Source organism: Flavobacterium frigidarium DSM 17623 (assembly GCF_000425505.1).
GTDB classification, from domain to species: domain Bacteria; phylum Bacteroidota; class Bacteroidia; order Flavobacteriales; family Flavobacteriaceae; genus Flavobacterium; species Flavobacterium frigidarium.
This window is the reverse complement of the sequence record NZ_AUDO01000010.1, coordinates 115343-173013: the sequence shown is the minus strand read 5'-3', so window position 1 is coordinate 173013 and position 57671 is coordinate 115343. Positions and strand designations below refer to the sequence as shown.

Genomic DNA, 57671 nt, shown 5'->3' with positions numbered 1-57671 from the left:
GTAATCGATTTTGTTGCCTCTGCAGCATATTTTGCTTTACCAGAAGCTTTTTCAGCTGCAATTAAGTTGATATATGAAGTAGCTGCCGCTGATAAGTTTTTATCTTCTTCAACTTTATTATTAGCCAATTCTAATAAGGCATTACCTTTTACATAATAGTATTGTGCTTTTTCTGAATCAGATGCATTAGCAATTAACCCTTCTGCACCGTTTAAAATTCCAACAGCTTCTTGAGCTTGACCTTTTTTAAATGCTTTTTCTGCAGCTTTAATTTCGTCTTTTTGAGCAAATGAAGCTACTGATACCAATAAAGCAGATGTAAGTATTACATATTTACCTTTCATAATAATCTATTTTTCGTTTTATAATTTTTTGTTTTTTTTTCTAATTTACCTAAGATTCGTCGTTATCGTCATCTTCATCCTCAACATCATCGTCCTCTACAACATCGTCGTCTTCCTCATCATCGTCATCAGTTACACCATCATCTTCAAGAACTTCAAGAACAGGTTTCACTCTTTCGATAGCTTCTCCTTCGATAACATTTCCGTCCTCATCAACAATGACCTCTTCAACATCATCTTTCATAACTTTAGTTACAGCAGCGATAGAATCTTTTCCTTTTAAGTTAATTAATTTAACCCCTTGAGTAGCACGACCCATTACACGAAGATCCTCGATTGCCATTCTAATTGTCAATCCAGATTTATTGATAATCATTAAATCATCAGCATCTGTAACAGCATTGATTGATATTAACTGTCCTGTTTTTTCAGTGATGTTCAAAGTTTTCACTCCTTTACCACCTCTATTAGTAATACGATATACATCTTCACCATCTTCGTCAACTAACTTAGTACGTTTCCCGTAACCATTTTCAGTAACAACTAATACTTGTGAATCATTAACTGCATCTTTATCTACAGTAACCATACCAATTACTTCATCACTGTCATCTTTTAAAGAAATACCACGAACACCTGAAGCAGTTCTTCCCATTGGTCTCGTTTTAGTTTCTTCAAAACGAACTAATTTTCCAGACTTCACAGCAAGTATGATTTGGCTATCACCATTTGTCAATTTAGCTTCTAGTAATTCATCACCCTCTTTAATAGTAATTGCTGCAACACCATTTACCCTAGGTTTAGAATATTTCTCTAAAGAAGTTTTCTTAACCTGACCTTTTTTAGTCACCATTACTAAGTTGTGACTCTTAATGTAATCTTGATCTTTTAAATCTTGTGTACAAATAAAAGCTTTCACTTTATCATCACTTTCGATATTGATAAGATTTTGAATCGCTCTACCCTTAGCCGTTTTATTTCCTTCTGGTATTTCATAAACACGCATCCAGAAACATTTCCCTTTTTGGGTAAAGAACATCATATATTGATGGTTAGTAGCAACAAACATGTGTTCTAAGAAATCTTGATCTCTAGTTCCAGCACTTTTTTGCCCTACACCACCTCTATTTTGTGTTTTATATTCTGTTAAGTTTGTACGCTTGATATAACCTGCATGCGAAATTGTAATTACAACATTTTCATCAGCAATTAAATCTTCGATACTTACATCTCCTCCAGAGTATTCAATTTTAGAGCGGCGTTCATCACCATATTTCTCTCTAATTTCTTCTAATTCCTCTTTTATTAAAGCAATTCTCAAGTTAACATCAGCAAGCAAGGCTCTTAAATGTTCGATTAACTTCATAATTTCGTCATACTCAGCTCTTAACTTGTCTTGTTCCAGACCTGTTAATTGACGCAAACGCATTTCTACGATTGCTCTCGCTTGGATATCAGATAATTTAAACCTTTCGATTAATTTCCCTCTAGCTTCTTCTGTATTACTAGATGCTTTGATTAAAGCAATTACTTCATCAATATTGTCAGACGCAATAATTAACCCTTCCAATATGTGTGCTCTCTCTTCTGCTTTACGCAATTCAAACTGCGTTCTACGTGTAACAACATCATGACGGTGCTCTACAAAATGATGAATCATATCTTTAAGATTCAACATTTGAGGACGCCCTTTCACTAATGCAATATTATTAACACTAAAAGAAGATTGCAATTGTGTATACTTATATAAGGTATTCAAAACTACATTAGGAGTCGCATCACGTTTCAAGATGTAAACGATACGCATACCATTTCTATCTGATTCGTCACGAATATTTGCTATTCCCTCAATCTTTTTATCATTAACTAAGTCAGCCGTACGTTTAATCATATCGGCTTTATTGACTTGGTACGGTATTTCAGTTACAATAATACACTCTCTACCATCAACTTCTTCAAAACCAACTTTGGCACGCATCACTACTCTACCACGTCCCGTTTTGAATGCTTCACGCACTCCTTCATAACCATAAATAACTCCACCAGTAGGAAAATCAGGAGCTTTTATATAATTGATTAACTCATCAATCTCAATATCATTGTTATCCATGTACGCAAGTGTACCATTGATAACTTCTGTTAAGTTGTGTGGCGGCATATTAGTAGCCATACCTACAGCAATTCCTGTTGCCCCATTAATTAATAAGGTAGGCACTCTTGTTGGCATTACTTTTGGCTCATATAAAGTATCATCAAAGTTTAATTGAAAATCAACTGTTTCTTTTTCGATATCTGCCATAATTTCTTCCGAAATCTTGCGCATTCTCGCCTCAGTATAACGCATTGCAGCTGGACTATCGCCATCTACAGAACCAAAATTACCTTGACCATCAACTAATAAATAACGCATACTCCATTCTTGGGCCATACGAACCATGGCATCATAAACAGAGGTATCTCCGTGAGGGTGATACTTACCTAAAACTTCTCCGACAATTCTAGCGGATTTTTTATGGGCTTTATTTGAAAAAACTCCTAAATCATACATTCCATAAAGAACTCTTCGATGTACTGGTTTTAAACCGTCTCTAACATCGGGAAGCGCTCTTGATACAATTACTGACATCGAATAATCAATGTAAGCTGATTTCATTTCATCTTCTATGTTAATAGGAATTAACTTTTCTCCTTCAGACATAAGTTGTTATATTAAATAATTATATTAGTTACAAAACGTGCCAATATACAGCTTTTAGAATTTTTTCTAGCGTTTTAGCGCTATTAATTTGAAGGATTTATTAACAAAATTATTTACAGATTTCTTGGCTCATTTTAATTCTATTTTAGCGATATTACACATTATATTGCTCCCTTAGCTGACAAATCATCTTAGGAACGATTTTTGTTTTTAAAATAGTAATTCACTAAATTTACATTTACTAAATATATATTATGGATGATAATTTTTCACCAAGAGTCAAAGACGTTATAACCTACAGTAAAGAAGAAGCTTTACGATTGGGTCATGACTTCATTGGTACCGAACACCTAATGCTAGGCATCCTTAGAGATGGTAATGGCAAAGCAATACAAATACTAAATAATCTTTCTGTGGATCTAGACCATTTGCGTAGAAATGTAGAAATATTAAGCCCTGCGACACCTGGAACAGAGACCAGTTCAGATAAAAAAAACCTACATCTAACACGTCAAGCCGAACGTGCACTTAAAACAACTTTTCTTGAAGCCAAAGTATTTCAAAGTACTTCTGTAAGTACCGCACATTTACTACTTTGCATTTTGAGAAATGAAAATGATCCAACAACCAAGCTATTAAATAAACTTAAAATAGATTATGATATAGCTAAAGAACAATATATAAATATGACACCAAGCGAAGAAGAATTCTTAGAGAATTTACCAAGAGCATCCGATTCATATAGCGATGATTCAGGACAAGATGACAGTCTAAAAGAAACTAGTTTTAATAATCCCGCCAATAAATCCAACAAAAAGTCAAAAACGCCGGTTTTAGATAACTTTGGGAGAGATTTAACAGAAATGGCTGAAGAGGGAAAATTAGATCCTGTAGTAGGACGTGAGAAAGAAATTGAACGTGTTTGCCAAATTTTAAGCCGTCGTAAAAAGAACAATCCATTACTTATTGGTGAACCTGGAGTGGGGAAATCTGCAATTGCAGAAGGCCTAGCACTTAGAATCATCCAAAAGAAAGTGTCTCGTATCTTATTTAACAAACGCGTGGTAACTCTTGATTTGGCTAGCTTAGTAGCTGGTACAAAATATAGAGGACAGTTTGAAGAACGCATGAAAGCTGTAATGAATGAATTAGAGAAAAATGATGATATCATTCTTTTCATTGACGAAATTCACACTATTGTAGGTGCTGGTGGAGCCACTGGTTCACTAGATGCTTCAAACATGTTTAAGCCTGCTTTAGCTAGAGGTGAGATTCAATGTATTGGTGCAACTACACTTGATGAGTACCGACAGTATATTGAAAAAGACGGTGCATTAGAAAGACGTTTTCAAAAAATTATTGTGGAGCCAACTTCTGTCGAAGAGACCATCACAATTTTGAACAATATCAAAAACAAATACGAAGATCACCACAATGTGACGTATTCGCAAGAGGCGATTGAAGCTTGCGTGAAATTGACAGATCGTTACATGTCAGAACGTTTTTTACCAGACAAGGCTATCGATGCTTTGGATGAAGCAGGATCTCGTGTACATATCACTAATATCGAAGTACCAAAAAAGATTTTAGATCTTGAACGCCAGCTTGAAGAAATTCGTGAACTTAAAAATGCGGTTGTTAAAAAACAAAAGTATGAAGAGGCAGCAAAACTTAGAGACGACGAAAAACGTATCGAAAAAGAATTAGCGATTGCTCAAGAACAATGGGAAGAAGATGCAAAAAACAACCGTATCGAAGTAACAGAAGATAATGTTGCTGATGTAGTATCAATGATGACAGGTATTCCTGTAAATCGTATTGCTCAAACTGAAAGTAATAAGTTAGCCAAATTACCTGAATTGATCGAAAGCAAAGTAGTAGGTCAAAGAGACGCCGTTGTTAAAATTGCGCGTTCTATTCAAAGAAATCGTGCGGGATTAAAAGATCCTAATCGCCCTATTGGTTCGTTTATTTTCTTGGGTCAAACAGGTGTGGGTAAAACACAGTTAGCAAAAGTATTAGCTAAAGAATTATTCGATTCAGAAGATGCTTTAGTACGTATTGACATGAGTGAATACATGGAGAAATTTGCAATTTCGAGATTAGTTGGAGCGCCTCCAGGATATGTAGGATATGAAGAAGGTGGTCAATTAACTGAAAAAGTGCGTCGCAAACCATATGCTGTTGTTTTATTAGACGAAATCGAAAAAGCACATCCAGATGTTTTCAATATGTTATTGCAAGTGCTAGATGATGGATTCTTGACAGATAGTTTGGGTCGAAAAATTGATTTCAAGAATACTATTATTATCATGACTTCAAATGTTGGAGCAAGACAATTAAAAGATTTTGGTCAGGGAGTAGGTTTTGGTACTGCTGCTAGAGTTGCTCAAACAGATGATAACTCAAAAAGTATTATCGAAAATGCACTTAAGAAAACATTTGCACCTGAATTCTTAAATAGAATTGATGATGTTATTGTATTTAATGCTTTAGAGAAACATGATATTGATTTAATTATCGAAATTGAATTGAAAAAATTATATGCTAGAGTTTCAGAATTAGGATATAACTTAAAACTTTCTGACACAGCAAAATCATTCATCGCTGATAAAGGATTTGACAAGCAATTTGGTGCAAGACCTCTTAAAAGAGCTATTCAAAAGTACGTAGAAGATACACTAGCAGAAGAAATTATCACTTCTAAAATTAGCATTGGTGACCAAATATTCATGGATATTGAAGAAGGAGCTCAAGAACTTACAGTTGCTGTAACAAAAATTGAGAAACCTACAGAAGAATCTTAATATTGACTATTTACAAATACATTAAACCCGTTACATTTTTATAATATAACGGGTTTATTCTTTATATAAATTAACTAGGTTTTTAAAAACAAATTTCTACATTTGGTTTTTATAAAACTGTTTTTAAACCAACCAAAATATGTCTGAAAATAAAGTAATTCTGGGTAGCGAAGAGTGGTGCACATTTCCTGACTTAGGTATTCCTACCATTAAAGCTCGTGTAGATTCAGGGGCAAAAACATCTGCATTACACGCAGTAAATATCGCACCCTTTATTAAAGACGACACAAACTGGGTTAAATTTGATATCAACCCTATTCAAAACAATAACAAAACAGTAATACATTGCGAAGCTCCGCTAGTAGACAAGAGAATTGTAAAAAGTTCTAGTGGATTTAGAGAGCAACGTTACGTAATTCAAACTATGTTAGAAATAGGTGATTCTAAATGGCCTATTGAAATGACATTGACCAATAGAGACTCGATGGGTTTTAGAATGCTACTAGGGCGAGAAGCCATGAGCGGTAGAGTTCTTGTTGATCCTGAAAAAAAATATCTTATTGGAGAACCTAATCCAGAAACATTAAAAGATCTTTATAAAAACGCCGAAAAAGCAAGCACAGGTTTGCGCATTGGAGTTTTGGCTAGTAATCCTGAGTTGTACAGCAATAAGCGTATCATGGAAGCTGGAGAAATGCGTGGCCACGAAATGCACTTCTTGAACATAAAAGAATGCTATATGAAACTGGACGCACAAACTCCGGAGATTCATTATAGAGGTGGAATCATATTAAATCAATTTGACGCCATCATCCCTAGAATCCGCCCTAGCATTACTTTTTATGGTTGTGCGTTAACACGTCAGTTTGAAGCGTTAAAAGTATATAGTTTGAATTCGGCTAATGCAATTACACAATCTAGAGATAAATTATTTTCATTACAGCTGTTACTAAATAGCGGTATAGGAATTCCTACTACTGGATTTGCCAATTCTCCGTTGGATACAAACGATTTGATTAAAATGGTTGGAGGTTCGCCTTTAATTGTCAAATTATTGGAAGGAACACAAGGAAAAGGTGTTGTTCTTGCAGAAACTAAAAAAGCAGCCGAAAGTGTAATTAACGCTTTCAAGAGTGTCAATGCAAATATCTTAGTACAAGAATTTATTAAGGAAGCAAACGGAAAGGATTTACGTTTATTTGTTATTGATGGTAAAGTAGTGGCGACTATTCAACGTGAGGCTATGCCAGGCGAATTTAGAGCAAACATCCATTTAGGTGGAACAGCTTCTATCATTAAAGCTACACCTGAGGAGAAGAAAATTGCGATTAAAGCCGCTAAAGCAATGGACTTAAAAGTTGCTGGTGTAGACATCATTCGATCATCAAAAGGGCCTTTGTTACTAGAGGTAAACTCTTCGCCAGGACTAGAAGGAATTGAAGGTGCCACTAATAAAGATATTGCTGGTGAAATGATCAAAGCAATTGAGAAAAACTTTAAAATAAGATAGTTATTCAACTATTTCTAAGCATAAAAAAAGCCTTCTTAAAATTAAGAAGGCTTTTTTTTATGTGCTGCAACATGAACTTTTTATATAAAAATACTAAGTACATAATATACAATAGCTGCTAATAATGCCGAAATTGGAATCGTCAATACCCAAGCCCATAGCAAACTTACCGTTACTCCCCATCTTACTGCAGAGACACGCTTAGTTAATCCTACTCCAATGATTGAACCTGTAATAGTATGTGTTGTACTTACTGGAATTTTTAAATGCTCTGTGAAATACAATGTCAATGCTCCAGCAGTTTCTGCAGCTACACCTTCAAACGAAGTTACTTTTGTAATCTTCGAACCCATAGTTTTTACAATTTTCCATCCACCACTTAAAGTACCCGCTGCAATAGCAGTATAACATGCTAGCGGAATCCAGTCAGGCATTCTAAATGCTCCACTTTCTGACGGTAAAACAACATCTAACCAAGAATCCATTTGTATACCTGGGTTGGCGTTAATATAAACGGCAACTGCTGCTGCTATAATACCCATTACTTTTTGTGAATCATTACCACCATGACCTAAACTAAATGCAGCAGAAGATACCAATTGCATCTTTCTCAAAGCGGCATCTGCTTGATGTAAGTTCAAGCTACTAAATATCAAGCAAAAAGCACTTACAATTAAAATTATTGAAGCTACTAAAAACCACTTGATATTGTGCGGTTCAAACGCAACACTCCAGAACTCAGAGTTTTCAAAACGAGGTAATTTTCCATCAGCCGTAATAACGTCGTAAGGAATCATTTGAACGTATACAAACCAGATTGTAGCAATCATTAAAGCTACTGTAAAAATCTTTGGATAGATACTTTTGCGCGAAGCATTAAGCAACCAGATTGAGATTAAATACGACGCCATCGCACCTAATAACGGTGCTAAAACTATAAAAGCGATGATAATTAAAACTCCTGATGGCATACCTCCATCTTTACCTGCTTTATACCAGCTCACAATTTCGTACCAGTAATGCGTTGCACCATCAGCACCTATGTATGCAGAGAAACCGTGATTTGCAATTGAATGCGCTATTGCAGCTCCTGCAAAACCACCAATTAATGTGTGTGATGAACTTGAGGGAATTCCCAACCACCATGTTAGTAGATTCCAACAAATGGCAGCAATTACACCAGCTAGAATTACCACAAGGGTAATTTCCATAGTGTTAGCAGTTTTTGCTACAGTATCTGCCACTCCAAAACCAAAAACCCAGTAGGCTAGAAAATTAAAAAAAGCTGCCCATAGAACAGCTTGAAAAGGCGTTAATACTTTTGTCGCAACTACGGTAGCAATGGCATTTGCAGCGTCATGAAAACCGTTGATGTAATCAAAAATTAAGGCTAGTACTATAATAACTAAAAGTAACGTCATATACTTAGAACTTCAAAATGAAATAAAAATAAACTTTAAGAGTGTTTTACCGAAATCGATTCTAGAATACTAGCAACACTTTTACATTTGTCTGTAGCGGATTCTAAGACAGATAAAACCTCTTTATATTTAATAATATTTTTTACATCAGTTTCATTTTCGAAAATTTCGAAAACAGCCTTGTTATAAACATTATCTGATTTATTTTCTAATTTCGAAATTCTAGCACAAGCTGCTGTAATACTTGGGATGTTTTTTAAATTTCTCAATTCATTCACGGCAGTATCAATATTTTGACATGCTTCAAGATTGATTTCTGTCAATTTTCTAATTGATTTTGTAATCTTATCAACTTGGTACAAACGCATAATGCTAGATGCCCCGTGTAAACGGTCAGCTACGTTATCAATAGCAGTTACCAGCGAGTGAATGTCTTCTCTATCAAATGGAGTAATAAAATTTCTACTCAATTCTAAATTTGTTTGACGCGTGATATCTTCTCCTTTTTGTTCTAATTCATCAATTTTTTGGAAAATTGCTTCTCTTTCTTTTAAAGGAAGGTTTACTGCCTCGTGTAAGTTTGAAGCTAATTCAATCAAGTTACTTGATGCTTGTTCAAACAGGGGAAAGAATTTTTTATCTTTCGGTACTAAAAACTGGAAAAGACTATTTATTGACATTTTTTATATTTTTATGGTTGCAAATTTATTTATTTTTTCTCTTTAAAAGCTAAACAAATTAAATAATTCGCGTTCTGTTAAAAAACTGTAGTAAAATGCAACTGTTTTCTCAATTTCAAAGCATATTATTCTGTATTGTACTACAAAATTATACATATATCATAGCACAGGGGCATACTTTTACATCAGCACGCTATTCATCACCAATATATTTATTCAAGCATACTTCAATTGATGCAATTGCTCTCCCCTTCTCTGCATTAGTTTCTGTAATTTTTCGAATAGTTATATTGAAAAAGAGCAGCTAATCACCTTCTCAATAAATCAATACAAATCTTGCTGATGTTTGTAATATTAATATCCTTTCCTTAAATATCTTAGTTAACTAAAACACTTTGTAACCTAGCTTTAGAAATGGTTTTTAAACGAGAATAAACTTAGATTTTAATAATTTCGGTCGAAAAAGGGGAACGAACAGCCAAATAAATAGTGGATTACAACACTTTAATTTAGGAATACATATTAATTTTTCGAACATAAATCACAATAGTCCGTAGAAAGCTGCTTTAAAATACGATTTCTTAAAGCTAAGACTGATATTTTGCAGTATTTTAAAATATTCGCAAAACGTTCAAATTGGTTTTTGAATTTTATAAAAAGACGTATTTTTGAAAACAACAATGATAAACAACAGCACAACATATCAATCTTCGATAACAACTCAAATTTGGGTTGGCACTGCTATGACGTTTACATTCTCTACTACAACTACAACCCCTTAGGGGTATACACTTTTACATATAACCGTATTATATTGTTATTTCTTTTTAGAGATAAAATTCTTGGGTGAATAATAAACATTCGCTTTTTTTCAAAATCAAAATGCACAACATGAAAGTATTAAAATTTGGCGGTACATCAGTAGCCAATGCCACAAATATAAAATTAGTCTTAGACATCGTTCAAAATCAAGCCAAACAGGAGCAGCTAATCGTAGTCGTTTCTGCACTGAGCAAAGTGACCGATTTATTGCAAACTGCTGCTTCAAAAGCGGCTGCTGCTGATGAGACTTACAAGACTTTAGTGATCGAAATTGAAAAAAAGCATTTAGACACCATTAAAGAATTTATTCCTGTAAGTGAGCAAAGCAGCTCGCTAAGTCATATAAAAAGAATTGTAAACCACCTTGAAACTTTGTTAGACGGTTGTTTCCTTCTTGGCGAACTTTCCCCTAGAACAGCAGACACAATTTTGAGTTTTGGTGAATTATTGTCTTCTTATATTATTGCTGAGGCTTTGAAACAAAAGTTACCCAAGGCCGGATATAAGGATAGTAGAGAGTTAATTAAAACGAACAGTAACTTTGGGAAAGCAGCTGTGAATTTTGACGTAACGAATAATTTAATTGCCGAATATTTTAAATCAGTTGCAAACCAAGTGACAGTCATGCCTGGTTTTATTGCCTCGTCACAAGACGGAATCACAACTACATTAGGACGTGGTGGATCTGATTATACGGCTGCCATTATAGCTGGTGCATTAAACGTAGCTGAATTGGAAATCTGGACAGATGTAAATGGAATGTTTACTGCAAATCCGCGTATTGTAAAACAAGCACAACCTATCGCTACGATTTCGTACCAAGAAGCAATGGAATTGTCCCATTTTGGTGCCAAGGTGTTGTACCCACCAACTATACAACCGGTGTTACGAAAAAACATTCCTATTCTTATCAAAAACACTTTTGAACCAGATGCCGAAGGAACTTTTATTTCGAATAACGCTATTGCAAATGGGAATCCGGTAAAAGGAATTAGTCATATTGACAACATCTCTTTGATTACTCTCGAAGGACCCGGAATGATTGGGGTTTTAGGATCTTCAAAAAGATTATTCGAAACGTTATCACAAGCCAACGTGAATGTTATTTTCATCACGCAAGCTTCCTCTGAACATTCTATTTGTATCGGAATCTTGAATTCAGATGCCAATGTTGCCGAGGAAGCGATTAATAAAGCATTCGAAATCGAAATCACGCAAAATAAAGTAGAACCCTGCATCGTCGAAAAAGACCTTTGCATCATTGCTTTGGTGGGTGAAAACATGAAAAACCATCAAGGTCTAAGCGGAAAAATGTTTAGTACTTTAGGTAAAAACAATGTCAACATTCGCGCGATCGCTCAAGGTGCTTCGGAAAGAAACATTTCGGCGGTTATTAACGAAAGAGATGTAAAAAAAGCATTGAACACCTTACACGAACGCTTTTTTGAAGAAAACACCAAACAACTGAATTTGTTTGTGATGGGTGTTGGAAACGTAGGAGAAAAATTCATTGACCAAATTAAGCAACAAAAAAAGTTCCTGAAAGAGAATTTAAAAATAAACCTTCGTGTAATAGCTCTGGCAAATTCTAAAAAAATGCTTTTTGATGAGGAAGGTATCGATTTAAAATCTTGGCCAGAAGCATTAGATAAAGGTGAGAAAGCCGACCAACAACTGTTTATCGAGCAAGTCAAAGATTTGAATTTACGTAACAGTATTTTTGTCGACATTACCGCCAATGAAAGTGTGTCACAAACTTATGCACAGTACCTAAGAGAAAGTGTGGCGGTGGTTACTTGTAATAAAATTGCGTGTTCATCGGCATTTGATAATTATAAAAACTTGAAGACTTTATCACGTAGGTACAATGCACCATTTCTATTCGAAACAAATGTTGGAGCAGGATTACCAATCATTGATACCGTTAAAAACTTAGTGGCATCTGGTGATAAAGTGAATAAAATTCAAGCTGTTTTATCGGGAAGTTTGAACTTTATCTTCAATAATTTTGATGCAGACCATTCATTTCACGATGTGGTGAAAGAAGCAGGCGTGCAAGGATTTACAGAGCCCGATCCAAAAATTGACTTGAGCGGAATCGATGTTGCTCGAAAGATCTTGATTCTTATTCGTGAAAGCGGGTACCAAATGGAAATTGAGGATATTGCAAACGAATCGTTCTTGCCTACTGAATGTATGGCCACTACAAACAACGAAGACTTTTTTAAATCGCTTACACAATATGCAAGCCATTTTGAAGGAATTTTGGCGGAAGCCAATGCCAAAGACAGTCGCTTGAAATTTGTAGCACAATTTGAAGATGGAAAAGCGAGCGTAGGTTTACAATTCATCCCAAAAGACCATCCTTTTTACAACTTAGAGGGAAAAGACAATATTGTATTGTTTTATACAGATCGTTATGTAGACCAACCTTTATTAATAAAAGGTGCCGGTGCAGGAGCTGCAGTTACTGCTTCTGGAATTTTTGCCGATGTTATTAGAATTGGGAATGTGTAAAAGAAAAGTTTAAAGTTTTTTAAGTTTAAAGTTTCAAATTACTCACAAATCTGAAACTTTAAACTTTAAACCTGACACAAAAAATATATGAACGAAATAAAAATATTCTGTCCTGCTACTATTGCCAACCTATCTTGTGGATTTGATGTCCTTGGATTGTGTTTGGACAATGTAGGTGACGAAATGATTATTAGAAAATCAGATCAAAAAGGAATTCGCATCACTAAATTAGTGGGTGCCGATTTACCGTTAGAAACCGAAAAGAACGTCGCAGGTGTTGCTGCTTTGGCAATGCTAGAAGCACTAAACTCGGATGCGGGATTCGAAATCGAAATCTATAAAAACATCAAAGCCGGTAGCGGCATTGGGAGCAGCGCTGCTAGTTCGGCGGGAGCGGTTTTCGGAATCAATGAATTGTTAGGAAGACCTTTCGAAATCAAAGATTTGGTTCCATTTGCAATGCAAGGCGAAAAACTTGCCTGCGGAAATGCCCATGCAGATAATGTGGCTCCTGCCCTATTGGGTGGTTTTACGCTGGTACGCAGTTATGCACCGCTGGATATTATCAAAATCGAAAGTCCGTCAGAGTTGTATGCAACGGTGGTTCATCCTCAAATTGAATTGAAAACATCGGATGCGCGCTCGGTATTAAAGCAAACCGTTTCTTTAAAAAGCGCCATCATGCAGTGGGGAAATGTTGGCGGATTAATCGCAGGATTATACACTAAAGATTACGACTTAATTGGTCGCTCTTTGCATGACGAAATCGTAGAGCCTTTGCGCTCGGTATTGATTCCGGGATTTGATTTGATCAAACAAACAGCTTTAGAAAACGGTGCTTTGGGATCTGGAATTTCAGGATCTGGACCTTCAATTTTTGCCTTAAGCAAAGGAGAAGCAACGGCAAACAAAATTGCCAAAGCAATGAGTGCCGTTTATGACCAAATGCAACTGCCTTACGAAATTCATGTTTCAAAAGTGAATCCTGATGGTGTGAGAATAATGGCACCCTAACCCCTGAAAGGAGAATGAAAGTATAAAACAGAAGACATACTAATACGTTATCTACATCCGCATAGCCACCCTCTTCGCCGCGGCGAAAGGGCTAAGGGATCTCAATACAACACAACAATGAAATACTACAGTTTAAACCATAACGACCCAAACGTATCTTTTCAAGAAGCGGTAATTCAAGGATTAGCCAGCGACAAAGGATTGTATTTTCCGGAATCGATTACGCCCTTACCACAAGCCTTTTTTGACGAAATAGAAAATTTATCGAATGAAGAAATTGCTTTTGCAGCCATTCGCCAATTTGTAGGTGATGAAATTCCAGAAAATGTTTTGAAGGAGATTATTGCTGAAACACTTTGTTTTGATTTTCCGGTAGTGGAAGTTGAAAACGGAATCTACTCGTTAGAATTATTCCACGGACCAACAATGGCTTTTAAAGATGTGGGTGCGCGCTTTATGTCGCGTTGCTTGGGGTATTTTAACAAAGACAAAAAAGACAATAAAAACACTGTTCTTGTGGCGACTTCTGGAGACACAGGCGGTGCAGTTGCCAGCGGTTTTTTGGGTGTAAAAGGAGTCGAAGTTATTATTTTGTACCCTTCTGGCAAAGTAAGCGACATACAAGAACGCCAATTGACTACGCTTGGACAAAACATAAAAGCATTAGAAGTTGACGGATTTTTTGACGATTGCCAAGACATGGTCAAAAAAGCGTTTTTAGACGACAGTTTGAAACACCACAATTTAACTTCGGCCAATTCTATTAATATAGCGCGCTGGTTGCCGCAAATGTTTTACTTTTTCTTTGCCTACAAAGCCTTGAAAAAACAAAACAAACCTTTAGTATTTTCTTGTCCGTCAGGGAATTTTGGAAACATTTGCGCAGGAATCATTGCCAAAAAAATGGGCTTGCCTATAGAGCATTTTGTCGCTTCTACAAATGTGAATGACACCGTGCCTCGCTTTCTAGAAAATGGTATCTATGATCCAAAACCATCCAAAGCAACGATTTCGAATGCGATGGATGTGGGGAACCCAAGTAATTTTGTGCGCATACAAGAAATGTACAACAATGACTTGGCGCAATTCAATAAAGATTTTTCATCATTTACATTTACTGATGATGAAACGATTGCAGCCATGAAAACTATTTATGCTGCCAACGAATATATTGCCGAACCACATGGTGCAGTTGGTTATTTAGGGCTTAAAAAAGAATTAGAAAACCATCCCAACGCAATTGGAATTTTCTTGGAAACGGCCCACCCAATCAAGTTTTTAGACACGGTGGAACCAACATTAAACGTAAAATTACCCATACCAACACAAATTGAAAGTGTACTGGGCAAGGATAAAATAAGTACTAAAATCAAAACTTACGAAGAGCTGAAAGCATTCTTAGGATAAGACACACAATCCAAATTAAACCAACGACTAAAGAGTACTTTTTAGTCGTTTTTTTATGCTTTATTAGGGCATGCCCCTACCTCCACTATGTTGCGGTAGCGTCAGGCTGTACGCTGCAATCTCCCAATAAAAATTGGGAGGATTTCCACTGCCATCCCTCATGCGGAGCTGTTCCCATTTCATAATTAATACTGTAAGAAAATTAACTAATTAAATTCTAATCAAAATTTTAACAGATGGTATTTAATGTTATATTTGTTGGAGACGCGACAGTATCTTATTAGTTAGTAAATACCTAAAAAGGGGATACTTTGTAATGATATAAGCGAGTTGGTAGCAAGCTTACCGCAGAAAAAACGTATGTAAAAATGAGTAAACCTAAATTAAATAATGACGAAATTAAAAATTTGTACAATAAACTGTACAATGAGTCACTATTCACACCACAACAAAGAGGATACGAATTTGAAAAACTAATTGAAGCGAAACTTGAAAACGAAAAACTTCAACCAAGAGCGAGTTATAAATCAAAAGGAGAACAAGTTGATGGCTCATTCTTTTGGAAAGGACAGACATTTTTATTGGAAGCAAAGTGGGTTAAGCCTAAAATACCAGCTTCAAGTATATATGCGTTCAAAGGAAAACTTGATGGTAAATTTCATACTACAAGTGGTATTTATATTGCTGTAAATGGCTATTCGAATGATGTTGAAGATGCTCTGAAATTTGGAAAATCACTAAACATATTACTATTTGATTCTTCAGATATTAAATTAATTTTTAATGGCAAAGTTGCATTTCTTGATGTTTTGAAATTTAAATTGCGAGAAGCAGGAGACACAGGAAGCTTAAATGTTCCATATAGCTTAAAAAATAAAGCCGAAAAAATATCAAAAGAAAACAAATTAGATTTTCTAACAGCACAGCTATTTCAACAAAAAACTACAAAAAGAAAAATAACCGAAGATTTATTAATTTTTGTTGAAGGTAAAAGCGATATTCAAATTATTGATAATCTCTTAAAACCAATAGAATTAGATTTTCTACTTTCTTATAAAATTATTTCTTTGGAAGGAATAAATAACATAAGACAAATTCCTTCTCTTTTAAATCTTTATGCAACTTACCATCAAAACAAAGCTGTTATTATAATTCTAGACGATGACCAAGCTACACTACAAATAAAAGGCATTATTGAAAACGTTACAGAACAGATTGAAAATTCATCTATTCCAATAAATACAAAATTTTTCTTTATTGATGAGAAATTAAAAGGTAAACTCTCTACTGAAATTTTAAAAAATGTGATTTTTTCTGAAAATTATAATAAACCACAACTTTACTTAGAATTAGAAAGATTTATAAATGAAATCTCATATGACTATTATGATCCAGAAGTAAATATTCCAAAAGAATCATTGAAATCTATCCTTAATAGAGCAGAATGGGATTATGAAAATAATGAAATTATATTTCCTGACGATTATACAGATAGAGATTTCACTGTGGAAAATTTAGAAGATTTAATAGAATTTCTTAACGAAGAAGTTATTAATGAGGTACAAGGAGAAATGCCTTTAGAGATGTTAAAAGAGAAAGACTATTTAGATTATGACAATGAGGTTAGAGAGCATTTGCTTGAATATCATAAAGATAATTTAGAAAAATTGAATTGGAATACCGACGAATTATAGTAAAAAAGCCAGCTATCAACAGCCGTTTGCCAAGATTGGGGATTTAGTAGAATTAGCGTTTTTTTACTACATTTACGTTAAGCCGAAAATACTCGTTTTCAAAAGTCCCCAACCTCGGCAAGCGCCAATACGTTATGCACAAGCTTAAAAAACCGAAGATAACCGATAAAAAAATCAGAAATTATGAAATCATTTATACTGGGATTCGCAGAAAAGCCAAAAATTAACAATTTAGACTATTCAATAATTGAATATTCAAAAAAGCAAAATTTATCAGTTTTAAAAAATACAGAAATTCCAGCAATAACATATGTTAATATGGGAACTGAAACTTTTACCAAAACAACTAATGAACCTACAGATTCGGATAATGATTATAGATTTAGACTTAAAAGATTATTAGACACTACTTCTGAAACGTTTACTACAACAGAACCAAGTGATAGTGACCATAATTATTCATCATTAAAATTGCTTATGGATACGCAAACAATTACAGAATCTCAAGAACCAACAGATTCCGATAAATGATTTTAATTATTACACATAAAGAAGATTTTACTGCTGATTTTGTAATTGAAAAACTTAATAAAAGAAATATTAAATACTTCAGACTGAATTGTGAAGATATTCATACTGATATATATAATTTTGAAAATGAAAATGATTTTCATTTTAATATAAATGGTATAAGTAATTTTACTTCCGTTTGGTTTAGAAGAACCAAATTACCTGAAATCATTTCTAATAATGAAGCCGAAAAACTATATTTGTTAAGTGATTATGAAACATTGTTTGATAATATATATAATCTTATCGACACTGAAAAATGGTTAAGTAATCCACAATATATTTTTAAAGCTGAAAATAAACTTCTACAATTAAAAATCGCTAAATCTATTGGCTTTATAATCCCTCAAACATTAATAACTAACTCTCACAAAGAACTTAAAAGTTTTATCGATAAGTTTCAAAATAACATAATAATAAAACCTATTAGACAAGGTAGAATAAGACAAAAAGAAGGTTTTGAAACTATCTTCACTAATAAATTGAGTTTAGATAATATTAAAACAATAAATGAATTTGATTTAACACCTTGTATTTTTCAAGAGTATGTTGATAAAGAATATGAAATTAGAGTGACAGTAATCGGCGAAAAAGTTTTCTCTGCGAAAATTAATTCTCAAATTTCAAATGAAACCAAAATTGATTGGCGTAAAGAAAAAATGCCTTTTGAAAAATATGAACTTCCAAAAGATATATCCGAAAAATGCATATTAATTACAAAGAAATTACAATTGTCATTTGGAGCGATTGACCTTATTAAAAAACTAAACGGCGAATATGTCTTTTTAGAAATTAATCCAAATGGTCAATGGGCTTGGCTAGAAACTGAATTAGATTTAAAAATATCCGATGAAATAATTAACTATTTAACTTTAAAATGATGATAAAAAAATACTTAGATTATATCGGAATTACAAGTTCAAATAATAAAACAGAAAAGTAAAAAAAAATCGAAATTTACAATCCAAGTGGAGATATTAAAATTGCGGAAAGATACTTAACGTACTTAAAAGAAATTGACAACTATCAGAAAGATAGAAGAACAACTATAGAAAACAAAAATTCTCAGTTGGTTGGACAAGCTAGTATTGTTACATCAATTTTCGCCTTATTTGTTCCTCTTTTATTTGATAATTTTAACGGAATTACAAATTCATTTAAAATACTAATTACTGTAATTTTTTTAGTTGTATTATTTCATTATTTACTAGCAATATTTCACGCTATAAAAACACTGAAAATTAATAAATACAGATATGCTACAAGAAGTACATCTACAATTACTAAACCACAACGTGCAGTAACTGAATTAGACTTCGTGAATGAAGAAATAAATGATTTAATTTTTACCGTTAATCAGACAGCTCCTATTGATAATTTAAAAGGAGAAAATTTAATTCTTGGTTCAAGATGCTTTGAAATAGCAAATATGGGTTTTGGATTAATGACTCTTCTAATAATATTTTCAACATTTTCAATAAAAAAGGAAGTTTCAGAAATTAAAATTAATAATCCTCAAGAAATAAAGCTTACTATACCCGACACACTGAATACTAAAATTCATTTTATAAATAAAAATAAGGCTTTAAATAATTCTAAAGATTCAATAAAAGCAAATAAATAAAAAGCCAGCATGTAACCGCCATTTTGAGCTAGCTGGAATTTAGTCGAATTACCGTTTAAAATTTGTATTTTCGTTTGGCTGAAAATAATCGTCTTAGTGAGTCGTAAACAGCGAAATTAGGGAGAACGTTAACGTGCATAACTTTATAAAATCTGAAATAAGTAACTTTTTATTGAAAATTTATGAAACAAATTAAAATTGGAAATTTCACTTTCTCAAAAAAAGCGATTCAATCAATTACAATTGGACTTTTTTGTACAGGAATTTTAATTGGAGCATTAATCGCACACAGAATTAAAACAGAATCAAGTTTTGATTTTGGTTTATTTATAATTTTTATCGTTCCAATTTGGTTTGTTCTGAAATCAAAATTAAAAACTGAAATAATAAAAGATAAATAGATTTAATCTTCTTGAAAATGATTCGTTTTAAATTAAGTGTTTGCAGAAAACTCTCTACCGAAAATAGCAATTTAATTATCAGAACAAATCAAAAAAGAAACAATTCGTAAAGTAGACAATACTTAAAATCAATCTTTGTCTAATCGGAAATTAATCAGAAACCGAAATATGAAAATTAGACTATTAATACTTTTTACCCTAGTTTTTATTTCTTGTAAAAAGGAAGTAAAAGAAGAATCTGAAAAAGTCCAAAATAAAGAATTTAACACGGAAGCAATAAGAGAAATCGAAGTTAAAAATATTGACACAATTCAAATTTCTAAAAAACACAAAACAAACAAAATTCTGTGTGATTTAGACGGAGATAATTTGAATGAAATAGTTGAAATAGTTAGGAGTACAAAAAACGGAAAAAGCGGTTTGAGAATAATCTTTGGAAACGGAAATAGAACTGATTATTTCGGAATGGGAAATAATATTTTAGAACAAGGTTTTGATGAAATTGATTGGGCGGGAATTTTTGAAAAAGCACCCAAAAATGAAATCTATTGGAATAATGTAAATGAAGATGGAGAAATATTATCCGACGAAGAGATAGAAGAAGTTGATAAAATAAAACTGGCAAATGACGGTATATTTATGCACGATGAAGAAAGTTGCGGAGGCGGAATAATATATCTGAAAAATGGAAAATATGAATGGATCCAACAGGAATGAATTGCCAGCCACTAATACACGTCTTGCGACATTTGCGAATTTAGTGGAATTATCGTTTAGCATCAAGTTTTCGTTAGACCGTAAATTGAGCAGTTAGAAACTTCCAACTATATTAAAGTGTCAAAATTTTGTAAAATATTTTAAAAACAATCCTACACAGATGAAAGGTGATTTAATTAAATTTAAGACTGCTCAAGATACTTGCCTCACTCAAGTATTAGAAGAAATTAAAAATGGTAAAAAAATGAGCCATTGGATGTGGTTTGTATTTCCACAAATAGCAGGTTTAGGCAAATCTACCATTGCAAAAAAATATGAGATTGTGAACATTGAAGAAGCCGAATACTATTTGAAGGACGAACTGCTATCAAAGAGACTAATTGAGTTAACAAAGATTTTAGCTTACGATATTAATGGAAAAACAGCGGAGGAAATATTTGGGTTTCCAGACTACCTCAAATTTCATTCTTCAATGACACTTTTTTATTTCGTAGTGCGATCAAATAGACAATTTGAGAATAATAGCGACTTACTTTGCTTTGAAGACACTATTAATAAATACTATGATGGAAAGCTAGATAAAGTTACTTTAAGAATTTTAAAAAATAGGAAGAACTCATTAACTTAGCGCAACAAACGATATATTTCTTCATTATCGCATGAGGAATAAAAATTATAATTACATCAACATAACTAAAGATATTATCATTAAAACTTTACTGCCATAAAAAATAATAAGTAATAGCGCTAAATAATTAAAAAGAACTCGCTTTACGATAACAAATAAGCTAAAAATAGAATTTTAAGAACATAGTCCTAACATCTAAAAACATTTCATGAATAAAACAATATTGATCCTTATTTCCATTCTCATATTCAGTTCTTGTACTGTCGAGAAAAACTTTTACGAAGACGGTACATTGGAATCTAAAGGAAGAATATCGAGCAACCTAAAAAATGGTCAGTGGAAAATGTACCATGAAAATGGGAAACTATTTCAAGTTGGAGATTATTTGTATGGAAAAGAGACAGGAGAATGGAAGTTTTATCATGAAAATGGAGAACTACATCAATATGGTGCATTTAAAAATGGCAAACAAGATGGAGAGTGGCATTTTATTCACCCTAATGGTGTGCAGCAAGGAATTGGAACTTTGGATGAAGGCAAGAGAATTGGAGTATGGAAATGGTACTTCGACAACGGACAATTGCAAACCGAAAGAACATGGAATAACGGAAAGCTAGTCGAAATAATTAATTACTACGACGGTCAAGGAAATATGCTAGATAAAGGCACTGTCACAAATGGCAACGGTGTAATGAAAACATACGATATTGATGGTAAACCGTTCCAAGAACTGATTTACAAAGATGGAGAAATAGTAAAATAAATTAATATGAAACCAAAAAAAGTACAATTTATTATTGATATCTTGTGGATCGTTATCGGAATCTTTTCTGGGATAGTGTATTACAATCAAAAAGACTTTGTAGCTGCTGGGGTGTTCTTAGCTGTGGCGTTGTTTTTCATCGTTAAAATAGTAATTAAATTGAGAAAATATGAAAAGAATTAAATTTGACAATGTAGCAAAAAGCTGGCCTCTCATTACTTTGATGCTAATTAGTATTCTATGTTTGATCTTTGGTACTTTTGAAATAATTGAATTTGCCAACCCTAAATTAAACAAAAGGCTTGCAGGTACAGGTTCTTTGATTCAAGTCTTATTCTACTTCAGAATGTTTTGGTTTAGAAACTATGTTCAATGGACTAAAAAAGGCGCCTTAATTCGCATCAAGTCTTTCTGGGGAGAAACCATACAATTTGATGAATTGAGCCATGCAACCTTAGAGCATAAAAATTTAAAAATATTCAATGGCGATGCTGTGCGATATGAATTTGATTTAAGAGATTTTGAAAGAGAAGATGCTGAGAAACTCCATACCATTATCAATCAAAACTGCTAAATTAAAAGTCGGAAGCAATTATTTAAAGGCTGTTTTTCTTTTAAAAATTCATTTCCTTTTAACCATTTATAACGCAGCCCAACTGACTCTATTTGTGGCATAATTCAACTCGCTTACTGGATAATGTTTCGATAATTTCATTTTAAAAATTGGAATGATTACCTTTAATAAATTCAGAAAATGTAACGGTAGTGATAGCGTATATCGCTGCTAACAGCTTCTATTTCGAAAATACCTCTTTCATTCACTTTGACTTTAGAGAACTAAAAATAATTAGTAACCATGAGCTATTTTAAAATACCAACACTTTTAAAAGCACTTTTAGCAGGCTTCTGTTTCCTACTATTTTCGGCAAGTTGTTTTGCTCAGGAAGGTTATCCTGAACCTGAAAAAACCACTAACCGCTTGTTCTACATCCAACACAGTAAAAACCACAATACCTATGTGTATGACGCCAATATCAGCAATGGTGTATTAAATGTTACCGATCCTGTTACTGAGTATGAAATTGTTTACACTGAGGAAGGCCAAAAAAGACCTTTATCAGGACTACAAAGGAGAATGGCATACGGAATGACATTAGAAGAGTCTAATGGTGCGTTGTACAAATTAAGTCTTGCTGCTTCAGATAAAATATATTTCTATTTAATTGACAATCAAAAACACGGTCCTCGAATTTTTATCACTGTCAACGAGAAAAAAATGTACCTAGATAAAATCTACATAAAGCTAGAAAGAGGTTTTTTCGGTTTTAAAACTAAAGCTGCTTTTGCTCTTCTTTATGGAAAAGACTTCGAAACAGGAGAACAAATTGTTGAAAAAATGATCATGGATTAGCTTTCAGTATTTAAAAAGACAGTTCTTTACAGCTACATAAATAATTCAGTAGCACCACTATTGCAATTATAGGAAGCTAGATTAAACGAAGACAGCATTATCATTTAAATTTGTATTTTAGTACACTACTACTGCTTCATTAGGAATTATTTAAAAAAAAAGGCAGCAAATCAACTACATGACTACAGCAATAATAGACGATCTCAAAGGAGAAAACAATCAAGCTTACGGCGAACTTTACAAAGCCTACTTTGGTATGGTAGAATATTTTATTCTTAATAACAACGGTCGCACAGATGATGCCGAAGATATTTTTCAGGATACGATGATTGTTCTTTTAGAAAAGCTACGTCAAGACGACTTTATGTTGACAGCTTCGATAAAAACCTATATCATGGCAATCGCCAAAAATTTATGGTTTAAAAGATTGCGATATGCCCACCGTGAAACTGAATTTACTACTGTTCATGATAATAAATTTTATGAAGAAATTGAACTGGCGATAGAAAAAGAAAAAACCTATGTCGACAAACTACAATCGTACTTGCACAAAATCACTAAGCACTGTCAAGGATTGATTCACGATATGTTTTTTAAAGAAAAAGCCGTCGAAGAGATTCAAAAAGAATACGGTTATGCTACCAAACACAACTTACAAAACCAAAAATACAAGTGCGTTCAACAGATCAAAAAGATGAAAGAAGCTGCCGAAAAAGAAAATAATTAAAAAAACTTTGAGCGGATGGGTGATTTTTAATCATTATTGGTATTAAGTAATAAGCGAGCGATAAACACAGCAATTATTTAAACTAACTTAAAATTAAAAATTATGAGTAACAAGATCCAAAAATCAGTTTTAGCAGGTATTATAGGTACGGTTGTAATGACAGCAGTAATGATGATTAGCCAAATGATGGGAATGCCCAAAATGTCACCACCAGAAATGGTTTCGGGAATGATGGGAATGCCTATTTTTGTGGGTTGGATGATGCATTTTGTAATAGGGATTGTGTTTGCTTTGATTTACACCTTTTTTGTCGCATCAAAAATTAAAGCCGATAACCATTACTTGAAAGGAGCGCTTTTTGGGATTGTAGCCTTTGTGGTTGCTCAAATTATGATGAAAGTTATGGGTGCCATGATGGGAATGCCCGCAATGGAAGGTCCGAAATTATTGTTAGCAATTGGAAGTTTAATGGGACACATCATCTTTGGGATGGCAGTAGCAAAAGTGGTTGGGAATGCTTTTTGCACAGGAAAGTCAGATACTAAATAATAACACTATGGAATGTAAAGAAGAAAGTTGCCAACGTGTGACGTCACGATTCAAACTGACGTACTGTAATATAAAAACAATCGTTATTCTAGGCTTCACTTTTTATTTATGGTTCACAAATAAATAAATTTAGAGAGCGTATTATAACATTCTAAAAACATAAAATCGATAGTTTAATAGCTATCGATTTTTTTATGTCTACTTGGTAGCAGTTTTGTATTTGCGTGAGGGATAGCAGCTAGCTACCGAAGTAGCGCGTATAGCCCGACAGCAATGAAGCAAGGGGATAAATAGCTGCAATCTAATGTAATCCCCTTGCTTTATTGCTGGCACGCCCGAAATATGTTTATACATTTAATTAGCTGATTTTAAGGCATAAAAAAACCACTCCGAAAAGTGGTTTTTTATAAATTACGATAAATGTAATTTTAATTATTTTGCAACGATTTCTCTAGTCAACCATCCGCTACGTCCTGCAGTTGCAATGGCGTAAGGTGCAATCCAGAATAAACCGAATGTGTATAAAACACTATATGCATAAGCCCATAATGACTCTTTTGCGCTGTATTTTTTTGCGTAGAACAATACCGGAAAACTTGATACAATTAAGATTCCTAACAATGTTGAACTTATGAATAATAACGGGTGCATTACAATGAAATACAACATGAATAAGAAAAATGGGTACGTCATGATGATTGTTAAAAACTGATTTGTAAACAACAATCTTGCTCCTACTTTTGATTCTTTTCTAAAGTTGGTGAAAACGAATTTTGACATTACTAAGTTTTCACGCACGTTACTTCTACCCCATCTAATGAACATTTTGTATAGTCCTTTATATCTTTCAGGAACGTCAGTTAAAACAATCGCATTACGTTGGAATAATACTTTTTTACCTTGTTTTAAGATCATGTTTGTCATGGCTCTATCTTCTCCAATGTCAGATGCTACACCCATGAATTTTTGATCAATCCACTCTGGTAAACATTTGAATACGGCTGATGCTTTGTAGGCTGCTAATGCTCCTGGTGTGCACAAAACACTACCTAATTGGCTTTCTGCAGAACGTACAAACTCAAAACTCATCACAAAACTCACGTTTAGCATTTTAGGTAAAATGGCACTTTTATTATTAAGTACACGTACATTTCCTGCTACTGCTCCACAGTTTTGATCCACTATAAACGGACTTACTAAATTTCTTAAAGTGTCTGTTTTTATGATTGAATCACTATCAATAGTTACAAAGATTTCTCCTGTTCCTAGATTAAATCCACGGTATAAAGCGTGTCTTTTTCCTTTGTTTTCTGGTTGTTGGAATGTAACTACACGGTCACCAAGTTCTTCTTTGGCTTTGTTCATCCAGTACCAAGTATCATCTTTACTACCATCGTCAATGGCAAGGATTTGAATTTTGTGAGCTGGGAAGTCACTATTTGCAATACTGTGTAATGTTTGATACACTAATTTTCCTTCGTTGTAAGCTGGAACAATCACTGTACATGTAGGTAGCAATTCGTCGCTTACAGACTCAATAGGTTTGTATTGAAAATACAAGTATACATTGTAAAGTAAGAAAGAGATTTTGAATAACAATAGTGAGATGGTCAGTCCTAGAAAAGCCAAACCTAAAGGAGAATTGATTCTGCTTTGATTGAAATTATAAAAATCAGGCTGTAAAAAGTAAACTAATGCAGCTCCACTTAATAAAAGTAGCATGGTAGCTGTTAGAACAATTCGGTTTGAGATTGTGCTTTTAGAGATACTTTCTTTTTGAGTGCTAGCATTGTCTGTATCGACAAAAAAAGCGTTTGTAGGTTGTATGGTTTGTGTTTTCATATTGCAAAACTTAGTTTGATGTGTAATTGTTTTCGACAAAATACTAAGCAAACTACGCTCCAAAATGGCTATCCCTTATTTTTCAACGACTTACGCAATATGCCACTTTTTAAGTTTGTATAATAATTACTCACTTGTTACTCAATACCCACAAATACTGGGTAAATGGGTACATTGTTAGCTGTGAAAAGTTCGAATGCTATCTCTTACATTAGATGTAAAAAAGATATTTAATGTACAAATTTGTTCAAAGAAGGTACTAGTTAACAATTTCAAAAAATTGTAGATAATTACTTTTTGAAAAATGGTATTGGTGTAAAACGTCAGGTAAGCCAAATTATTGTTGGATCATATTTTTGATTTTGGAAATACCGAAATAAATTATTCTAAAAACTGCCATCTCGATTAATTGGATTTTTTAAAATAGCAAGGAAATAGGAAGATGAATAAATTAAAAAATCCTGTTTTGAAAAGTTATAAATTATGCTCTTACGCTACATTTTTTCGAAAAGCAATTGCACTTGCATTTTTTTATTCGAAAATAAAAAATATATAACTAATTAAAATTCAATATATTAATATATGAAAAAGAAAATTAATCGCTGTGGACCTACGCTAAAAAAACGTTAATATACTGCAGTGGCACAGTTGTTGGAAATACACCAAATGTATATACGCATTAATTAAAAAGAACATTACAATTTAAAATATAGAAAATATGAAAACTCTAAAACTTATAGCCGCTGGAATAATTTTACTTGGAACTACAACTGCAGCAACTGCACAAATATCAGTTAATTTGAATATTGGTACTGCACCAGTATATCATAACAATGCGCGAGTAGCCGCAAGCTACTATTACATTCCCGATATTCAGTCATACTATGATGTTCGTAATGAGCAATACATTTACCTCAACGGAGGAAGCTGGGTTCGATCAAGATCATTACCTCGCCATTATAGTAATTACAATGTAAACACAGGATACAAAGTAGTTTTGAACGACTACCACGGAAGCACTCCTTATAGAAACTTTAATAATGATAGAACAAAATATAAAGTTGGATATAGAGGTGCCAGTGATAAAGTAGTGATCAACCGCACTACTAATAGAACGGTAGTTTATAATGATAGAAACGATTCTAGAAATGATCGTTATTATGCAAAAAAATATAACGATAAAAAGTACGACAAAAAGTATGATAAAAAATACGACAAACACGATAACAGAAGATAATTGATATAACACCTATAATTCAAGAAGGGCGCTAATTAGCGCTCTTTTTTTATGCATCTACCAGAACCTCATCATGAAGCGATTTGGTTTTTGTAGCAAAGTCAGCTGTTATTGATGGAGCAGCATAGCTAAATTTAAAGATTGGTAATTATTTATTATACAGCAACTTATTATTTTTTAAAACCAGGAATGGTAGTAAAAATTGCTTAATTAAAAATAAATAGTATTTTAGTGCCAAATCTCAACTAGATAAAATAGTCAGGTTTGCGTTCTTTCTTAATTAAAAATAACAACATTTATGTTTACACTAGAACTTATAAAAGTAGCGTACGAAAAAGTAAAGACAGGTGCTGATTTTCCTAATTATATTCAGGAATTAATTAACATGGGGATTGAAGAATATGATACCTATACTGCTGACAGCCGCGTAGTTTATTTTGGAGCTAATAATGACGATGCTAGTACAGATCGAAAACACACTGATTTTCCAGTCGCTAGCACTGTAAATAAAGAACGTTTTATCGAGTATCTAGTGATGCATCAAGGCGGACAAACGGATTATATTACTTTTTGTGAGCAAGCAGCGCAGTGTGGTATTGCAAAATGGCGTATCGATATAATAGGCATGACTTGTACTTATTTTTCTGCTGATGGGGAAGCAATAATTATCGAAAAGTTACCAGTATAAAGAACTTACATCGAAATATAAAGACACAAAAAAACGGGACAAATCCCGTTTTTTTTATGCCTTAATTATAGTTTAGAATTTAAAATTCAGTCCTGCTGTAAAAGTAGTACCGTTAAACCCAAACTGGTTTACTTCCCACGGATACTTGAAGCGACCTCCTAAGTCAGTAACCACATCACCTTTTGTATCGATGACATCTGGATAAACATTGAATAAGTTGTTTACCATAACATTTGCTGATATTGTGTTGGTGATTTTGTAAGCCACTCCAAAATCAGTAAGCACTTTTCCTGAAAATGTTTGATCTTTTGCTGGGTCTTTAGCATGTTGCCAAGTCACTTCACCAAAATAAGTATTGTTCAAAATGAAAGTTGCTTTCTTAAAGTCATAATTAGCTCCTAATAGTACTTTTGTATTAGGTCTCGCACTTAAAATTCTAGATTGCTCCTTGCGATCAAAAATGTCATAACCGTTGTCTTTTAAAATTGCAGGTGTAGCAATTTGTCCGTTTATTTTAATGTTAGCAATATTTGAAGCTAAACTTAATCCTAATTTTCCGTCTCCTATTTGTAAGTTTTTGTAATTTAATACAATGTCAACTCCTTTTGTAGTAGTGTTCACTGCATTTATAAAAAACTTCATGCTCTTAACATTATTAGCATCAAGAATTTCTTCGATAGGATTCGTCGTAGTATCATCATCATCCTTCTCTATTTTTCCTGTAAAAAGCACACGGTCGTTTACTTTAATATGGTAGAAATCTAAAGAAGCTGTAAAATTTGAACCAGCTCTAAAAGTAATTCCTGTTGAGATATTTTGAGATTTCTCAGCATGTAATTTGGGAACACCCAAACCTACAATTATTGGATCTTGGTTATTAAAGGTTACTTCGTTTGCAACTGTATCTCCAGTTACAATAGTTTGAATGTTACTCAAATAAATTTGGTGCAAGGCCGGAGCTCTAAATCCTGTACTAAACGATGCTCTTACAGTAATATCGTTATTTAATTTATAACGTGAATTCACTTTCCAAGAGAAATTATTTCCAAAATCAGAGTAATTCTCATAACGTAATGATCCTCCAATTAAAAAAGCATCGGTAACATCATAATCTAAAGTTGAATAAACACCTACATTATTACGACTTTCTACGAACGCATTAGAAGGTCTTAGACCAGGAAAAGAGATCGATCCCTCTCCTACATATGATTCTTCTTGACCAGCCCTACCTTCGTATGTTTCTTTTCTAAGCTCAGTACCAAAACCGAAAGTAACTTTATCAAAAGTTCTAGAAAAGTCAGCATTACCCACAAATTGACTGAAGGTATAGCCACCTACATTGAACTCTGTAGGACTGTCTGCACCTAATATAGGATTCCAAGTGCTTCCTACAGTGTAATCCACTTTATTTGATCCTGTTGTCAAACTAAAATCAGAACTAAATCCTAAGATTGAAGTTCTTAATCCAACAGATCCCAAATTATCGAAAATATCTGTATTAAAAGTAGGTTGGTAACCAGTATAAGTTGTTCCTGCATCATGTAATAAATTAAAAGGATCTGATGCCCAGTAAGGTGTTCTGTTTAATGCAAAACTTGTTCCTTTTCGAATATTAATATCTCCAAAGGCATATATAGTAGTATTATCAGAAAGTGGATACTCTGCATTAACAACTAAAGCTCCCATCTTAGTATCTGGCTGACCAATGTTCATTCCTAGATCTGGATTGTTTTTTAGATAATCTCCCCATTGTGGATCGTTTGCTTCAACTCCAAATAAACCATCTCTTCCTGGCTTCCCTGCTCTATTTGTTTTATTTTGGTCTAGGTATGAAAGGTTGAAATTCACAAACCCTTTTTGAGCAATTTTAAATCCTGAATTTAAATCAGCACCAAAATTGAAACCATCACCTTGAGACGTTACTCCCGACGTCAAACTAACTTCAGTAAAATTAGTTTGCTTTTTAAGAATGATGTTGACTACACCCGCAATAGCATCAGAACCATATTGTGACGATGCACCATCACGTAAAACCTCTACCCTTTCGATAGCAGAAAAAGGAATACTTTTCATATCGGTACCTACTTCTCCTTTTCCAGGTGTATCATTGATATAAACGAGTGCACTTTGATTTTTTCTTTTTCCGTTTACTAATACTAAGGTACGGCTAGGTCCTAATCCACGTAAATCTGCCGGATCAAAATGTGCTGTGGCGTCAGAAACCGCTTGTGTACTAGAATTAAAAGAAGGAATTTTATAAGCTAACATTTTATCGAATGTAACTTGCCCGCTTGATTTTAAATCTTCAGCATACAGCTTGTCTATCGGCACTGCAGAACTTAATACTGTTCTCGTTTTTGCTCTGTTTCCTGTTACTACAACTTCGTCTAAGCTATTGTTAGGATCAAGCTGAAATATAACATCTTCACTCTCACTAGCTACTTCAATTGTTTTGTTTTGGTATCCTACATATTTTGCAATAAGTGTTACAGGAAATCCTTTTACTTTGATTTCAAATTTTCCATTTGCATCTGCAGTTACTCCAATTGCCGTTGCTTTGTTTACAATGTTAGAATATGCCATAGGCTGTCCGTTCCCGTCGAGAATGGTACCTTTAACTGATTGTGCGTTCATGCAAAAAGGCATTAATAACAACAGTACGGCGTAATAAAGGTGGTTTATTTGCTTCATAAATTATACTTAAGTGGTTTCATAAATTATTTGCCAAAAGTATACTATTGTGTTAATATTTTATTAATGCATTTATTTTTTATCAATTCTATTAATTAAATGATTATTCACACGATAAGTTTGTAGATAAAATGGTAAAACAACACTACTGCACACAATATTTCAACAGCATGAAGTAATAGGATAAGCTGATAGAATTTTTCAAAGCAACAATTGTAATAAAAAAACCACTTTGCTAACTCAAACTATTAAGAAATCATTAAATTTCTTAATAGTGGCTTAAAATTTATCTTGTGATGCTAAACTTATAAACATACTTTAATTTTTTAATTGTTTCTTTGGCCTTACAATCGAGATCATTTTAGAGACAGTTGGTACAATCGTTAGAAGCACTTTTACAAATAATTCAATTTGTGCTTCATTTATTAAGAGATAAATTTTAAAACATGAGCATAAAAAGCAAAGTAAATAGTGTACGTAGGAGGCTAATGCAAAACATTACTAGGAATATAGGTTCTGCCCATTTTTCTAAAGGTGGCGATATTACTAAGGTCAACGTTACTCGTATACTTATATGTAGACCCAATCCTAGATTAGGCAATCAATTGCTTATGACTCCCCTGTTGCAAGAAGTGATCGCTACGTTTCCAAATTGTAAGATTGATTTATTTGTCAATGGAAATGCAGCGCCTAGTATTTTTCAGGGTTACGAACATATCAATAAAATTATTCGACTGCCTAGAAAACCGTTTAAAGAATTGATAAAGTATGTAAAAGGCTGGATGGCAATTAAAGCTTACAACTACGATATTGTTATAAATGTGGTAAAAAATTCTTCTTCAGGTCGTTTGTCTGCTCAATTTGCCAATGCTGATTTTAAATTCTTTGGGGATGATGTTGATAATCTCGCTGCAAAGCATACCGATTATGACCATATTGCTAAATACCCTGTTTATAATTTTAGACATTATTTACAAGTATTAGGATTTCCTGAAAACAACAAACCCGTTCCTTCATTAAATCTCAAGCTGTCTACTGAAGAATTAGCAAATGCCAAAAATACTTTGCAAGAAATTGTAAAGAATGATAAAAAAACACTTTGTATTTTCACCTTTGCGACTGGGGATAAGTGCTATAAAAATAGTTGGTGGCAGCCATTTTATAACCAATTAAAAGAGCGCTTTCCTGAATATAATATCGTGGAAGTTTTACCTGTTGAAAACGTTTCTCAAATTAACTTTGAAGCCCCTTCTTTTTACAGTAAGGACATTAGAGAAATCGCGGCTTTTATAGCTAATACTGAACTATTTGTAGGTGCAGATAGCGGCATGATGCACCTCGCTAGTGCTTCACTATCTACTACTGTAGGTCTTTTTTGTGTGACCAATGAGAAGATGTACACTCCTTATGGAAATGGTAGTTTTGCTATCAATACAAATACCACAACAATCGAAGAAGCGGTGACATTAATTGAAGATACCATTTCGAAAAAGAAAAAAACGGCAAACTAAATGTTGGTATAAGAAGGAAATGAATAAAGTCGGTACTTTTTTTAGGTTTGATAAGAATTTGTTTTAGTACTTTTACGTTTCCAAAAAATACAACTATGTCTGTAGCAAAAAAAGATTATAAAAGAATTACAACAAAGTCACTGATTGAGATGAAAGCTAATGGAGAGAAAATCTCTATGCTTACGGCTTACGATTTTACAATGGCAAAAATTGTTGATACTGCTGGAATTGATGTTATCCTTGTTGGGGATTCTGCATCAAATGTCATGGCTGGTCATGAAACGACACTACCTATTACTTTAGATCAAATGATCTACCATGCATCATCTGTAGTGCGTGCAATAGAACGATCACTAGTTGTAGTAGATTTACCCTTTGGTAGCTACCAGTCTGACCCTAAAGAAGCCTTGCGCTCTGCTATTCGAATAATGAAAGAAAGCGGTGGTCATGCAGTAAAATTAGAGGGTGGAAAAGAAATCAAAGAATCAATAAAAAAAATATTAAACGCAGGCATTCCAGTTATGGGACACTTGGGTTTAACTCCACAGTCCATTTATAAATTTGGTACCTACACTGTACGTGCAAAAGAAGATGAAGAGGCTGATAAATTAATAGAAGACGCAAAATTATTAGAGCGTTTGGGTTGTTTTGCCTTAGTTCTTGAAAAAATACCTGCCCACCTTGCTGAAAAAGTAGCCAAGAGTATCGCTATTCCTGTTATAGGAATTGGTGCTGGTGGTGGTGTCGATGGTCAAGTACTTGTAATTCACGATATGTTAGGAATGAACAATGAGTTTAGTCCGCGTTTCTTGCGTCGTTATATGGATTTGTATGAAGGAATGACTAAAGCAATTGGCCAGTATGTTGCTGATGTAAAATCTAGCGACTTCCCTAACGAGAAAGAACAATATTAATATCCCCCTATACTCCCTTATATATTCTGCTGCAGTTTTACTGTACAAGCGTACTATTTAAGGGATTTTTTATTTCCTATAATCTAAATTTACTGTTTTGAAAATAATTTCGACAAAAGACAATCTTGATGTTTTACACGAGGACAACCACATAATTGTAATCAACAAACGTGTAGGAGATATTGTGCAAGGCGATAAAACAGGAGACAAACCCTTATCTGATGTTGTCAAGGAATATATCAAAGTGAAGTATGATAAACCCGGTGATGTCTTCCTAGGTGTTGTGCATCGATTAGATAGACCGACTTCTGGAATTGTGGTTTTTGCAAAAACTAGTAAAGCGCTTACGCGAATGAACGAACTGTTTAAAAATAGAGAGACCAAAAAAACCTATTGGGCAGTTGTTAAAAACAAACCCGCAAAACCTGCAGATACACTAATTCATTTTCTAAAAAGAAACGAAAAAAATAACAGTTCAAAAGCGCATATAAAAGAAGTTCCTGATAGCAAACAAGCAAGCTTAGATTACACTATATTTAAGGAGTTAAACAATTACTTTGCTTTAGAAATAAACTTACACACGGGTAGACACCATCAAATACGAGCGCAACTCGCTGCAATAGGATCTCCTATAAAAGGAGATTTAAAATACGGTTTTGACCGCAGCAACGCAGATGGAGGGATTCATTTGCATGCAAGACAATTAGTTTTTACACATCCCGTTAGTAAACTAGAATTGTGTATTGTTGCTCCAGTTCCTAACGAAGTGATCTGGAATGCCGTGAAATAAATCCGGTAGCTACACTACCATAAAAAATGATACCATGGACTTTAAAACAAATATAGCTTACCGAAAAGAAATGTTAATCAAGCTTCTCAACAACGTGCTCTTGCATGAAAACGAGATCATTGATGCTTTGTACCAAGACTTTAAAAAACCTGCATTTGAAGCCGTTCTTACCGAAACAAGTTATGTCGTTTCGGAATTAAAGGATACGATTAAAAATATTAAAAAGTGGTCTAAACCTGAGGCTGTTTTGCCTTCGATTCTAAATTTTCCTTCTCGAGATTTTATTTATAAAGAACCCTACGGAAAGGTCTTAATTATCGCCCCTTGGAATTATCCCTATCAGTTAGCGATGTGTCCACTTATTTCTGCTATAGCAGCTGGGAATCAGGTGGTTTTAAAACCCTCAGAGTTAACACCAAAAACATCCGAAGTTTTAGCAAAAATCATTGCACTCACTTTTAGACCTGAACATGTTTCAGTAGTTCAAGGCGGGGTCGATGTCTCTAAGGAATTACTGGCACAACGATGGGATTACATCTTTTTTACGGGTAGTGTTCCTGTGGGTAAAATAGTAGCCGCTGCAGCAGCTGTGCATTTAACACCGGTTACTTTAGAACTAGGAGGTAAAAACCCTTGCATTGTTGATGAAACAGCAAATCTTAAACTAGCAGCCAAGCGCATCGTTTGGGGAAAATTTATAAATGCTGGACAAACCTGCATTGCACCTGATTATATCTTGGTTCAAAAAGATATGAAGGAGCAATTCATCAAACACCTAAAAGAAGAAATTACTGCGGCTTATGGCTTAACGCCAAAAACTTCTCCAGATTATTCTCGAATAATAAACTTGAAAAATTGGAGCCGCCTAATCGAATTAATTGACCCTGCTAACGTTATTTTTGGCGGACAAACAGATGAGTCAGATTGTTACATTGCACCCACACTTATCGCCGAGAGCAACTTAGATAGTTTGATTATGAAAGACGAAATCTTTGGACCGCTTTTACCTATTTTAACTTACGCTAGTAATGCAGATTTACATACTATCATTTCTCGCTATGAAAAGCCTTTGTCTATGTACATCTTCACCGAGAACAAAACTTTTGCCTCACAAATGATAGCCAATTACTCTTTTGGAGGTGGTTGCATCAACGATACTGTTGTGCATTTTTCAAATAAAAGATTGCCTTTTGGAGGTGTAGGACATAGTGGTATAGGTGCGTATCATGGTAGCTTGAGCTTTGATGTTTTTTCTCACAGCAAAGGAATAGTAAAAAAAGCCAATTGGTTGGATTTACCAATGCGATACGCTCCTTATGGCGACAAACTAAAAACTATTAGAAAATTTTTAAAATGGCTGTAACAATTTTGTAATTGTGCCAACTTATAAAAGGACTATTCACATTTAAAAAACCAATTAAACCTAAGATTAATGAACAAGATTTCGCAAAGAATTGAACAAATAAAGAGAGAAGGATATTCGCTAGACTTTGGAGAAGTTTTTAATAACGCTTTTGAAAATTATAAAAAGATAGCCGTTTTTGCAGGTTCAGTGCTATTACTTTGTTCGTTCTTATTGCTAATAATAGCAATGTTTGGAATGGTTAAAATAATAGGTATTGAAGAGTTAAAAAGCATGAAAGATAATGATTTTGCCATCTTTAAAGATCCGAACAATATCTATTTTGTATATCTTCAGATCATCTCTGTGATTCTTACAGTCTTGATTGCTCCATTTTCAACTGCTTTTTTAAAAATGGCACAATCTGCTGCTAGAGATGAAGAGTTTAAAACCTCAGATATGTTCAGCTTCTATAAATGGCCCTATGTTAAAGAAATCATTTTAGCAACTGTAATTCTTACTCTTTTAGATACAGCCATATCGACTGCTGCAGTTTCAGTAGGAGTAGCATTTGTAGGTTCCCTATTTAAAATTGCAATTACGCTTTTTACGTTGCTTACACTACCTTTAATTGTGTTTCAAAATCTTACTGCAATTGAAGCTATAAAAACAAGTATAGCAGTAGTTGCAAAAAATCCGCTAGTTATATTTGCGCTACTAGTTGTGGGAGTTATAGGTGCGTTAGTTGGGTTCGTAGGTTGTATAATTGGAGTGTTTTTTACAATCCCAATTGTCTATTCAATTAATTATTGTTTATACGAAGCAATTTTCGAAAAAGAATAAATTTTAAAGAATCCATTTTAAACATACAATTTGAAAAAACTGCAACTAGATTTTAAAGTCTTATTGCAGTTTTATTGTTTAATTTCATTAACTTGTATCACATTCATACGGTACTAATTTAAAAAAGTATTAGGCTATTATATCTTTTTTTATTTATACTAAGCACGAGTAACTATGTTTTAAGAATGGTAACAAAACAAATTATTTTTTATCAAGACATAATCAATGATACTCTCATTGATCAAAACATTTTTTGGATCATTGTCCCTATGTTGCTGTTCTTCATTTTTTTATTTTTCTTTCACTTTTACCAAATTAAAAAGAAATTAGTCGTTCCTTTTGCTGATGTCTCAGCTAATGACTATTATAAAAACAAAGAATACCAAACCTACATTTTATTCTTTGGAATTCTAACTCCTGTTATCGAATTCAATTATGAACTGTTTGCAGCTCGCCCAAAAGGTTTGCTGCTTCTGAATGTTCTAATAGGTTTGTTTCTTTTACTCCTATACTCGATAAGTAAAAAATCTACCGTTGTTTTTAATAATATTAGTACTATTTATAGTTATACTTATCTCTGCTATTTTGCATTAGTTTGCTTTAATCTAGTAACCTTAGAAAATGATGTCATTCCATTAGTGGGTTTCTGCGTTTTATTCTTATTTTCATACACGGTTATCAGGCCAATAAAAATATATTGGATACTCAATGCATTCATCTTTTTGTTTTTAACGGCATGTTTGTTTTTTGAACTTTTATCAGTTGTTAAAATCATAATCCTAATTAATTATTCTCTTCTAATTTTTGTTATTAACTACATTCGTCACATAAGTCAGCTGAATATTCAAGATAAATTTAAGTTTGCAAACGAAATAGTAAATAATGGAAACTCTCTCATAATAGCTGCTAATAAAAAAGGTGAAATTAAATTTTGCAGCGACACCGTTACTCCAATTTTAGGGTACAATAGTCGTGAAGTGATGGGTATGGGCTTCTGGAAGTTAACCGAAGATCCAGAGTTTACCGGAGAGAAATTTCATCAAGAAGACATTAAGACAAGAATTTTTACTCGAAAATTAAAATGCAAGGACGGCAGCTATAAATACATTCAGTGGAATGATAAAAAATATTCCGAAGATTTAATCATAGGTATAGGGCAAGATGTCACTGACCAAATCAAAACTCAAAAATCTTATAAAAATTTAGTGGAATCTGCAAATGACATTATTTTCGAATTAGATTATAAAGGCAATTACATTTTCTTAAATCAAAATTCTGAGAACACCACTGGCTATTCTATCGAGGAACTTTCATCTTCTAATTTTAGAGCATTAATTAGACCAGATTACTTACAAAAGGTACTTGATTTTTACGCAAAAACAGATGCGGATTCAACGAACTTTAAAGTGATGGAGTTTCCAATAATTAAAAAGAACGGCGAAGAAATTTGGCTCTCACAAAAAGTCGCAATTAATAGGGACAAAAATAATTTAATCAATGGTTACTATGGTATTTCAAGAGATATTACTTTTTTTAGAAATAGCCAAATTGAGAATGCACAACGCGCAATTAAAAATCAAAAGTATAGTGAAGCTCTGAATAAGTTCACCTCAGAAAGCTATTTTAGTAGTCAAACAACCGACAGCATAATTAAAAACATCTTACTAATTACTACAGAAATAATTGGTGTATGTAGAGCAAGCTATTGGAAATACAGTTCAGATAATGTCTTGTGCGAAATGCAATACAATGCCACCACTAAACAATTTAGTAAGGGAAATATTTTGCTCAAAGAAGAATTCCCTAATTACTTTGAGGCTATAACTAGTAAATCACAAATAATTATCGCTGACGTGTATCAAAGTGAGATGTTAGTTGACCTACAAAAAGAGTTTTTCCCAACAAATTCCATTTATTCTCTACTTGATACACCCGTATTTATTGAAGGAGAGTTAAAAGGAATCTTATGCTTCGAAGCGACTCAAAAAATTAAAAATTGGGACAATGAAGATATTAATTTCACACGTTCTTTATCTGACGTTATCACCATTGCTTTCGAATCGCAAAATCGATTAAACGCAGAGGTCAAGTTAAAATATAAAAGTGACCTCCTTGCTGCAATGACATTGTGCGCTGAAAAGTTTTTAAACAGTAAAGATCTCGATGCAATTTTTGCTACTATTCTCATCATAATGGGAAAAGCCACTAAGTCACATCGTTCTTATTATTATGAGAATAATGCAAATGACAGAACAATAAGTCAGAAATATCGCTGGATCAACGACAGCGACCATCTAGCAGATAATAATCCTGCATTACAAAATATCCCATACGCTTATTTTGAGGAATTATTAAATCCTCTTTTAGAAAATAAAATTTACATCGAAAATATCTCTAACATTGAGAATGAAAGCCTTCGAACGAAACTTAAAAATGTTGGAGTACTATCTTTAATACTTTTCCCCATCTTTGTTAAAAATAAGTTTCATGGCTTTTTAGGTTTTGATGATACCGACCATGAACGCGTATGGTCAGACGATGAGGTGAATGTTTTACAAACTTTAGCACGTAATATCGCAACCAGTATCGATCGTATTGCAACTGAAACTGCTATCTATGAAAGTGAAGAAAAATTTAGGTTGCTTGCCAACAATATTCCAGGTACAATTTATTTATCTGAGAACGATGAGAAGTTTACGAAAATTTACCTCAATGACGAAATTGAGAAGTTAACCGGTTATAACAAATCAGAGTTTTTAGAAAAACACATCAATTATGTCGATATCATTCATCCTCAAGACTTGGCTCGTGTGCAGGAAGAATCATTGAAAAGATTAGCCAAAGGGAAACCTTTTCATTTTACCTATCGCATTACTAAAAAAGGAGGTGAAGTTGTTTGGGTTGAAGAATTTGGAGATGCGGTTATCAAAAACGGTGAGATTACTTATATCGAAGGAATTATGCTTGATATAACCGAAAGAAAATTAAATGAATCAGTAGTAAAAGCAAAAGATTTAGCTGAAGCTGCAAATAAAGCCAAATCAGAGTTCCTGGCTAATATGAGTCATGAAATACGAACACCATTAAATGGTATCATAGGATTTACAGATTTATTAATGAAAACCAAACTGGAAGAAAACCAACAAAAACACATGATGACAGTCAATCAATCGGCTCATTCATTACTTGGTATTGTTAACGATATTCTGGACTTTTCGAAAATTGAAGCAGGAAAATTAGATTTGCTAATTGAAAAACATGACGTTAAGGAATTATTAGAACAAGTAAGAGATCTAATTTTATATGAATCAAACCAAAAAAACATCGCTTTACAATTAAATATTGCTCCAGAAATCAACCAATTTTTTTATGTTGATAGTATTCGATTAAAGCAAATATTAATAAATCTATTAGCCAATGCCGTTAAATTTACTAATAAAGGTTCTATCAAATTAAATGTTACTGTTATCGAAAAAACCGATCATCAGCATACTACAATGCGTTTTGCTGTAATTGATTCTGGCATTGGAATTCTAGAAGAAAATAAAAGTAAAATTTTTAAAGCATTCTCGCAGGAGGATAGTTCTACAACAAAGAAGTTTGGCGGAACAGGTCTTGGCTTGACTATTTCAAATAAGTTATTAGGTTTAATGAAAAGCAAATTAAACTTAGAAAGTACCGTAGGCATAGGAAGCACATTTTATTTTGATCTAAATTTAAGAACATCTGACGATGGTGTCGAGCCTTTGAATAAAAGCAATGAAAATAGTCTCTCTGAGATTGATTTACTATTTCAAAACAAGGACTATTTACGAAATTTGAAAGTCATGCTAGTTGAAGATAACAAAATCAACATGCTTTTACTCAAAACCATTATTAAAAACATCTTGCCAGAAGCAAATATACAACAATTTTACAATGGACTAGATGCAGTAGCACAATTTGAAAATTTGGAACCCAATATTATTTTCATGGACATACAAATGCCGGTCATGAACGGATTTCAAGCAACAAAATTGATTAGAAAGTTAGCTGGCGGAAAATCTGTCCCCATAATTGCAATTACAGCAAGTGCTGAACTAGAAATAAAACAACAGTGCACATTAGCAGGCATGAACGACTTTGTATCTAAACCTATTCTAAAGAAAATAGTGGAAGAAACCATTGTGAAATGGGTCGATTTACCCTAATAATCGTCAAAAAAAGGTAATTATATCCAAAAAAAATATAAATTCGTTTTCAAATAAATTTAAGCATCTAAATATGAAATGGAAAGGCACCCGTAAAAGTGGAAATCTAGACGACCGAAGAGGAATGTCATCAGGAGGGAAAACTGTAGTTGGAGGAGGAATAATAGGTATTGTAATTTTGCTACTTAATGCCTTTGGTGGAGAAAACGGACAAATGATTACGCCTATCTTAGAGCAAATGAATCAAGGACAAAGCGCTCCCACTGAACAAAGAGATTTAACTGCAAAGGAAATAGAAGAAGGTGAATTCGTTGACGCACTTATTTCAAATAATGAAGATGTGTGGACAAAAATATTTCAAGAAAACGGCATGACTTATAAAGAGCCTACAGTAGTTTTATTTACTGATGCTGTCAATACAAAGTGCGGAAGTGCCACATCGGCTTCAGGACCATTTTATTGTCCTGCAGACCAACAAGTGTATATGGATTTAAGTTTTTTTACAGAACTTGAAACTCGTTTTGGTGCCGAAGGGGGAGATTTTGCAACAGCTTATGTACTCGCTCATGAAATAGGGCATCACGTACAAACTTTGCTAGGAACTTCAGCTAAAATGCGCCAAATGCAACAAGGTAAATCACAAGCCGAGGCCAATAAATTATCTGTTGCTCTAGAGTTGCAAGCAGATTTTTATGCAGGCTTATGGACACACTACAATCAAAGAATGACCAGTTTTCTTGAAGATGGTGATATTGAAGAGGCTCTTAGTGCTGCTCATGCCGTAGGAGACGATGCCATACAAAGTAAAATGCAAGGACGTATTGTTCCTGAATCATTTACCCATGGAACTTCTCAACAAAGAAAATATTGGTTTATGAAAGGCTATAAATCTGGAGATATTAAACAGGGAGATACCTTTGCAGAAATAAGATAATTTAAATTGAAGCTTGAGATTTTTCTCAAGCTTTTTTTATCCTAGCCAGCCATCGCGGTCCAGACTTCGATATTGTATAGCTTCGGCTATGTGAGAAGAAACCACAGTCGATGCTCCCTCAAGATCTGCGATGGTACGCGAAACCTTGAGTATGCGATCATACGCTCTCGCTGATAAATTGAGTCGCTCCATTGCTGTCTTTAATAAAGATTTTGAAGTTTCGTCTAGGGCACAAAATTCCCTGATTTGTTTGGTATTCATTTGTGCATTGTAATGAATATGATCAAAGTTCTCAAATCGCACAGTTTGAAATGCTCTGGCTGCTGTAACACGCTTTCTAATACTGACGCTACTCTCTGCTTTTCGATCATCAGATAATTTATCAAAAGGTACAGGTGTAACTTCGATATGTATGTCTATTCGATCTAATAATGGTCCAGAAACCTTGCTTAAATAACGTTGCATTTCATGAGGAGACGAAGTTTGTGGTGCATCTGGATCATTAAAAAATCCGCTCGGACTCGGGTTCATACTCGCAACAAGCATGAACGAAGAAGGATACGTTACCGTGAACTTAGCTCTCGAAATAGTTACTTCGCGATCTTCTAACGGTTGACGCATTACTTCCAAAACATCCCGCTTAAACTCTGGTAATTCATCTAAGAATAGTACGCCATTGTGTGCCATTGATATTTCACCAGGCTGAGGATAACTTCCACCTCCAACAAGTGCTACGTTTGAAATGGTATGATGGGGACTTCTAAACGGTCGCTGATTCATTAATCCCACTTCTTTTAATTTTCCTGCAACACTATGAATTTTAGTAGTTTCCAACGCTTCACGCAAAGTCATGGGCGGCAAAATACTTGGCAATCTTTTAGCTAACATTGTTTTCCCTGCTCCTGGTGGTCCTATCAAAATTATATTATGACCACCTGCTGCCGCAATTTCCATACATCTTTTAATAGACTCCTGCCCTTTTACATCTGAAAAGTCAAACTCTGGGAAATCTAAATCTTTATAAAATTCTGTTCGTGTATCGATAACGGTTGGCTCAAGAGTCCCCCTCCCTTCGAGAAAATCAATTACTTCCTGGATTGTTTCGACGCCATAAACATCTAATCCGGAAACTATTGCTGCCTCTTTGACATTTTGTTTCGGAAGAAAAAAACCTTTAAAACCTTCTTCCTTAGCTTTTATTGCAATTGGTAATGCACCGCGGATAGGCTGCAGACTCCCATCTAATGAAAGTTCGCCCATAATGATATAGTCTTGATAACAAACTGATTTTATCTGTTCAGAGGCTACTAAGATTCCAATCGTTAAAGTTAAATCATATGCAGACCCCTCCTTTCTTAAATCAGCAGGCGCCATATTAATTGTTATTTTCTTTCCTGGAAGCTTGTAACCATTATTTTTTAAGGCAGCTGCAATTCGGTAACTACTTTCCTTAATAGCATTATCTGGCAGTCCCACTAAGTGATATCCAATCCCATTATCAATATTCACTTCAACTGTGATTGTTGTTGCTTCTACTCCAAAAACTGCACTTCCAAAAGTCTTAACTAGCATATTTTTTTTTCTAAAAATATAAATAATTTTAGGAAACTCCTTAATAATTTAAAATAATATATTAAAATACAGCTGATTACCTTTGTTAATTGCATCATAATTAGCTCCGTGATTGACAAGTAATCAACATTATTACGATCTGCATTTTGAAATTTAATTGACTCTCTCTTTTATTTGTAAAACCTCTGGATTTAGTAGTTTAGCAATGAGGTCAATCTTTACGATGTGTATTTTTGAGAAACTACCAATCAGTAAACTAGCCTTAGAAATAATATATAAGCATATTGTAAAAAAACCAATTCTATCTCTAAGACATTATTGACAAATTTTAAAAAATAATGGTGTTCAAAATTTGATTCCCGAAACAAAAAAATAGGGAACAACTACTTAATAGTGCGATTTTATTTTTGTATTTCCATAGCTGATGTAACGGTCGGGATACCGCTTTTATCTGTTTTTTAGATATAAATTCCTATATTTGCCCAGATTTAATCCATTTTTGCTTTAAAATCGACTGTTTTTACTCCAATTTTAAAATTTGGTACTTAAGCATTTTCAGCTTTTAAACAGTATAAAGCACACAGAAAATTATAGCTGTCTGCCCTATCTTGCCTTAGGAATAATTCCTATTTGGGCCATTAACTCATCCTAAAAATAATAAGAAATGCACTGGATAGATTATTTAATCTTTGTTATTTACATGCTCGCTATGCTAGGAGTAGGAGTTTATTTCTTCAATAAAAATAAAACAGCCGAGGATTTTTACGTTAGCGGTCGCAATATGAGCAGTTGGCACATAGGTTTATCAGTAGTAGCGACAGATGTTGGTGGAGGTTTTTCTATTGGACTTGGAGGCCTTGGTTTTACCATGGGAATCTCTGGATCTTGGATGTTGTTTACCGGATTGTTAGGAGCTTGGTTATCAGCAGTATTTCTAATTCCGAAGATAAGTCACTTAGGGCACAAACATAAATTTTTTACTTTTCCTCAAATTTTCAACCATTTCTATACTCCTCGAGTAGCTTTATTAGCGGGAATAATTTCAGCGATTGGCTATGTAGGTTTTACAAGTTCGCAAGTTTTGGCTGGAGCCAAATTGGCCTCTGCAACTATCGAGGGATTAAATCTCCAAACAGCATTAATTGTAATGGGAGTTATTGCAGTAGTTTATACCGCAATTGGCGGTTTAAAGGCAGTAATTTACACTGACACTATTCAATGGTTAATATTAATAGGAGGTTTGGTTTTCATTGGAATTCCTATTGCATACCACGCTGTGGGTGGTTACGATGCCATTAAAGCAACACTACCTCCAGAGTATCTGTCATTGACAAATGTCTCCTGGCACCAAATCGTAAATTGGTCAATTACTATTATTCCAATCTGGTTTGTGGGTATGACTCTTTACCAGCGTATTTATGCGAGTAAAGGAGAAAAAGAAGCGAAAAAAGCGTGGTTGATTGCCGGTGTTTTCGAATGGCCTATAATGGCTTTCATGGGAGTAATTCTAGGAATGCTAGCAAAAGTTGCTGCGACAAAAGGCATGTTTGCTGGAATAACGAACGCCGCTGAAATGGATAGCGAAATGGGATTGCCCGTTCTACTTGCTACGATACTGCCTGTGGGATTAATGGGATTGATGTTATCTTCTTATTTTTCTGCGATTTTGTCTACAGCAGATAGTTGCTTGATGGCTGCTTCTGGAAATATTGTAACCGATATTATAGCTAAATTTTCGAAAAAAGAATTATCACATAAAAAAGAATTACAACTCTCTCAAATAGTAACATTACTCGTAGGTTTCTTTGCGATACTACTAGCTTCGCAAATGCAAAACGTGCTTGAATTAATGCTGTATTCTTACGCTTTTATGGTCTCAGGATTATTTGTGCCCGTCATAGGAGCTTTGTTTTGGAAAAAAAGCCATCCAATAGCTGCTTTTTGGAGTATGCTGCTTGGAGGAGGTACCACAATTTACCTTATAATTAGTAAAAATAAATTACCTTTAGGAATAAATTTACCCGAACATTTAGATGCAAATGCGTACGGCATTTCGGTGTCGCTGTTGCTCTTTATTATCATATCATATTATCATTATAACAAAAACGGAAAACAAAATGGAATTCAAAATAATTAATGCGCAATCTGGAGCAGACCAAAAATATACAAACCAACAAATAGCCGAATTTTTATTCACGCACCTAGAAGAATACGGTGATAAAGTAGCGGATATTTTAAAATGTATCGACTATGTGATGAATCCTGATAAAGGAGGAAACATCATCGTAGGTCTTGACGCCGAAAAAATTGTGGGCGTTGTTATATTGAACAATACTGGCATGAAAGATTTTATTCCTGAAAATATCTTAGTGTACATTGCTGTAGACAATTCACAACGTGGAAAAGGATATGGAAAACAATTAATGCAAAAAGCGATTGATACTGCCGAAGGAAATATTGCGTTGCACGTAGAACCTAATAATCCAGCTAAAGGCTTGTATGAAAAATTAGGTTTCACAAACAAATACCTAGAAATGCGTCTAGTTAAATAGAAAATATAATGAATTTAGATAATTCTACAATTTTAGCGCTTACCGCTTTACGCCAAGAATTACACAAATATCCAGAGATTTCAGGTAATGAAGTAGCTACGGCAAAACGTATTCTTTCTTTTTTATCGAATTATCCGCCTGATACACTATTATCAAATATAGGTGGTCATGGAATCATCGCTATTTACAATGGAGAGAAAGAGGGCAAGCAGATCTTATTTAGATGTGAGTTAGACGCTTTACCCATCGCAGAAGTTAATACTTTCGAATACAAATCTGTATTTAAAGATGTGTCTCACAAATGCGGACACGATGGACATATGGCTATTCTTTGCGGTTTAGCCATGCAACTGCATTTAAAAAGACCTGAAACTGGTGCTGTAATACTTCTTTTTCAACCGGCTGAAGAAGATGGCAATGGTGCTGCTAAAGTTTTCAATGATTCTCAATTCAACTTGAAACCAGATTTTGCATTTGCATTACATAATTTGCCAAGCTATCCTGCAAACGAAATCGTTATTAAAAACGACACTTTTACTTGTGCCGTGAACAGCATGATCATTAAATTAAAAGGCAAGACTGCCCACGCCGGTGAACCGCAGATGGGAATCAATCCCACACTAGCCGTTGCTGAAATCATCAATGCTTTTAATAGCAGTATTCAAACAGATATTTCTCGAAAAGACTATGGTTTGATTACGCCTATTTATACAAGAATTGGTTCCAAAGCTTACGGCGTTTCTGCCGGAGATGGCGAAATTCATTTCACTGTAAGAAGCAATAGCAATGCTCAAATGAAAGAATTAGAATATCACTTAGAAAAGACAGCTAGAAACATTGCAAGCAAACAGCAGCTGGAAATAGCGATCTCATGGACAGAGAGTTTTCAAGCAAACGAAAATAATGAAGAAGCTGCCAATTTTATCAGACAAGCAGCGAACTCTAATCAAAATTTAATTCAGGAAAAAGAAAGTCCGTTTAGTTGGGGAGAGGATTTCGGACTCTTCACACAGCACTTTCCTGGAGCGATGTTTGGCTTAGGCTCTGGAACAACCACTCCTGCCCTACACAATCCAGATTATGATTTCCCAGATGAAATCATTGCCACTGGAGTTACAATTTTTCATTCAATTAGCAAACAAATATTAAATGCACACTAATTCTAGTATAGAACTTAATCAAACTGCTTATCAAAATAACATTGACTTTTTAAGAAAGACTTTTGGCAAAAAAGTCCAATTTTCTTCGGTTGTTAAAGGAAATGCCTATGGTCATGGAATTAAAGAATTTGTAACCATGGCTTATGATTGTAGTGTTTCCCACTTTTCTGTTTTTGATGTAGAGGAAGCCAAACTTATAAAAGAAGCTTTAGCTGATAAAGCGACCATTATGGTGATGGGATTGGTTCAAGAAATTGATATGGAATGGGTAATTGCGAATAACGTCGAATTTTTTGTATTCGATAAAGTACGTTTGAACCAAGCTGTTAAGGCAGCGAAAAAATTGAAAACAGTAGCAAAAATCCATATTGAAGCCGAAACTGGCATGAATAGGACAGGATTTGAAAAGAGAGAATTAAGCGCTGTTATCACAACATTTAAAAAGGAGAAGGAACATGTTTATTTAAAAGGATTGTGTACACATTATGCAGGTGCTGAAAGTATTGCTAACTACTACAGAGTAGAGAAACAAATCAAAAAATTTGAAGAAATTTATCAATATCTTTGTGATAACGACTTGAGACCTGAAATCAAACACTCCGCTTGTTCAGCAGCATCAATTATGTTTCCTGAGACAAGAATGGATTTAGTTAGAATAGGAATTATGCAATATGGTTTATGGTCGAGCCCTGAAGTATTTGTAAATTATCTGAGTACCAAGAAAAACAAAACTGATCCTCTAAAGCGCGTCATTACCTGGAAAAGTAATGTGATGAGCGTTAAAAAAGTAAGCATTGGTGATTTTATTGGTTATGGAACGAGCTTTCTAGCAGAACGAAACATGAAAATCGCAGTCATTCCTATAGGGTATTCTCATGGATATAGTCGTTCTTTGAGCAATCAAGGTCGCGTTTTGATCAATGGCCAACGTTGCATTGTAGTCGGTTCTGTAAATATGAACATGATGACAGTCGATGTTACAGATGTAGCCGCGGTAAAAAAAGATGACGAAGTGGTTTTAATAGGATCACAAGAAGAGCTAACTGTTTCTGTGGCCTCTTTTAGTGATTTTAGTAATCAACTGAATTATGAATTGTTAACTAGAATAGCAAAAACAATTCCACGTAAAATTATAGAATAATGGCATTTATAAAATTATATAGAGAAAAATTAAAAGATAATTATCAGTTTCTAGATACTATCTTTAAATCTAGAAATATTCAATGGGGGGTCGTTTCAAAATTATTATGTGGAAACGAAATCTACCTCAAAGAAATTATTGCATTGGGAGTTAAAGAGATTCATGATTCGAGGGTGAGCAACCTTAGAAAAATAAAATCACTAGATCCATCCATACAAACTGTTTATATAAAACCTCCTGCAAAAAGAAGTATTAAAAATATCGTAGAATTTGCAGACGTAAGTTTTAATACAGAAATATATACCATACAATTACTTTCTGAAGAAGCACAAAGACAGAACAAAGTCCATAAAATCATTATTATGATTGAGATGGGTGACCTTCGTGAAGGTGTTATGGGAGAGGAATTAATCGCGTTTTACGGCAGCATTTTAAAAATGTCCAATATAGAAATCAGAGGTATTGGAACCAACTTAAATTGCTTAAGTGGTATCATGCCTACTCAAGACAAATTGATTCAATTAAGTTTGTACAAGCAATTAATTGAGGCCAAATTCAACATTAGTATTCCGTGGGTTTCTGGCGGGACTTCTGTAGCAATTCCTTTAATGTTGAAAAATGCACGCCCTATGGCTGTGAATCATTTTCGAATAGGAGAAGCATTGTTTTTTGGTAAAGATTTATTTACTGGAGAAACAATTGGAGGCATGCACAATGATGTTTTTAAACTCTACTCAGAGATTATCGAAATCACTGAAAAACCAGATGCTCCTATTGGAGAACTTGGTGAAAGTGGTGTGGGAACAAGTTATACTGCAAGCTCCTCTGATGATCTGGGTGAAACTTCGCTAAGAGCTATTTTAGATATTGGTTTATTAGATATGCAGCCGCAATATATAGAGTCTGACGATAGCGACATTACAATTATAGACGCAAGTTCTGATATGTTAGTGATAGACATCTCAAATTCAAAAACAGCTTATAAAGTAGGTGATTTAATCTCCTTCAAGATTAAATATATGGGAGCGCTTTATCTCCTCAATTCTGATTATATCGAAAAGACAATAGGTTAAAGCAATTAAAATAATAAAAAAGGAAATGACGTTCAATCATTTCCTTTTTTTTATACCTTATTTTTATTCGAAACGTAAAATTACAACCAACTACTGTTAATTATTTGAATTTTTAACTGTAATTTATATTGATTTGCTACTTTTAGTTGAAATTAACTAACAACCATATGAAAAAACGCTTTACGCTGCTATTGCTGCTAATTTTTGTACCAAAAATTGATGCGCAGGAATACTTTCCAAATAATGAAAGTATCCAACACCACAACACAAACTACACTGCTTTCACTAATGCCAAGATTGTAGTATCGCCTACACAAGTTGTAGAAAAAGGAACCCTATTAATACAAAATGGAAAAGTTGTAGCCGTAGGTAACAACGTGACTATTCCTAAAAATGTTGTCGTTGTAGACCTGAACGGACAATATATTTACCCAAGTTTTATTGACCTATTTAGTAGTTTTGGAATTGAAAGTCCGAAGAGAATTTCTAGAGGATCTGACCCATTATACGACACAAGAAAAGAGGGCCACTACTGGAATGAACATGTTAAACCAGAAACAGATGCCTATGCAAACTTTAGCTACAATAATGACAAAGCTGTCGATCTTTTAAAAGCTGGTTTTGGAGTAGTACTAACTCACATGAACGACGGAATTGCTCAAGGTACAGGAACGCTTGTAGCTCTAAATAATGAGGATCAAACGCACCGTTTACTTGCCAACAAACTAAGTAATCACTTTAGTTTTTCGCGTAGCGTTACTTCAAATCAAGCATATCCGAGTTCGTTGATGGGGTCAATGGCTTTACTGCGCCAAATGTACTATGACATGGACTGGTACAAAAAAGGAAATTCTAATACAAAAGATGTTTCATTAGAAGCCTTAATTGCTAACGAAAATTTAGTTCAAATCTTTGATGCAAATGACAAACTCAATAGTTTAAGAGCTTCAAAAATTGCGAAAGAATTTGGTTTAAAATATGTTTTAAAAGGAGCTGGAAACGAATATGAAAGAATTGCAGAAATTAAAGGAACAACTGCCAGTTTCATTATTCCCATAAATTTCCCTGAAGCTTTTGATGTTTCAAACCCTTACCAAGCGAGCCAACTTGATTTTGCTGATTTACTTGCGTGGAATCAAGCACCTACTAACTTAAAAGTACTATCAGAGAATGGCGTTTCATTTGCCTTAACAACTGATAAATTAAAAAAGGTAGACGATTTTAGACCCAATCTTTTAAAAGCAATTCAATACGGTTTTGATAAGACAAAAGCGCTTGAAGCTTTAACAACTGTGCCAGCGGCAATGTTAGGCAAGAGTAATGAAATAGGGAGTTTGAAGGTAGGTTCCCTAGCTAACTTCTTGATTACATCAGGTGAAATTTTCGATAAAAAAACTATCGTTTATGAAAATTGGGTTCAAGGTTCAAAATATATCATGGCTGATAGAGCCACTAAAGACATTCGTGGGGAATACACTTTAAATCTTAACAACGTCACTTATAAATGGAGCGTTAAAGGGGAACAAAATGCACCCGCATCTACCTTAACACTATCAGATTCTACAAAAGTAAATAGTAAACTTAGCGTAACTAATAATTGGTTATCTCTTATTGTTAAAGGTAAGGATAGCACCGCTTTAGATTTCAATAGACTAACAGCTTATTTAGATGGCAACAGCACCATCAGCGGTAAAGCTATTGCATTTGACGGAAAAGAATACAACTGGACTGCTACTAAAACAGCCGATTTCGAAAAGAAAAAAGATTCGGCAGAAGCTGATAAAAACATCGTAGTTCTTCCAGTTAGCTATCCCAATCTAGCTTTTGGTAACACCGAAAAACTGAAACAAGAGATTTTATTGTTTAAAAATGCAACAGTGTGGACAAATGAAAAAGAAGGAATACTAAAAGAAACTGATGTCCTTGTCAAAAACGGAAAAATTGCAGCTATTGGTAATGGTTTATCGGATAATGGAGCTGTTGTTATTGATGCAAAGGGAAAACATATCACAAGCGGAATCATTGATGAACATTCACATATTGCGATTTCAAATGGTGTAAATGAAAGCGGTCACAACTCTACTGCAGAAGTTACTATCGAAGATGTTGTTAACTCTGATGATGTAAATATTTACAGAGAACTAGCTGGAGGGGTGACTACATCACAATTACTTCACGGTTCTGCAAATCCTATTGGTGGACGTTCTGCCATTGTAAAATGGAAATGGGGAGCTGCTCCAGACGAAATGCTATACAAAGACCAACCTAAATTCATCAAATTTGCTTTAGGTGAAAATGTAAAACAAGCTAACTGGGGTTTAAACAATCCTACACGTTTTCCACAATCAAGAATGGGAGTGGAACAAGTGTTTATAGATTACTTTCAGCGTGCAAAAGAATACGATGCTAGTTGGAAAGCATACAATTCGAATAAGAAAAAAGGAAAAGGACCTAGAGTGGATCTTGAACTGCAAACATTAGCAGAAATTATTAATAAAGAGCGCTTCATCAGTTGCCACTCTTATATTCAGTCAGAAATTTTGATGCTGATGAATGTTGCTGAGCAATTTAACTTTAATGTCAACACTTTTACACACATATTAGAAGGATATAAAGTTGCTGATAAGATGAAAGAACACGGTGTTGGTGCATCAACTTTCGCTGACTGGTGGGCTTATAAATTTGAGGTTAATGATGCCATTCCTTACAATGGACCAATCATGCACAACGCAGGTTTAGTGGTTGCTTACAACTCAGACGATGCAGAGATGTCAAGACGTTTGAATCAAGAAGCTGCAAAAGCAGTTAAATATGGTAACATATCTGAAGAAGAAGCTTGGAAATTTGTCACTTTAAATCCAGCAAAATTATTACATATTGATGATAAAGTAGGTAGTATAAAAGTGGGGAAAGATGCTGATATGGTTTTATGGAGTGACAATCCGCTCTCTATTTATGCTAAAGCAGAAAAAACTATAATCGAAGGAGTTATCTACTATGATATGACAAAAGATGAAGCAAAACGGGCTGCTATTGTTAAGGATAGAAATCTAATTGTTTCTCAAATGCTCGACGAGAAAAATAAAGGAATGAAAACGCAAGAGCCAAAGAAAAAACAAAAAGCGGAATATCACTGTGACACTTTAGAACAATAGTAAAGATGACTACAGTGAACCCTATTCATAATAAAACAAAGCAAAATACTATGAACAAATACAGCTATATACTATCCTTGCTTTTTAGTGCCTCGATGTTTGCTCAGCATGCACCGGCAAAAAAGCAATCACAATCTATATTAATATTAAATGCTACTGCTCACTTAGGAACTGGGCAAGTAATTCCTAACAGCGCAATAGGTTTTAAAGATGGGAAATTAACCTTAGTTGCAGATGCATCCACCATTCGATTAGCAGATGGTGCTTATGACCAAACTATAGATGCCACCGGCAAACATGTATATCCTGGCTTTATAGCGGCTAATTCTACCTTAGGTTTAGTCGAAATCGACGCTGTAAAATCTTCTGATGATGAGAGCGAAGTGGGAGATATGAATCCAAATGTTAGAAGTTTAGTGGCTTACAATGCAGAATCGAAAGTGATAGAAACAGTGCGACCTAACGGAATTTTAATGGCACAAATTACACCTCGAGGCGGAACTATTTCAGGAACTTCATCTGTGGTCCAATTAGATTCATGGAATTACCAAGACGGGGTCGTAAAAGAAAATGATGGTATTCATTTAAACTTTCCATCAATCTATAATAGCGGCGGCTGGTGGGCAGAACCTGCGGGAGCAACTTTGAATAAAGATTATATAAAAGAAATCGCTGATATTAAGTCTTTTTTAATTAGTACAAAAGCATCTCAAGGAGAAGCCAATAAAGAAAGAAACTTAGTATTTGAATCTACTAAAGGGCTTTTTGATGCTAGTCAAACTCTGTTTATTCACGCAGATCACGAACTGCAAATTATTGATGCTGTAAAAATGTCAAAGGAAATTGGTGTAGAAAAAATAGTAATTGTTGGTGGATTTGAAGCTTACAAATGTGCTGATTTACTGAAAGAAAATGGTATTGGAGTTTTACTTAGACGCGTACATGACATGCCAGAATTTGATGACCAAGATGTTAACTTACCTTATAAAATGGCTAAGATGTTAACGGATAAGGGAATCGTAGTAGGTTTAGAAAACAGCGGTGACATGGAACGTATGAATACAAGAAACCTACCTTTTCTAGCAGGTACTTGTGCTGCATATGGATTAGATAAAGAACAGGCCTTACAATTAATAACTGCTAATACTGCTAAAATTTTAGGTATCGAAAGCTTTTGTGGTACTCTTGAAACAGGCAAAGATGCTACATTGTTTATTTCAGAAGGAGATGCATTAGACATGAGAACAAATAAGTTAACTGAAGCTTTTATTCAAGGTCGAAAAATCACATTAGAAAATCATCAATCAAAACTGAATGATATTTATAAAGAGAAGTACAACCAAAAATAATATAAGAAAGTACATTATTACTAAATGAATTTTAAAACAGAGACATTTGCTTAGCATAATGTCTCTGTTTTTTTATATCAACACTAAATCAAACAAGCTTCTTGCAATTACATATTTTTTAAATTGATATAATTATCAGTTTTAACACGCTAAAAACAAAACTACCCTTAAAATATAGGGGGTCATTTTAACAAATATGTAATAATACACAGAAGAACACCTAATTACTAATGGCACATTAAAACATTTTATATTTTTGTCAAAAAAAAGTATAAAATCTATGAGAAAAATTGTCTTAAGTGTTATTCTTATAACTCTCTTGGTGCTAACGGTATGCACTAATTTTATGATTACATCAACCCCTGCCCCTCTTGAACCAAGTCAATTTGATACTGGAGATACCGCATGGATGATAGTTGCAACTGCTTTAGTATTTATTATGACTCCTGGGTTAGGTTTTTTCTATGGAGGAATGGTAGGAAAGAAGAATGTGATTAGTACCATGTTACAAAGCTACATGGCAATGATCATTGTTACCGTTTTGTGGGTTGTTGTGGGATTTAGTTTATCTTTTGGATCATCAATTGGAGGGATAATTGGCGATCCTACAGAGTTTTTTATGTTTAAAGGTGTTAAATCAACCACAGCCTGGGGAACTATCCCATTTATGTTATACGCTTTATTTCAAGCAAAATTTGCGATAATTACACCAGCACTTATTACAGGTGCTTTTGCAGAGCGCATTCGATTTTGGGCTTATATGTCATTTATGGTATTGTTTATTCTGTTTATTTATACGCCGCTGTGTCACATGACTTGGCATGAAGATGGAATCTTCTTTAAAATGGGTGTATTAGATTTTGCTGGAGGAACAGTAGTGCACATGAGCGCTGGATGGGCAGCTCTCGCTGGAGCAATATTCTTAGGGAAGAGAAAAGGACAAAAACCAAATCCTGCGCGTATTACTTATGTACTATTAGGAACTGGATTATTATGGTTTGGATGGTTTGGTTTCAATGCTGGATCTGCACTTGCTGCAAATGGATTAGCAGTACAAGCACTAGCGACAACAACAGTGGCTGCTGCCGGAGCTGGAATGGCTTGGGTATTTTTTGATAAAATATTAGGTCACAAAGTCTCAGCAATGGGCGCTTGTATAGGTGCCGTTGTAGGACTTGTTGCTATCACTCCTGCTGCAGGTTTTGTAAGTGTACCAAACGCATTATTTATAGGTGTATTTAGTAGTATTGTGAGTAATATTATGGTTGGTAAATTTCATAAGAGGGATAAAATCGACGATGCCTTAGATGTATTTGCATGTCACGGTGTAGGAGGAATGACGGGTATGTTACTTACTGGAGTTTTTGCTTCAAAAGAAATTAATCCCGCGGTTACTGATCAAGGTTTAATCTTTGGAGAGACAACTTTGTTTCTTACGCAATTAACAGCAATGGTTATTGTGTCTGTATTTGCATTTACTGCTTCTTACTTCCTTTTCTTCATCGTTAATAAAATTACGCCGTTAAGAGTTACCGAAGACAAAGAGCATTTAGGCTTAGACCTATCTCAACATGGTGAATATTTATAATCACTAGGATACGGGCAAAAAAAAATCCAATCATAATTATGATTGGATTTTTTTTTATTACTTAAATTTTGAAATTCCTTCTTTCAACCAAGCTTCGTATTCGGTAGCATTAACGTAGCTAATCGTAGGCTGACTTGTGTTTAAACTATTTCCTTCGAGATCAGTTAAAACATATAAAGGTTGTGTATTTGTTTTATAAGTACTTATCATAAAATCGGTCCATTTATCGCCAATTGTTTCAATTTCTGCGCCTGTTTTTTCCGATACAAATTGTTCGCTTTTTGGTAATTCGCGCTTGTCGTCTACATATAGTGAAATCAACACCACATCATTCTTAAGCAACTGCAATACCGAAGGTACAGACCATACATTAATCTCCATTTTTCTACAATTTACACATGCAAAACCAGTAAAATCTAACATAATGGGTTTATTAACCTCTTTTGCATACGCCAATCCTTTATCATAATCATCAAAAACAACAATACCATGCGGACCACTTTTTGCTCCTTCTGGTAACACTGCATTCACTGCAACATTTCCTGAATTACCTATTCCAAATGGACTCTCGCTGTATTCCATTGGTGGTGGGAAAGCGCTAATCACTTTTAAAGGAGCTCCCCATAATCCTGGAATTAAGTATACTGTAAAAGTCAAAACAATTAATCCCATCATCAATCGTCCCACTGAAATATGTGGTAACGGACTATCGTGCGGCAAGGTGATTTTACCAAATAGATACAGCGCTAAAGTTCCGAAAATTGCAATCCATATTGCGATAAAAACTTCACGTTCTAATAAATGCAATTGTAAAACTAAATCGGCATTCGATAAAAATTTAAAAGCTAATGCCAATTCTAGGAAACCAAGAAAAACTTTTACTGTATTCAACCATCCCCCTGATTTAGGCAATGAGTTCAACCATCCTGGAAACATTGCAAATAACATAAAAGGCAAGGCTAACGCAGATGAGAATCCTAACATCCCAACAATAGGTGCTATTCCACCGTTAGACGCTGCTTCTACTAACAGTGTTCCTACAATAGGTCCTGTGCATGAGAATGAAACAATCGCTAATGCCAGAGCCATGAATAATATTCCTATAATTCCCCCTCTATCAGCTTGACTATCTACTTTATTAGCCCATGAGTTAGGAAGCATAATTTCGAATGCACCCAAAAATGAAGCTGAAAAAACGACTAACAGTACAAAGAAAATTAAATTGAACCACACATTTGTAGATAAAGCATTTAAAGCATCAGCTCCAAAAACCCAAGTAACTACAAATCCTAACATTACATAGATTACAATAATTGCCACACCGTAAATAATAGCGTTGCTAATACCTTTAGCTTTGTTTTTACTTTGTTTTGTAAAAAAGCTTACAGTCATAGGAATCATTGGGAAAACACAAGGAGTCATCAATGCGGCCAAACCACCTAAAAAGGCTAAGAAAAATATTGACCACATGCTACGAGGTGCATTGTTTGTATTATTTCCTTCAGTCACCACATTAGCATCAGATACTGTGTAAACATCACCACCGCCTAAGCTAGGCTGTAATGAATCGACAACAGCAGTTGCATTATCAGTAGTCGTTGCGATTGATTGCTCCTCGATAGTATTTGCAACAGCTTTCACATCATCATTCCCATCATTCAAAGCTGGAGCCGCAGGGATACTGAATGTGAATTTCTTTTCTTGATTGATACAAACCTCTTTACAAACTTGGTAATTAAGCGCCACTTCAATCTTTGTTAATGCGGCGTTAGTAACTTTTACAACTTGCTGAATTTGAGCTTTCTTCTCAAAAAAAGTTTCATTCACTTCAAAAATATCATTATAGGCAGTTCTTGTTTTGCTCTCGGTGGCTTTACCTATCAAAGAAAAATTGCCTTTACTATTTTTAAACACAATTTCCAGAGCAAGAGGTCCTCCATCGGGTGTAAATTGAGAGTAGAGATGCCAATCTTTTTCAATTGTCCCATCAAATGTCAACAAATAAGTGTTCTCAGATTTACGTTCTATTTTAGTTGTCCATTTTGCAGGATCTAAAATTTGCGCATCTACATTGGCAAAAGCCAAAAATGTAAGTAGTAAAAAGATGATTTTTTTCATTATTCCAATTCTATTTTTAATATATTAGTGGTGTTCTCTGTAATTTTAAAGCGTTCGTCCTGTCGCAAACCAGTAATCCAAACAAGTGTATTTGCAGACCATAATAGCCAACATTGCTCTTTTTCTAAAAGCGATAATTTTTCATCTTTGAAAAATTTACTCAGCTTTTTTGATTTCCCGCCCATCCCAAAAGGTTGAAAACTATCTCCCTTTTGCCAGCGTTTCAACTCTAGTGGATACTGCAATTTATCCCCGTCTACAAATATAATCTTATTCGATTCAAAAGCTGGATTAGCAACACTTTTAAAGGTTATTTTAATGGGAATACTAATCTCGTGCTGTTCTTTATCTATAAAATGAGTACCAACCGCATCCTCGACTAGAATTTTGCTTAAAATTAAACTGTCTCTGTTTTTTAATAATCGAAAATTAGACGCAAAGATTTGTTTTCCTGACACGGCGTCTACTAAATCGTAAACATCATTCCATGCTGTAAATCCAAACTCGCTGAGCCACTGATACAAATAGGCGTTGTAGTTTGGTAATTTTTTTAATTGATTTAAATCGAAAGTAATACTATCCTCTTCTTGTTTTGCCACTTGCTGATACACCATTATTGAAGCATCCTCGACAAGTCCTGCCGATTCTTGTAAATAAGATTGCGTCTTTTGAAAAGC

44 protein-coding genes (2 of these 44 running past the window's edge) are annotated in these 57671 nt (G+C 34.1%); 35 read left to right on the top strand and 9 right to left on the bottom strand.

The window, feature by feature from the left end; genetic code table 11:
• Both H603_RS0108055 and gyrA read right to left on the bottom strand, forming a co-directional pair.
• Nucleotides 1–344, bottom strand: partial view of a tetratricopeptide repeat protein gene (locus H603_RS0108055; RefSeq protein WP_026708105.1) — the 5' end (the start) only. 925 nt of this gene lie to the left of the window's left edge; 344 of the gene's 1269 nt are visible here — the first part of the coding sequence; its start codon is at nt 342–344; the stop codon falls past the left edge of the window.
• 49 nt (nt 345–393) lie between these two features.
• A complete protein-coding gene (gene gyrA, locus H603_RS0108050; protein ID WP_026708104.1) occupies nt 394–3042 on the bottom strand; it encodes a DNA gyrase subunit A in 2649 nt (882 codons plus the stop codon).
• 254 nt (nt 3043–3296) lie between these two features.
• Between gyrA and H603_RS0108045 the strand changes: the two genes are divergently transcribed.
• Both H603_RS0108045 and rimK read left to right on the top strand, forming a co-directional pair.
• The gene (locus H603_RS0108045) at nt 3297–5849 is read left to right on the top strand and encodes an ATP-dependent Clp protease ATP-binding subunit (protein ID WP_026708103.1); all 2553 of its coding nucleotides are present in this window, start codon (nt 3297–3299) and stop codon (nt 5847–5849) included.
• A gap of 139 nt (nt 5850–5988) precedes the next feature.
• On the top strand, nt 5989–7359 hold the full coding sequence (rimK, locus tag H603_RS0108040; protein WP_026708102.1) for a 30S ribosomal protein S6--L-glutamate ligase: 1371 nt from the start codon (nt 5989–5991) through the stop codon (nt 7357–7359).
• Between the two features lie 80 nt (nt 7360–7439).
• Here the strand turns inward: rimK and H603_RS0108035 are convergent, their stop codons facing one another.
• Nucleotides 7440–8780: an inorganic phosphate transporter gene (locus H603_RS0108035; RefSeq protein ID WP_026708101.1), complete on the bottom strand. Its 1341-nt coding sequence runs from the start codon at nt 8778–8780 to the stop codon at nt 7440–7442.
• Nucleotides 8781–8815: 35 nt separating this feature from the next.
• Nucleotides 8816–9460 carry a DUF47 domain-containing protein gene (locus H603_RS0108030; RefSeq protein WP_026708100.1) on the bottom strand — a complete coding sequence of 215 codons (645 nt, stop codon included), beginning with the start codon at nt 9458–9460 and terminating at the stop codon, nt 8816–8818.
• Between the two features lie 891 nt (nt 9461–10351).
• On the opposite strand from H603_RS0108030, the gene thrA reads away from it, so the two are divergent.
• The 16 genes from thrA to H603_RS17105 all read left to right on the top strand — a co-directional run bounded on the left by thrA (nt 10352) and on the right by H603_RS17105 (nt 24304).
• Nucleotides 10352–12799 carry a bifunctional aspartate kinase/homoserine dehydrogenase I gene (thrA, locus tag H603_RS0108025; RefSeq protein WP_026708099.1) on the top strand — a complete coding sequence of 816 codons (2448 nt, stop codon included), beginning with the start codon at nt 10352–10354 and terminating at the stop codon, nt 12797–12799.
• 87 nt (nt 12800–12886) lie between these two features.
• Nucleotides 12887–13813, top strand: a complete 927-nt coding sequence (locus H603_RS0108020; RefSeq protein ID WP_026708098.1) for a homoserine kinase — start codon at nt 12887–12889, stop codon at nt 13811–13813.
• 117 nt (nt 13814–13930) lie between these two features.
• Nucleotides 13931–15220 carry a threonine synthase gene (gene thrC, locus H603_RS0108015; RefSeq protein WP_026708097.1) on the top strand — a complete coding sequence of 430 codons (1290 nt, stop codon included), beginning with the start codon at nt 13931–13933 and terminating at the stop codon, nt 15218–15220.
• Between the two features lie 368 nt (nt 15221–15588).
• Nucleotides 15589–16914 carry a restriction endonuclease gene (locus H603_RS17110; protein ID WP_051219241.1) on the top strand — a complete coding sequence of 442 codons (1326 nt, stop codon included), beginning with the start codon at nt 15589–15591 and terminating at the stop codon, nt 16912–16914.
• 183 nt (nt 16915–17097) lie between these two features.
• On the top strand, nt 17098–17445 hold the full coding sequence (locus tag H603_RS0108005; RefSeq protein ID WP_026708096.1) for a hypothetical protein: 348 nt from the start codon (nt 17098–17100) through the stop codon (nt 17443–17445).
• Complete coding sequence (locus H603_RS0108000) at nt 17442–18365, top strand: MvdC/MvdD family ATP grasp protein (RefSeq protein WP_026708095.1); 924 nt, start codon at nt 17442–17444, stop codon at nt 18363–18365. The genes H603_RS0108005 and H603_RS0108000 overlap by 4 nt, the downstream gene beginning before the upstream one ends.
• A 188-nt stretch (nt 18366–18553) precedes the next feature.
• Nucleotides 18554–19108, top strand: a complete 555-nt coding sequence (locus H603_RS0107995) for a hypothetical protein (RefSeq protein ID WP_026708094.1) — start codon at nt 18554–18556, stop codon at nt 19106–19108.
• A gap of 182 nt (nt 19109–19290) precedes the next feature.
• Nucleotides 19291–19509 carry a hypothetical protein gene (locus H603_RS0107990; RefSeq protein ID WP_026708093.1) on the top strand — a complete coding sequence of 73 codons (219 nt, stop codon included), beginning with the start codon at nt 19291–19293 and terminating at the stop codon, nt 19507–19509.
• A 168-nt stretch (nt 19510–19677) separates the two neighbouring features.
• Complete coding sequence (locus tag H603_RS0107985; RefSeq protein ID WP_026708092.1) at nt 19678–20226, top strand: hypothetical protein; 549 nt, start codon at nt 19678–19680, stop codon at nt 20224–20226.
• Between the two features lie 160 nt (nt 20227–20386).
• The gene (locus H603_RS0107980; RefSeq protein WP_026708091.1) at nt 20387–20854 is read left to right on the top strand and encodes a DUF1810 domain-containing protein; all 468 of its coding nucleotides are present in this window, start codon (nt 20387–20389) and stop codon (nt 20852–20854) included.
• A gap of 208 nt (nt 20855–21062) precedes the next feature.
• Nucleotides 21063–21617: a toxin-antitoxin system YwqK family antitoxin gene (locus H603_RS0107975; RefSeq protein WP_026708090.1), complete on the top strand. Its 555-nt coding sequence runs from the start codon at nt 21063–21065 to the stop codon at nt 21615–21617.
• A gap of 6 nt (nt 21618–21623) precedes the next feature.
• Complete coding sequence (locus H603_RS17450; RefSeq protein WP_157510415.1) at nt 21624–21800, top strand: hypothetical protein; 177 nt, start codon at nt 21624–21626, stop codon at nt 21798–21800.
• Nucleotides 21787–22191 carry a hypothetical protein gene (locus H603_RS0107965; protein WP_026708089.1) on the top strand — a complete coding sequence of 135 codons (405 nt, stop codon included), beginning with the start codon at nt 21787–21789 and terminating at the stop codon, nt 22189–22191. Before H603_RS17450 ends, H603_RS0107965 begins: the two co-directional genes overlap by 14 nt.
• A 282-nt stretch (nt 22192–22473) precedes the next feature.
• On the top strand, nt 22474–23028 hold the full coding sequence (locus H603_RS0107960; protein WP_026708088.1) for a DUF4833 domain-containing protein: 555 nt from the start codon (nt 22474–22476) through the stop codon (nt 23026–23028).
• Nucleotides 23029–23206: 178 nt separating this feature from the next.
• The gene (locus H603_RS0107955) at nt 23207–23755 is read left to right on the top strand and encodes an RNA polymerase sigma factor (protein WP_026708087.1); all 549 of its coding nucleotides are present in this window, start codon (nt 23207–23209) and stop codon (nt 23753–23755) included.
• 102 nt (nt 23756–23857) lie between these two features.
• Nucleotides 23858–24304 (top strand): DUF6789 family protein, encoded by a 447-nt coding sequence (locus tag H603_RS17105; protein ID WP_051219239.1) that lies wholly within the window; start codon nt 23858–23860, stop codon nt 24302–24304.
• Nucleotides 24305–24736: 432 nt separating this feature from the next.
• On the opposite strand, the gene H603_RS0107945 is transcribed toward H603_RS17105, so the two are convergent.
• Nucleotides 24737–26146 (bottom strand): glycosyltransferase, encoded by a 1410-nt coding sequence (locus tag H603_RS0107945; RefSeq protein ID WP_051219237.1) that lies wholly within the window; start codon nt 26144–26146, stop codon nt 24737–24739.
• A gap of 718 nt (nt 26147–26864) precedes the next feature.
• On the opposite strand from H603_RS0107945, the gene H603_RS0107940 reads away from it, so the two are divergent.
• Together H603_RS0107940 and H603_RS0107935 are read left to right on the top strand one after the other, a co-directional pair.
• Nucleotides 26865–27383, top strand: a complete 519-nt coding sequence (locus H603_RS0107940; protein WP_026708085.1) for a hypothetical protein — start codon at nt 26865–26867, stop codon at nt 27381–27383.
• A 298-nt stretch (nt 27384–27681) separates the two neighbouring features.
• Nucleotides 27682–28071 carry a DUF1398 domain-containing protein gene (locus H603_RS0107935; RefSeq protein ID WP_026708084.1) on the top strand — a complete coding sequence of 130 codons (390 nt, stop codon included), beginning with the start codon at nt 27682–27684 and terminating at the stop codon, nt 28069–28071.
• Between the two features lie 72 nt (nt 28072–28143).
• Here the strand turns inward: H603_RS0107935 and H603_RS0107930 are convergent, their stop codons facing one another.
• The gene (locus H603_RS0107930; protein ID WP_026708083.1) at nt 28144–30762 is read right to left on the bottom strand and encodes a TonB-dependent receptor; all 2619 of its coding nucleotides are present in this window, start codon (nt 30760–30762) and stop codon (nt 28144–28146) included.
• Between the two features lie 446 nt (nt 30763–31208).
• On the opposite strand from H603_RS0107930, the gene H603_RS0107925 reads away from it, so the two are divergent.
• The 7 genes from H603_RS0107925 (at nt 31209) to ypfJ (ending at nt 41286) form a co-directional block, all read left to right on the top strand.
• Nucleotides 31209–32273, top strand: coding sequence for a glycosyltransferase family 9 protein (locus tag H603_RS0107925; protein ID WP_026708082.1), 1065 nt, complete (start codon nt 31209–31211; stop codon nt 32271–32273).
• A gap of 95 nt (nt 32274–32368) precedes the next feature.
• On the top strand, nt 32369–33187 hold the full coding sequence (panB, locus tag H603_RS0107920) for a 3-methyl-2-oxobutanoate hydroxymethyltransferase (protein ID WP_026708081.1): 819 nt from the start codon (nt 32369–32371) through the stop codon (nt 33185–33187).
• A gap of 97 nt (nt 33188–33284) precedes the next feature.
• Nucleotides 33285–33977 carry an RluA family pseudouridine synthase gene (locus tag H603_RS0107915; RefSeq protein WP_026708080.1) on the top strand — a complete coding sequence of 231 codons (693 nt, stop codon included), beginning with the start codon at nt 33285–33287 and terminating at the stop codon, nt 33975–33977.
• Nucleotides 33978–34011: 34 nt separating this feature from the next.
• Nucleotides 34012–35340: an aldehyde dehydrogenase gene (locus H603_RS0107910; protein ID WP_026708079.1), complete on the top strand. Its 1329-nt coding sequence runs from the start codon at nt 34012–34014 to the stop codon at nt 35338–35340.
• 69 nt (nt 35341–35409) lie between these two features.
• Nucleotides 35410–36162: a hypothetical protein gene (locus tag H603_RS0107905; protein WP_026708078.1), complete on the top strand. Its 753-nt coding sequence runs from the start codon at nt 35410–35412 to the stop codon at nt 36160–36162.
• A 185-nt stretch (nt 36163–36347) separates the two neighbouring features.
• A complete protein-coding gene (locus H603_RS0107900) occupies nt 36348–40352 on the top strand; it encodes a PAS domain S-box protein (RefSeq protein ID WP_051219235.1) in 4005 nt (1334 codons plus the stop codon).
• A gap of 73 nt (nt 40353–40425) precedes the next feature.
• Nucleotides 40426–41286, top strand: coding sequence for a KPN_02809 family neutral zinc metallopeptidase (gene ypfJ, locus H603_RS0107895; RefSeq protein ID WP_026708076.1), 861 nt, complete (start codon nt 40426–40428; stop codon nt 41284–41286).
• Between the two features lie 36 nt (nt 41287–41322).
• Here ypfJ and H603_RS0107890 read toward each other — a convergent pair whose 3' ends face one another.
• Entirely contained in the window at nt 41323–42858 is a 1536-nt protein-coding gene (locus H603_RS0107890) for a YifB family Mg chelatase-like AAA ATPase (protein ID WP_026708075.1), read from the bottom strand.
• Between the two features lie 664 nt (nt 42859–43522).
• Here H603_RS0107890 and H603_RS0107885 point away from each other — a divergent pair.
• The 8 genes from H603_RS0107885 (at nt 43523) to H603_RS0107850 (ending at nt 54876) form a co-directional block, all read left to right on the top strand.
• The gene (locus tag H603_RS0107885; protein WP_026708074.1) at nt 43523–44995 is read left to right on the top strand and encodes a sodium:solute symporter family protein; all 1473 of its coding nucleotides are present in this window, start codon (nt 43523–43525) and stop codon (nt 44993–44995) included.
• Complete coding sequence (locus H603_RS0107880) at nt 44976–45410, top strand: GNAT family N-acetyltransferase (RefSeq protein ID WP_026708073.1); 435 nt, start codon at nt 44976–44978, stop codon at nt 45408–45410. The genes H603_RS0107885 and H603_RS0107880 overlap by 20 nt, the downstream gene beginning before the upstream one ends.
• An 8-nt stretch (nt 45411–45418) precedes the next feature.
• The gene (locus tag H603_RS0107875) at nt 45419–46570 is read left to right on the top strand and encodes an amidohydrolase (protein WP_035675669.1); all 1152 of its coding nucleotides are present in this window, start codon (nt 45419–45421) and stop codon (nt 46568–46570) included.
• On the top strand, nt 46560–47711 hold the full coding sequence (alr, locus tag H603_RS0107870; RefSeq protein ID WP_026708071.1) for an alanine racemase: 1152 nt from the start codon (nt 46560–46562) through the stop codon (nt 47709–47711). The genes H603_RS0107875 and alr overlap by 11 nt, the downstream gene beginning before the upstream one ends.
• Nucleotides 47711–48784 (top strand): alanine racemase, encoded by a 1074-nt coding sequence (locus H603_RS0107865; RefSeq protein WP_026708070.1) that lies wholly within the window; start codon nt 47711–47713, stop codon nt 48782–48784. Before alr ends, H603_RS0107865 begins: the two co-directional genes overlap by 1 nt.
• 167 nt (nt 48785–48951) lie before the next feature.
• A complete protein-coding gene (locus H603_RS0107860; RefSeq protein ID WP_026708069.1) occupies nt 48952–51939 on the top strand; it encodes an amidohydrolase family protein in 2988 nt (995 codons plus the stop codon).
• A gap of 5 nt (nt 51940–51944) precedes the next feature.
• Nucleotides 51945–53288: an amidohydrolase family protein gene (locus H603_RS0107855; protein WP_394359124.1), complete on the top strand. Its 1344-nt coding sequence runs from the start codon at nt 51945–51947 to the stop codon at nt 53286–53288.
• Nucleotides 53289–53568: 280 nt separating this feature from the next.
• Nucleotides 53569–54876 carry an ammonium transporter gene (locus tag H603_RS0107850; protein WP_026708067.1) on the top strand — a complete coding sequence of 436 codons (1308 nt, stop codon included), beginning with the start codon at nt 53569–53571 and terminating at the stop codon, nt 54874–54876.
• 57 nt (nt 54877–54933) lie between these two features.
• On the opposite strand, the gene H603_RS0107845 is transcribed toward H603_RS0107850, so the two are convergent.
• Both H603_RS0107845 and tilS read right to left on the bottom strand, forming a co-directional pair.
• Nucleotides 54934–56994 (bottom strand): protein-disulfide reductase DsbD family protein, encoded by a 2061-nt coding sequence (locus H603_RS0107845; protein WP_026708066.1) that lies wholly within the window; start codon nt 56992–56994, stop codon nt 54934–54936.
• A protein-coding gene (gene tilS / locus H603_RS0107840) for a tRNA lysidine(34) synthetase TilS (protein WP_026708065.1) crosses the window boundary here: on the bottom strand, nt 56994–57671 show its 3' portion. The gene runs 633 nt beyond the window's last position; the window shows 678 of its 1311 coding nt (coding positions 634–1311); the start codon falls outside the window, past its right edge; the stop codon is at nt 56994–56996. The genes H603_RS0107845 and tilS overlap by 1 nt, the downstream gene beginning before the upstream one ends.

Coding starts and splice junctions, on each gene's coding strand:
- H603_RS0107935 (WP_026708084.1), top strand. CDS start 27,682: ATGTTTACACTAGAACTTATAAAAGTAGCGTACGAAAAAGTAAAGACA.
- H603_RS0107910 (WP_026708079.1), top strand. CDS start 34,012: ATGGACTTTAAAACAAATATAGCTTACCGAAAAGAAATGTTAATCAAG.
- H603_RS17110 (WP_051219241.1), top strand. CDS start 15,589: ATGAGTAAACCTAAATTAAATAATGACGAAATTAAAAATTTGTACAAT.
- H603_RS0107955 (WP_026708087.1), top strand. CDS start 23,207: ATGACTACAGCAATAATAGACGATCTCAAAGGAGAAAACAATCAAGCT.
- H603_RS0107960 (WP_026708088.1), top strand. CDS start 22,474: ATGAGCTATTTTAAAATACCAACACTTTTAAAAGCACTTTTAGCAGGC.
- rimK (WP_026708102.1), top strand. CDS start 5,989: ATGTCTGAAAATAAAGTAATTCTGGGTAGCGAAGAGTGGTGCACATTT.
- H603_RS0107875 (WP_035675669.1), top strand. CDS start 45,419: ATGAATTTAGATAATTCTACAATTTTAGCGCTTACCGCTTTACGCCAA.
- H603_RS0108020 (WP_026708098.1), top strand. CDS start 12,887: ATGAACGAAATAAAAATATTCTGTCCTGCTACTATTGCCAACCTATCT.
- H603_RS0107900 (WP_051219235.1), top strand. CDS start 36,348: ATGGTAACAAAACAAATTATTTTTTATCAAGACATAATCAATGATACT.
- alr (WP_026708071.1), top strand. CDS start 46,560: ATGCACACTAATTCTAGTATAGAACTTAATCAAACTGCTTATCAAAAT.
- H603_RS0107925 (WP_026708082.1), top strand. CDS start 31,209: ATGAGCATAAAAAGCAAAGTAAATAGTGTACGTAGGAGGCTAATGCAA.
- H603_RS0107965 (WP_026708089.1), top strand. CDS start 21,787: ATGAAAAGAATTAAATTTGACAATGTAGCAAAAAGCTGGCCTCTCATT.
- H603_RS0107850 (WP_026708067.1), top strand. CDS start 53,569: ATGAGAAAAATTGTCTTAAGTGTTATTCTTATAACTCTCTTGGTGCTA.
- thrA (WP_026708099.1), top strand. CDS start 10,352: ATGAAAGTATTAAAATTTGGCGGTACATCAGTAGCCAATGCCACAAAT.
- H603_RS0107945 (WP_051219237.1), bottom strand. CDS start 26,146: ATGAAAACACAAACCATACAACCTACAAACGCTTTTTTTGTCGATACA.
- H603_RS0107985 (WP_026708092.1), top strand. CDS start 19,678: ATGAAAATTAGACTATTAATACTTTTTACCCTAGTTTTTATTTCTTGT.
- H603_RS0107845 (WP_026708066.1), bottom strand. CDS start 56,994: ATGAAAAAAATCATCTTTTTACTACTTACATTTTTGGCTTTTGCCAAT.
- H603_RS0107855 (WP_394359124.1), top strand. CDS start 51,945: ATGACTACAGTGAACCCTATTCATAATAAAACAAAGCAAAATACTATG.
- H603_RS0108045 (WP_026708103.1), top strand. CDS start 3,297: ATGGATGATAATTTTTCACCAAGAGTCAAAGACGTTATAACCTACAGT.
- H603_RS0108000 (WP_026708095.1), top strand. CDS start 17,442: ATGATTTTAATTATTACACATAAAGAAGATTTTACTGCTGATTTTGTA.
- H603_RS0108005 (WP_026708096.1), top strand. CDS start 17,098: ATGAAATCATTTATACTGGGATTCGCAGAAAAGCCAAAAATTAACAAT.
- H603_RS17450 (WP_157510415.1), top strand. CDS start 21,624: ATGAAACCAAAAAAAGTACAATTTATTATTGATATCTTGTGGATCGTT.
- H603_RS0107880 (WP_026708073.1), top strand. CDS start 44,976: ATGGAATTCAAAATAATTAATGCGCAATCTGGAGCAGACCAAAAATAT.
- H603_RS0107905 (WP_026708078.1), top strand. CDS start 35,410: ATGAACAAGATTTCGCAAAGAATTGAACAAATAAAGAGAGAAGGATAT.
- H603_RS0107890 (WP_026708075.1), bottom strand. CDS start 42,858: ATGCTAGTTAAGACTTTTGGAAGTGCAGTTTTTGGAGTAGAAGCAACA.
- H603_RS0108035 (WP_026708101.1), bottom strand. CDS start 8,780: ATGACGTTACTTTTAGTTATTATAGTACTAGCCTTAATTTTTGATTAC.
- thrC (WP_026708097.1), top strand. CDS start 13,931: ATGAAATACTACAGTTTAAACCATAACGACCCAAACGTATCTTTTCAA.
- H603_RS0107865 (WP_026708070.1), top strand. CDS start 47,711: ATGGCATTTATAAAATTATATAGAGAAAAATTAAAAGATAATTATCAG.
- H603_RS0107980 (WP_026708091.1), top strand. CDS start 20,387: ATGAAAGGTGATTTAATTAAATTTAAGACTGCTCAAGATACTTGCCTC.
- H603_RS0107975 (WP_026708090.1), top strand. CDS start 21,063: ATGAATAAAACAATATTGATCCTTATTTCCATTCTCATATTCAGTTCT.
- panB (WP_026708081.1), top strand. CDS start 32,369: ATGTCTGTAGCAAAAAAAGATTATAAAAGAATTACAACAAAGTCACTG.
- gyrA (WP_026708104.1), bottom strand. CDS start 3,042: ATGTCTGAAGGAGAAAAGTTAATTCCTATTAACATAGAAGATGAAATG.
- H603_RS0107990 (WP_026708093.1), top strand. CDS start 19,291: ATGAAACAAATTAAAATTGGAAATTTCACTTTCTCAAAAAAAGCGATT.
- H603_RS0108030 (WP_026708100.1), bottom strand. CDS start 9,460: ATGTCAATAAATAGTCTTTTCCAGTTTTTAGTACCGAAAGATAAAAAA.
- H603_RS0107930 (WP_026708083.1), bottom strand. CDS start 30,762: ATGAAGCAAATAAACCACCTTTATTACGCCGTACTGTTGTTATTAATG.
- H603_RS17105 (WP_051219239.1), top strand. CDS start 23,858: ATGAGTAACAAGATCCAAAAATCAGTTTTAGCAGGTATTATAGGTACG.
- H603_RS0107860 (WP_026708069.1), top strand. CDS start 48,952: ATGAAAAAACGCTTTACGCTGCTATTGCTGCTAATTTTTGTACCAAAA.
- ypfJ (WP_026708076.1), top strand. CDS start 40,426: ATGAAATGGAAAGGCACCCGTAAAAGTGGAAATCTAGACGACCGAAGA.
- H603_RS0107885 (WP_026708074.1), top strand. CDS start 43,523: ATGCACTGGATAGATTATTTAATCTTTGTTATTTACATGCTCGCTATG.
- H603_RS0107940 (WP_026708085.1), top strand. CDS start 26,865: ATGAAAACTCTAAAACTTATAGCCGCTGGAATAATTTTACTTGGAACT.